This window comes from Pseudomonas tumuqii (assembly GCF_013184545.1).
In the GTDB taxonomy this organism is placed as follows: domain Bacteria; phylum Pseudomonadota; class Gammaproteobacteria; order Pseudomonadales; family Pseudomonadaceae; genus Aquipseudomonas; species Aquipseudomonas tumuqii.
Genome location: NZ_JAAOJA010000013.1, coordinates 57,017 through 114,687, shown reverse-complemented (window position 1 = coordinate 114,687; position 57,671 = coordinate 57,017). Strand labels below are relative to the sequence as shown.

Genomic DNA, 57,671 nt, shown 5'->3' with positions numbered 1-57,671 from the left:
AGCATTCATCATTTGCGCTCAAGGCCTGACAAGCCTGTCATCTGCCTCCCGCATCAATTCACTCCAGCCTACAGGTTCCCGCGCAACGCCCTGCCAAACAACTGACTGTACTCGCTCGCACTAAAGGCAATCGGGTTGGTCCCCGCCGACGGGTCGACCTCGGCCATCTGCCCGACCTGCTCGAGGCGGCTGTCGTCGATGCCGATTTCGGCCAGGCTGTGGGGGATGCCGACTTCGTTGCGCAGGTGCAGCACCCAGTCGAGTACGCCGGTGAAGCCCGGTTTGGCCAGGTTGAGGTAGCGCGCCAGGCGCTCCATTTGTGGCTCGATGCGGGTGCGGTTGGCCTGCAGCACGTAGGGCATCAGCACCGCGTTGAGCAGGCCGTGGTGGGCGTCGTACAGCGCGCCGAGGGGATGGGCCAGGGCGTGCATGGCGCCGAGGCCGCGCTGGAAGGCGGTGGCGCCCATGCTCGAGGCCACCAGCATCTGCAGGCGCGCCTCGACATCGCTGCCCTTGCTCACCGCGCGCGGCAGGTAGTGCTGGACCAGGCGCATGCCCTCTAGGGCGATGCCTTCGGCCATGGGGTGGAACAGCGGCGAACAGTAGGCCTCGAGACTGTGCGACAAGGCGTCCATGCCGGTGGCGGCGGTGATCTTCGGCGGCAGGCCGATGCTCAGTTGCGGGTCGAGGATGACCAGGGCCGGGAGCATCCGCGGGTGGAAGATGATGCGCTTGATGTGCTCGGCGTCGTCGGTGATCACCGAGGCGCGGCCGACTTCCGAACCGGTGCCGGCGGTGGTCGGCACCGCCACCACCGGCGCCATGCCGGCGACGTCGACGCGGTTGCAGTTGTCGCCGACGTCTTCGAAGTCCCACAGCGGGCGGTTCTGGCCGACCATCAGGGCGATGGCCTTGCCGGCGTCCAGCGCCGAACCGCCGCCGAAGGCGATCACCCCGTCGTGGCCGCCGGCCTTGAAGGCGGCGACCCCGTCCATCACGTTGTGCCCGGTGGGGTTGCCCTTGATCGCCGAGAACAGCCCGGCCTTGAGGCCATCGTCGCGGCACTGCAGCAGGGCGTGGTCGATCAGCGACAGGGCCGCCAGGCCGGGGTCGGTGACCAACAGCGGCGCGCTCATGCCGAGGGCACGACAGGCTTGCGGCAGCTCGGTGATGCGCCCGGCGCCGACGCGGATCGAGGTCGGGTAGTTCCAGTTCATACGGTATTGATTCAGGTCCATGACGAGCCTCACAGCGTGGTCTTGAAGTGGAAGGATTTCGGCCGGGTCAGGTGCTCGTAGCCGATGCTCGACAGGCTGCAGCCGCGCCCGGAGTGCTTCACCCCGGTCCAGGCCAGGGCCGGGTCGAGGTAGTCGCAACGGTTGAGAAATACGGTGCCGGCCTCGACCCGCTCGGCCAGGGCCAGGGCGGCGTCGACGTCGCGGCTGAAGATGGCGGCGGTGAGGCCGAATTCGCTGTCGTTCATCAGCGCCAGCGCCTCCTCGTCGTCCTTGACCTTCTGGATGCCGACCAGCGGGCCGAAGGATTCCTCGGTCATCACCCGCATGCCGTGGTAGACGTCGGTCAGCACCTGTGGCGCCAGGTAGGCGGAGCCGGGGCGGTCGAGGGCGAAGCGGGTCGGGTCGATATGGGCGACCGCGCCCTGGGCCACGGCCTCGCTGATCTGCCGGCGGACGAAATCCGCCGCCTCGGCGCGCACCAGCGGGCCGAGGGTGGTTTCCGGGTCGTCGGAGCGGCCCAGCTTGTACTGTTTCACCAGCGCCACCGCCTGTTCGACGAAGGCGTCATACAGCGACTCGTGCACGTAGATGCGCTCGATGCCGCAACAGGATTGCCCGGAGTTGAAGAAGGCGCCATCTATGCTGGTTTCCACCGCATGGCGGAGGTCGGCGTCGGCGCGCACGTAGGCCGGGTCCTTGCCGCCCAGCTCCAGGCCGACGCTGATAAAGCGCCCCGCCGCTGCCCGCTCGACCATGGCGCCGCCCGGCACCGAGCCGGTGAAGGCCACATGCTGGATCGCCGGTGCCTGGATCAATTGCTCGGTGTCGGCGTGGCTCAGGTGCAGGTACTGGAACACGCCGTCGGGCAGACTGGCCTCGGCGAAGGCCGCGACCATGCGCTCGGCGCAAAGCGGGGTCTGCGCCGAGTGCTTGAGCAGCACCGCATTGCCAGCCAGCAGCGCCGGCATCACCGCGTTCACCGCGGTCAGGTAGGGATAGTTCCAGGGCGCAATGACCAGGGCCACGCCCAGCGGCTCGCGACGGATGAAGCGGGTGAAGCCGGGTTTGTCCGGCAACCGGATGTCGGCCAGGGCGCTCTCGGCGATATCGGCCATGTAGCTGGCGCGTTCGACGAAGCCGCGGATCTCGCCGGCGGCATAACGGATCGGCCGGCCCATCATCCAGCACAGTTCTTCGGCGAGCTGGTCTTCCCGGGCGGCGAAGGCGGCGATGGCCCGGCGGGCGATGGCCACGCGCTCGGCCAGCGGGGTGTGCTTCCAGCCCTGCTGGGCCCGTTCGGCCTTGGCCAGAGCGGCCTTTATTTCACTGGCCGAAGCCAGCTCACGCTCGACATACAGCGAACCGTCGATGGGGGATATGCATTGCAGTTTGCTCATTGCTCACTCCATAGGATGCTGTCTCGATCAACACGCAGATCCCATGTTCGCCTGCAAGGGCTGCGAGATCGTAGGGTGGATGACGCTTCACCCATCCACCAATAACAATGGTGGATGGGTGAAGCGTCATCCACCCTACCCTGACGAACATACAAGCCCGGATGCGATCCGGGAGGGGCTAATACCGCCCGGGCGACGGGTTTCGGGGGTTTCGTAGGAGCGCATAAAATCAGGATCCACGCACAGGGACTACCGGTCATTCAGATGATTTCAAAGTAGCGATCCAGCTCCCAATCGCTGACATGCCGACGGTATTCACGTTCCTCCCATTCGCGGCTGGCGGCGAAATGCTCGACGAACGGATCGCCGAACAACTCGCGGGCCGCCGCGGAGCCTTTCAGGCGCTGCGCCGCATCCCACAGGGTGCGCGGCAGGGCCAGCTCCGGCGGATGCTTGACCGCGTAGGCGTTGCCGACCACCGGATCGCTCGGCTGCCACTGCTGCATCACGCCGTACAGGCCGGAGCCGATGGCCACGGCGAGGGTCAGGTAGGGATTGCCGTCCGCCGCGCCGAGGCGATATTCCAGGCGCTGCGACTTGTCGCTGCCGGGAATCACGCGCAGCGCCGCGGTACGGTTTTCCACGCCCCAGGTGGCGTCGGTCGGCGCCCAGAAACCGGGGATCAGACGCCGGTAGCTGTTCAGGGTCGGCGCCACCATGCACAGGAACTCGGGCATCAGACGCTGCTGGCCGGCGAGAAACTGGCGCTGGATCAGGCTCATGTTGTGCGCCTGGCTCGGATCGTGGAAGGCCGACTTGCCGGTCGTCCGGTCGCGCAGGGAGACGTGGATATGCCCGCTCTGCCCCGGGTATTTGCCCGACCACTTGGCCATGAAGGTGGCCATCAGGCCGTTGCGCTGGGCCAGCACCTTCATGAAGGTCTTGAACAGCGCGCCCTTGTCCCCCGCCGCTTCGGCATGGTCATAGGCGATGGCGGCTTCGATCACGCCGGGACCGGTCTCGGTGTGCAGGCCTTCGATGGGGAAGTCCATCCGCTCGGCCAGTTCGAGAATCTCGTGGTACAGCTCGGCGTGCACCGAGTTGCGGATGGTCGAGTAGCCGAACCAGTCCGGGGTGAAGGGTTTGAGGTTGCGATAACCCTTTTCCCGCGCCGATTCCGGGGTTTCATCGAACATGAAGAATTCGTATTCCAGCGCCGCGAAGGGATCGAAACCCATCGCCTGGCAACGCTCGATCACCCGCCGCAGGGTGGCGCGCGGACACACCTGCTCGGCCTGCAGGTCGAACTCGCAGATGAACAGCAGCATGCCGTTCTCGAAGGGAATATCGCGGCAGGTGTGCGGCAGCACGCGCACCGGCGCATCCGGGTAGCCGGTGTGCCAGCCGGTGTAGCTGGCGTTGTCGTAGAGCTGATCCTTGACGTCCCAGCCGAGCACCACGTCGCAGAAGGCGAAGCCGCTGTCGAGGGCGGAGAAGAACTTGCTGCGGCTCAGGTACTTGCCGCGCATCACCCCGTCGTTATCGAACACACCGACCTTAACGTGACTGATACCGCGCTCCTCGACGATGCGCCTGGCGTCCTCGCTGGTTTTTACATCCCGCGGATTGAGCATATGCACCCCTTTTTTTGTTCTGGCTCTGTTGCTGTTGCCTGTTGGCCACATAGTGCTGGCCATTGCCACGATCTGCGCCCTGACGGGACATTTCGCGGCCATGGGCCGCGCTTATAAAGCCGACATCAACCCTTTGTTTTATATATAGAAATTAAATAAAAACATGAACCATGTAGGAGCCAGCTTGCTGGCGATCTTTTTAAATCAAAAGCATCGCCAGCAAGGACTAGGCGTCCCCCTGGCTCCTACACAGTTTGCTGCGCGGCCGCCGTGGCATGGGCACGCCGGCCAGCCCCCGCCCCGTCAGGAGTAGCGATAGGGCGGGCCGGCCTTGGCCATCAGCGCGTTGTACTTCTTGAAGATCTCGACGACCTTGGCCGCACGCGGGCTGGTCTTGGCGATCTCGTCCCAGAATTTCAGGGCCTCGGCCTCGACCGTGGCCCACTCGGCGTCGGGGATGGTGGTCAGTTGCAGCTTGCCGCCTTCGACCCGTAACTGCGCCTCGCCGCCCCAGTACCAGTGCTGGCGGTAGTAGTGGGAACTGTCCATGCACAGTTTGAACAGGGTCTTGAGGTGCTCGGGCACTTCGGCCCACTTGTCCGAGTTGGCGAAATAGGAGCCGATCCAGGCGCCGGAGATGTTGTTGGTGAGGAAGTACTTGGTCACGTTGGCCCAGCCGACGGTGTAGTCCTCGGTGATGCCCGACCAGGTGATGCCGTCCAGCTCGCCGGTCTGCACCGCCACCTCGACGTCTTCCCAGGGCAGGGTCACCGGGATCACGCCGAAACGGGAGAGGAATTTACCGGCTGTGGGAAAGGTGAAGATGCGTTTGCCCTTGAGGTCGGCCAGGCTCTTGATCGGCTCGACCGTGGCGAAATGGCAGGGGTCCCAGGCACCGGCGCCGAGCCAGGTGACGCCCTTGACCTCGCCATAGGCTTCCTCCCAGATCTGCCGCAGGCCGTACTTCTCGAACAGCACCGGCACGTCCAGGCTGTAGCGGGTGGCGAAGGGGAAATAGCCGCCGAACACCGAGACGTCCACCGGTGCGGCGATCGAGTCGTCATCGCTCTGCACCGCATCGATGGTGCCGCGCTGCATGGCGCGGAACAGTTCGCCGGTGGGCACCAGCTGGTCGGCGTAATACAGCTGGATTTCCATCTGGCCGTTGGCCGCCTGGTTGAAGGCATCGATGGACGGTTTGATCACGTGCTCGCCGAGGGCCGGGCCGGCATAGGTCTGCAGGCGCCAGGTAATCTTCTTCGGCTCCTGGGCATAGATATGCGCCGAACCCAGGGCCGTGGCGCCCACCGCGCCGGTGGTGACCGCCGCGGTCTTGAGGAAGCTGCGTCTCGTAGTCATGCTGGTATCTCCAAAGTGTCGATTCAGATGTCATGCATCAGCACCACTGCGACCCGGCCAGGTCGGTGCAAGGTTTTCAGGTGGGCAACTCGATCCTCATGGGTGGCGGTACCGTTCTGGTTCGTATCGACAATCCAACTGTATTTACTGCCGTTCCTGAATTCTTGGGTTCAGCGTGCGTAGTGCCACTGCGGCAACCACAGCGCCAGTTGCGGAAATACCATGACCAGCACCAGGGCCAGGATCATCACCAGCACGAAGGGCGTGACCGAGACGTAGATGTCGCGCAGCGACACCTCCGGCGGCGCCATGGCGCGCATGAGGAACAGGTTGTAGCCGAAGGGCGGGGTCATGTAGGCGATCTGGCAGGTGATGGTGTAGAGCACGCCGTACCAGATCAGATCGAAGCCGAGGGCGCCGACCAGGGGGATATACAGCGGCGCGACTATCACCAGCATGGCGGTGTCGTCGAGGAACATGCCCATGAGGATGAACGACAGCTGCATCATGATGAGGATTTCCCAGGGCCCCAGGTTCAGCCGGTCGACGAAGAAGGTTTCGATGGCCTTGACCGCGCCGAGACCGTCGAACACCGCGCCGAAGCACAGGGCGGCGAGGATGATCCACATGAACATGCAGGTGATGCCCAGCGTCTTGCGCAGGGTTTCCTCCATCACCTGGCGACTCAGCCGGCGCTTGGCCAGGGCCGTCAGGGTCGCGGCCGCCGCACCCACCGCCGAGCTTTCCACCAGGCTGGTGATGCCCATCAGAAACAGGCCGGTCATGGAAAAGAAAATGAACAGCGGCGCTATACCGGCCTTGAGTAGGTGCAGCTTCTCGCCGCGGGTGATCTGCCGGCGCTCCTCCTCGGGCAGGGCCGGCCCGAGCGCGGGATTCAAGCGACAGCGGATGACGATATAGAGCACGAACAAGCCGGCCATCAGCAGCCCGGGGAAGACCCCGGCCAGCCACAGCTGGCCCACTGGCTGGCGGGCGATCATGCCGTACAGCACCAGCACCACGCTGGGCGGGATGAGGATGCCCAGCGAACTACCGGCCTGGATCACCCCGGTGACCATGACCTTGTCGTAGCCGCGGCGCAGCAACTCGGGCAGGGCGATGCTGGCGCCGATCGCCATGCCGGCGACGCTCAGGCCGTTCATCGCCGAGATCACCACCATCAGGCCGATGGTGCCGATCGCCAGGCCGCCGTGCAGCGGGCCCATCCAGACGTGGAACATGCGGTAGAGGTCTTCGGCCAAGCCGGACTCGGAGAGCATGTAGCCCATGTAGACGAACATCGGCAGGGTCAGCAGCGGGTACCACTTCATCAACTTCATCGCGGCGTTGAACGCCACTTCCGAACCGCCATCGCCCCACAGCAGCAAGGCGGCGATCACCGCGACGAAACCGATGGCGCCGAACACCCGCTTGCCGGTGAGCAACAGCAACATCATGGTGGAGAACATCAGCAGCGCGATGAGCTCGTAACTCATTACAGCGTCTCCCCGCGTGCGCTGGCGAGGTCCTTGAAGAAGGTGGCGATCGCCTGCAGCAGCATCAGCGCCACGCCGATGGTCATGACGATCTTGATCGGCGCCATGCGCGGCGACCAGGCCGAATAGCTGGTCTCGCCATACTCGAGGGCATACAGCGTCGAGGAGACCCCGCCATACAGCAGAAAGCCCAGGTAGAAAATCAGGAAGCCGATGGTGATGGCATCCATGGTCGCCGCCGTACGCGGCGACCAGCGACTGTAGAACAGGTCCATGCGCACATGGGCATCGAGCTGCATGGAGTAGCCGCCGCCCAGGAGGAAGTAGGCGACCATCAGGAACTGCGCGGCTTCCAGGGTCCAGATCGCCGGATCGGCAAAGGTCTTGCTGACCGAGGAATACAGCAGCACCGCCAGCATGGCGAAGATCAGGTACATGGCGAAGCGACCGATGACGCGATTCATCGCGTCCACCGCTCGCACGAACACCCGTATGACCTTCGGCATGCAACATACCCGCGAAATATTAGCTATTCCGAAACTCTAGTCGAACATTCGATAAAGCCAACTTGAGCCGGGCAATGCGCCAGCAACCGCCCCTGGCAGCCCGGCTCAGGCAGGCACGGCCAGCGGTTCGCGTGCCTACAAACCGGCGTCGTGCAGGCGCCGGGCATGCTCGACGAACAAGCCCACGGGGTTGGCGCCCTTGCCGACCAGGCCGAAGGTCTGGTTGACGATGTCGAAGTGGTCGAGCGGAAAGTCATCGCCGATCACCGTGCCCAGGTGCGAGCTGTAGCGCCCGACCATGCCGTCGCAATGCCCGGCTTCGCGGCGAAAGGTGCGGGCGAACAAGCGGCAGGCCCGGTTCGGCCCGTCGAAGCGGTTGCCGCCACGATCGGTGATGCCGGGTTGCAGGGTGCCGGACCAGGAGTAATAGCGCACACCATTGACCTCGGCGGCGCCCTCACCGCCCCAGTTATCCGGCAGGCCTTGGGGAAATTGCCGATTGAAGGCGGTGACGCCCTCGCTGGTCAGCGATTGCTGGGCGGCGGCGACATCGATGGGCAGGCGCGGCCCCTTGTAGCCGGTCTCCAGCCAGGCCATGCAGCGCGCCACGCCACGCAGCACGGCGGCCAGCAGCCTCTCGCGCCAGCTGCCATGGGGCGCCTTGCGCTGGAGAAAGTCGGCCAGCTCCGAGCCATGGTTGGGCCCGGCAACCGAGGTCACCGAGGCCACCCACTCGGGCTTCAGCGCGGCAGCGTAGCGTGCAGTCAGTGCGCCTTGGCTATGGCCGATCAGGTGCACCTTGGCGGCACCGGTTTCCTTGAGTACCTGGGCGATGCGTTCGAGCAGTTGCTCGCCACGCACCTCGCTGGAGTGCACCGAGGACACCAGCACCGGAAAGACCCGGGCGCCCTGCCGGCGGAGCGCCGAGACGATGCCGAACCAATAGGAATAACCGAGCAAACGGATGAAACCGAGCAAACCCGGCACCAACACCAGGGGGTAACGTGGCGCAGCACTATTCGACATAACTGATCATCCCTGTTTGAAACCTATGAATCGGCGCCGCCGGTAACACCGGTAACGCCGGTATGCGCGCAACGTGCGGCCAACCATAACCTGAAGTCGGCGAAACCATGGATGGCGCGGTGCCGGCGCCATAATCACGAAGATCGATGGTCACTATCAGGTCGTTCAACTTCTTATTAACGACCAAATCCCTAGTATTGCCTCCTGTAGCCATTGAGCCCCCACCTGGAGGAGCCGATCATGAAAAGCACATTCGTTATCAGCCTGGTTTTGAGCCTGCTCGCCGGCAGCGCCTTCGCCCTGCCGAGCAACAACCCGCCACCGTTGCTCGGTGAGGTGAAAGACAGCCAGCAAGAGGTCCTGCCGCAGGATCGTCATGTCGCCGAAGGTGGCGCCGAGCGCTTGCTGGAACTGCGGCACAACGGCTGAAACCGGCCGTTCAGAGTACCGAGATCATCCACAACGGCAGCGTCAGCGCCGCCAGTACGGTGGAGAGGAACACCGCCGAGCTGACGTTGCGGGTGTCTTCCGGGGTTTTGGCGAAGGCCAGGATATTGACCCCGCTGGGACAAGCGGCCAGCAGCACCAGCACGCTGCGCGCCGCCTCGTTCAGCCCGGGCAACTGGCCACTCAACCACCAGACCATGGCCGGGAACAGCAGCAGCTTGGCCAACGCCAGCCCCAGCACCGTGCGGCTGGGGCGCAGGCGATAGCGCGACAGGCTGGCGCCCAGCACGATCAAGGCGCAGGGCAATGCCGCCTGGGCCAGCCACTCGATCACCCGCCACAGCGGCTCCGGCACCCGCAAGCCGGACAGATTGAGCAACGCGCCCAGCAGCAAGCCGATGATCATCGGGTTGGCCAGATTCTTCAGCAGCGCCCAGCCATCGACCCGCTCCTGCCCGCCGAACGCGGCATAAAAGCTGTGCAGGGAAAACAGCGTGAGGCTGTGGAACACCAGGATGGCGAAGACATAGACCAGGCCCTCCGGCCCCATCAGGCTGGTCACCAGGGGAATGCCCACCAGCACGTTATTGGAAAAGGCAGCGGTCAGGCCCAGCGGCGTAGCCGTGCCGCGCTGCTGGTGGGCGAACAGATTGACCAGGCCGAACACCAGCAGCACCGGCAGGTAATAGGCCAACAGCAACATCGGCGACAGACCGTCGCCCAGGGAGGCCTTGGCAATGCCGGCGAACAGCAGCGTCGGCATGAACAGCTTGAAGGTGATATTGGCCAGCCCGGCCGCCGACTCGGCGCTCAACCATTGGCGCCAGCCCAACAGGTAGCCCAGCACGATCAAGGCGAAGATCGGCAGAATCGCCACAACAGCCAGCATAAATCCAGATACTCCCGAACCACGCGAGCAAACCGCCAGCGCTCATTTTGAGGGCGCGCAAGCATACCCGCACGTCCCGGGAATTACGACAGAGCGGGCGCCAGGCAGCGCAGCAATCTGTGGAGGCGCGACCCGCGGCGATAGCGGACAGCGTCCGCACCACAAGGCACAGGCATCGCGCCGGGGCGGCCCGCCTACAAAAGCGCTTGCACCGTTGGGGTAAACATCCCGGCTGCGCACCAAAATAAAGCAACCATCCCTGGCGCGCACCAGAACAACCCTGCCTGGCGCCCAACCCTGGCCGCCACCCGCCGCGCAGGCCGCTGCCGGCCTGCGTGCACAGTCCTTGGCAAGACCCTTGCTCTATCCCCGGGATCATCCTGCCGGAAACCGCCCCCATGCTGGTGATCCACCAACGCATCGCAACCCAGGAGCACTGGGACGCGGAACTGGAACTGACCTTCGAGGCCCGCAGTAAAAGCCGCCTGCGCTGCTTCAGCCGCAGCGGCGAAGACGTCGGCCTGTTCCTCGAACGGGGCCAGCCGCCCTTGCACGACGGCGAATGCCTGCAGGCCGAAGACGGCCGCATCGTGCGCGTCTGCGCCCGCGCCGAACAGCTGCTGCACGTCACCTGCGCCAACCCCTTCGAGCTGATGCGCGCGGCCTATCACCTGGGCAACCGCCACGTCGCCCTGCAACTGGGCGACGGCTGGTTGCGCCTGCCCGACGACTACGTGCTCAAAGCCATGCTCGAGCAACTGGGCGCCACGGTCACATTGATCGAGGCGCCCTACCAGCCCGAGCAAGGCGCCTACGGCGGCGGTCACCACCACTCCCACGCCGGCGACGCCGAATTCAGCTACGCGCCGCGCCTGCATCAGTTCGGTGCGCGCAAGTGAACAAGACCTGGGCGCTGCTCAGCCTGGTCAGGCCGCAGTTGCCGAATGGCCGGCCGGCTACAGCTCATAGCGCCTGCCTCCGCTCGGTGCGCCCCTGTGAATAAGGCCTGGGCACTACTCAGACTGGCCAGCCCGCAATTGCCAATCGGCGGTTACAGCTATTCGCAAGCCCTGGAAATGGCGGTCGAACAGGGTCTGGTCGCCTGCCCGGACAGCGCCAAACGCTGGATCGCCGATCAACTCCTGCTCAACCTGGCGCGCTTCGAGGCGCCGCTGTTGCTGGCCCACTGCGCGGCCGCAGGCGCCGGCGACTGGGCGACCCTGCAGAGCCTGGCCGCCCAGCAACGCGCCAGCCGCGAAACCCGCGAACTGCGTCAGGAAAGCCGGCAGATGGGCTATTCCCTGGAACAGCTGCTGAGCGGCTTGCCCGAGCTGGACGACACGGCCCGCGCGCTGTTCGCCGAACTGCATGAACCCGGCCTGGCCGTCGCCTGGGCACTGGCCGCCCGTGCCTGGCAGATCAGCCCGCAGGACGCCCTCGCCGCCTGGCTCTGGGGCTGGCTGGAGAACCAACTGGCGGTGCTGATGAAAACCCTGCCGCTCGGCCAGCAAGCCGCCCAGCGCCTGACCTCGCAGCTGCTGCCCGTGCTCGACCAGGCGCAACAACAGGCAACCGAACGACCACCCGAACACTGGGGCAGCGCCGCCTTCGGCCTGACCCTGGCGAGCATGGCGCATGAGCGCCAGTACAGCCGCCTGTTCCGCTCTTGATAAGGAAGCACACATGAACAGCCAACCCCTGCGTATCGGCATCGGCGGCCCGGTCGGTTCCGGCAAGACCGCCCTGACCCTGGCCCTGTGCCTGGCCCTGCGTGAGCACTACAACCTCGCGGTGGTGACCAACGACATCTACACCCAGGAAGACGCCCAGTTTCTGGTGCGCAATCAGGCCCTGGCGCCGGAGCGGATCATCGGCGTGGAAACCGGCGGCTGCCCGCACACGGCGATCCGCGAGGACGCCTCGATCAACCTGGAAGCGGTCGACCAACTCAACCGGCGCTTTCCCGGCCTCGATCTGATCATCGTCGAATCCGGCGGCGACAACCTGTCGGCCACCTTCAGCCCGGAACTCTCCGACCTGACCCTCTACGTGATCGACGTCTCGGCCGGCGACAAGCTGCCGCGCAAGGGTGGGCCGGGCATCTGCAAATCCGACCTGCTGGTGATCAACAAGATCGACCTGGCGCCCCTGGTCGGCGCCTCGCTGGAGGTGATGGAGCGCGACACCCTGAAGATGCGCGGCGACAAGCCCTTCGTCTTCAGCAACCAAAAAACCGGTCAGGGCCTGGAACAGATCATCGCCTTCATCGAACGCCACGGCATGCTCAACGTCGCCTGAAACCTTCCGTAGGAGCGGGCCATGCCCGCGAAGCTTTCGCGGCCATGGGACTGGGCGTCACCCCCGCTCCTACACGCGTCCAAGCCTCGACCCGCACCACCAGGACACCAAGGAGATCCACCATGAACCTGCGCCACTCCCTGTTCGCCCTCGCCCTGCTCCTCAGCCCGGCCGCGGCCTTTGCCCACAGCGGGCATGCACATGCCGGCGTGCTGGCCGGCCTGGCCCACCCGCTATTCGGCCTCGACCATTTGTTGGCGATGCTCGCCGTCGGCCTGTGGGCCGCGCAGCAGACTGGCGCCGCGCGCTGGGCACTGCCATTGACCTTCGTCGCCAGCATGCTGCTCGGCGGCCTGTTCGGCTTCGCCGGCGTGCAGATCCCGCTGATGGAAACCGGCATCGCCGGCTCGGTGCTGGCCTTCGGTCTGCTGGCGACGGTCGCGGTGCGTCTGCCGATGGCCCTGGCACTCGGCCTGACCGCGCTGTTCGCCCTGAGCCACGGCGTGGCCCACGGCTTGGAGCTGCCGGCACTGGCCAGCCCCTGGAGTTATGCACTCGGCTTCGTCATCGCCACCGCCGCCTTGCACGCCGGCGGCTACCTCATGGTGCGCCTGCTGCCGCAAGCGGCGGCGCCCTTGCTGCGTCTGGCGGGCGCCGCCTCGGCGCTCACAGGCGTGTGGTTACTGGCCGGCTGAGTCTCACCGGTAGATGCACCTCGGAAGCCGGGGTGCGGACCTCGCCGGATTGCATCCGGGCTACGGTTTTCAGGTGTTTCGTAGGAGCGGGCCATGCCCGCGATGATTTTTGCCAGCGTGCTCTATCGCGCCATGGGCCAGGTGCCCCCGCCAGCGCCTAAGTCCTGCACGGTTTGAACGTGCAACTGTGGAGCATCAACGAACAACCGGCGATGCCTGCCTGCTCGAGCACGGCGCCCACGGCCTTATCACCGACTACCCGGGGCGCGCCCTGTAACTGCTCGGTCGCCCTCAGTTCGGCGCACTGGTTCAGCACCGGATGCGGCAATTGAGCAAAAAACCAGCAACCATAGCCACGCCTAGTCCTGTGTGGCCTGGGTACAAGCGCGCGCAGCTTATCCACAGATCGCTCCACAGCTGCACTGGATAACTATCCTCACAGAGCCTGACACGCCGGACAAACCCTTGAAATAACTGGATTATTGCTTGACCAGCAGCCACTCGACATGCCCTCGCCGGACGCCCGGACGAATTGATCAAAAGCTGATCAACCCGCGCAAAGCCAAGGCTAGCAAGGCATTCAGCCAGGCATACAGAGTTACCCACAGGCCTACCCACAATAGCCGTGGACAACTTTCCGCTTTTATCCAAAAACCCTCAATACCTTTCCCAAGCGCCTGTTTTATCAATAAAAGTCAGCCTGATCAAAAAACACACAAGCAGCCCGGACAACCGTACAACTAGGCCTGCATGCGCCTACACCCACCTTATCCACAGTTCGCTCCACAGTCTTTGTGGGCAACTCGATCGAATACTTATCCACTTGCCAAGCCAGCCCTGAAACTATCGCCATCATGGAGACAATCAACCGACCCCAGCGGCACCTGGGATATAGCCTGAGCGACAGGCAACAGGAGAAAAAACCATGCAGCTCAATGATTGGTTATGCCGCTTGCTCGCCGCCTATGCGGGTGGCGCCAGTGGCAGCATGATCGCTTGGTAGATGCCCACAGACTGGCTAACCTGTGAGCCCCTCACAGTCAGGAAGCGAGCATGACCTTGCGTTCAATTTGCGTGTTCTGCGGTGCCAGCACCGGCGCCCAGCCGATCTACCGCCAGGCGGCGGAAAACCTGGGGCGTCATCTCGCCGAACAAGGCCTGCGCCTGATCTATGGTGGCGGCGCGGTTGGCCTGATGGGAGTGGTTGCGGATGCGGCCCTGGCCGCTGGCGGCGAAGTCATCGGCATCATTCCGCAGAGTCTGGAACGCGCCGAAATCGGCCATCCAGGCCTGACCCGCCTGGAAGTGGTCGATGGCATGCATGCACGCAAAGCCCGCATGGCCGAGCTCAGCGACGCCTTTATCGCCCTGCCCGGCGGACTCGGTACCCTGGAAGAGCTGTTCGAGGTGTGGACCTGGGGGCAACTCGGCTATCACCGCAAGCCGCTCGGCCTGCTCGATGCAGGTGGTTTCTACAGCAAGCTTGGCGAGTTCCTCGACCACCAAGTCAGCCAAGGTTTCGTGCGTTCCGAGCACCGCGCCATGCTGCAGCTCGGCGAGTCGCCACACACACTGCTGCAGCTGCTGCGTAGCTGGCAACCGAGCGGCGCGCCCAAGTGGGCGGAGCGCCAACCCGATTGAGGGCGGCTAGAGCGCCGAATGCAGCTGGACTTCCACCACGGCATCGGCACGGCTTGGCTGCGCCCCACCGGTCAGCCGGCTGATCAGTGCCCACTGCTGGTCGAGTTCCTTGCTAACCGCCTCCAGCCTGACGATCATCCGCGAGCCGGCGCCGCGCACACTGGGGTCGGTGCTGCGCATCAGGTCGAATGACAGGGTGGTTATTGCGGCGGTCAGGTGCGTGAGGCTGCGCGAGGTGAGCGCGAGGAGTTCGCTGAGCTGCTGTTCTTTGGGCGACATAGGGGCCTTTCCTTGGCAGGTAAAAGCAGTGTGTATAAAGCGCAACGAGGACTCTCGCAGGCGCTTGCCACTGCAGTTGACAAGATCCTACTCCATCGGTTCATCGGTGCAAGCAGCGTAAGCGCCCCCGGCGACCCTGATCGTTTGCCCGGATGCCCGCGCCAATCTTGGTCAGGTAAGCAGCCTCGAGCTACGCAGGCCGGCGCGCATCCGTTACCATCGCGCCACTCACGAAAAGAGATGCGGCATGTATATCTATCGATTGGTTCTGATCCTGGTAGTGGGGATCTACCTGTTCTCCCCGGCGATCATGGACTGGTGGATCGATCCCAACGGCGCGTGGTACCGGCCCTATCTGCTCTGGCTGATCCTCATCGTGGTGACCTTTATCCTGCAGAGTCAGCGTGATGCCGATGAACTTTGAGGCAATGGCGGCGAAACCGGGTGACCGCCCTTCATCATTCTTCGCAGAGCCAGCGCGATGCCGATGAACTCTGAGGCATGGCGGCGAAACCGGGTGACCGCCCCTTATCATTCTGCAGAGTCAGCGTGATGCCGATGAACTCTGATCCGCACCGGCGAAACCCAGTGATCTCCCTTCATCTTTTATTCGCAGAGTCAACGTGATGCTGACGAGCTTTAGCCTTAGCCAGCTGATCCTGATCAGCGCCGCCTACCTGCTGGTGCTGTTCGGCGTCGCCTGGGCCAGCGAACACGGCCTGATCCCGCGCGCGATCATCCGCCACCCGCTGACCTACACCCTGTCGCTCGGCGTGTATGCCAGCGCCTGGGCCTTCTATGGCACGGTGGGTCTGGCCTATCAGTACGGCTACGGTTTTCTCGCCAGCTACCTCGGGGTGTCCGGGGCCTTTCTGCTGGCGCCGGTGCTGCTCTATCCGATCCTGCGCATCACCCGCACCTACCAGCTGTCGTCGCTGGCCGACCTGTTCGCCTTCCGCTTCCGCAGCACCTGGGCTGGCGCCCTGACCACCGTGTTCATGCTGATCGGCGTGCTGCCCTTGCTGGCCCTGCAGTTCCAGGCAGTGGCCGACTCCATCGGCATTCTCACCCGCGAGCCGGTGAAGGAACGGGTGGCTTTGGCCTACTGCGGGCTGATCATCCTGTTCACCATCCTGTTCGGCGCCCGCCATATCGCCACCCGCGAGAAACACGAAGGTCTGGTGTTCGCCATCGCCTTCGAGTCGGTGGTCAAGCTGACCGCCGTCGGCATCATCGGCATCTATGCGCTGTATGGCGTGTTCGATGGGCCGCAGGACCTGGAGCACTGGCTGGTGCAGAACCAGGCCGCCCTGGCCAGCCTGCATACGCCGCTACAGGAAGGCCCCTGGCGCACCTTGCTGCTGGTGTTCTTCGCGTCGGCCATCGTCATGCCGCACATGTACCACATGACCTTTACCGAAAATCTCAACCCGCGGGCGATGGTCAGCGCCAGTTGGGGCCTGCCGCTGTTCCTGCTGTTGATGAGCCTGGCGGTGCCCTTGATTCTCTGGGCGGGCCTCAAGCTGGGCGTCACCACCAACCCGGAATACTTCACCCTCGGCCTGGGCATCGCGGTCAACAGCCAGACCCTGGCGCTGATCGCCTATGTCGGCGGCCTGTCGGCGTCCAGCGGCCTGATCATCGTCACCACCCTGGCGCTGTCCGGCATGGTGCTCAACCATGTGGTGTTGCCGCTCTATCAGCCCCCCACCGAAGGCAATATCTACCGCTGGCTGAAGTGGACCCGGCGCGCGCTGATCTTCGCCATCATCATGGCCGGCTACGGCTTCTATCTGCTGCTGGGGGCTCAGCATAATCTGGCCAACCTGGGCATCGTCGCCTTCGTCGCCACCCTGCAGTTTCTCCCCGGCGTGCTCTCGGTGCTGTACTGGCCGACAGCCAACCGCCGCGGTTATATCGCCGGCTTGCTGGCAGGCATCGGCGTCTGGACCGTGGGCATGCTGCTGCCGATGCTGGGCAACCTGCAAGGCTTCTACATCCCCGCATTCAACCTGATCTATGTGCTGGACGACAGCAGCTGGCACCTGGCGGCCATCGCCTCGCTGGCGGCCAACGTGCTGGTGTTCACCCTGGTCTCGCTGTTCACCGAGGCCAGCCCCGAGGAGAAGAGTGCCGCCGAAGCCTGCGCCGTGGATAACGTGCGGCGCCCGCAACGGCGCGAACTGCTGGCCCAATCGCCACAGGAGTTCGCCACCCAGCTGGCCAAACCGCTCGGCGCCAAGACCGCCCAGCGCGAGGTCGAGCAGGCCCTGCGTGACCTGCACCTGCCCTTCGACGAAAGCCGCCCCTATGCCCTGCGCCGCCTGCGCGACCGCCTCGAGGCCAACCTCTCCGGCTTGATGGGGCCAAGCGTGGCCCAGGACATAGCCGAGACCTTTCTGCCCTATAAATCTGGCAGCGAAACCTTCGTCAGCGAGGACATCCACTTCATCGAGAGCCGCCTGGAGGATTACCACTCGCGCCTCACCGGCCTGGCCGCGGAACTCGATACGCTGCGCCGCTACCACCGGCAAACCCTGCAGGAGCTGCCGATGGGTGTCTGCTCGCTGGCCAAGGATCAGGAAATCCTGATGTGGAACAAGGCCATGGAGGAGCTCACCGAGATTCCCGCGCAGCGCATCGTCGGCTCACGCCTGTCGACGCTCAGCGAACCCTGGCGTGGCCTGCTGCAACATTTCATCGAGCTGCCCGACGAGCACCTGCACAAGCAGCGCCTGGCCCTGGACGGCCAGATCCGCTGGCTCAACCTGCACAAGGCGGCCATCGACGAGCCGCTGGCACCGGGCAACAGCGGCCTGGTGCTGCTGGTCGAAGACCTCACCGAAACCCAGTACCTGGAAGACAAGCTGGTGCACTCCGAGCGCCTGGCCAGCATCGGCCGCCTGGCCGCCGGGGTGGCCCACGAGATCGGCAACCCGATCACCGGCATCGCCTGCCTGGCGCAGAATCTGCGCGAGGAGCGCGAAGACGACGGTGAGCTGACCGAGATCAGCGAGCAGATCCTCGAGCAGACCAAGCGGGTCTCGCGCATCCTCCAGTCGTTGATGAGCTTCGCCCATTCGGGCGGCCATCAACAGGCCGACGAACCGGTGTGCCTGGCCCAGGTAACGCAGGAAGCCATCGGTCTGCTGTCACTCAACCGGCGCAGCGTCGAAGTGGAATTCTTCAATCTGTGCGACCCCGATCACTGGGTTGATGGCGACCCGCAACGGCTCGCCCAGGTGCTGATCAACCTGCTGTCCAACGCCCGGGATGCCTCGCCACCCGGCGCCGCGATCCGCGTCAGAACCGAAGCCTCGGAACACACCGTCGACCTGATCGTGGAAGATGAAGGCAGTGGCATTCCCAAGGCGATCATCGACCGTCTGTTCGAACCTTTCTTCACCACCAAAGACCCAGGCAAAGGCACCGGGCTCGGCCTCGCGCTGGTCTATTCCATCGTGGAAGAGCATTATGGACAAATAATAATCGACAGCCCGGTTGACCCCGAGCACCAACGCGGCACCCGTATCCGGGTGACGCTGCCGCGGCATGTCGAAGCGACGTCCAAAGCGAATTGAACCAGCGACCTGAGACCGTCGAGAGACCGAATTAATGCCCCATATTTTGATCGTCGAAGACGAAACCATTATCCGCTCTGCCTTGCGCCGCCTGCTCGAGCGCAACCAGTACCAGGTCAGCGAAGCCGGCTCGGTACAAGAAGCGCAAGAACGCTTCAGCATTCCCGGCTTCGACCTGATCGTCAGCGACCTGCGTCTGCCCGGCGCACCGGGCACCGAGTTGATCAAACTCTCCCAGGGCAAGCCGGTGCTGATCATGACCAGCTACGCCAGTCTGCGTTCCGCCGTTGACTCGATGAAGATGGGCGCGGTCGACTACATCGCCAAACCCTTCGACCATGACGAGATGCTGCAGGCCGTGGCGCGCATCCTGCGCGATCGCCAGGAGGCCAGGCAGACGTCTGCTGCAGTCCCCGGCGCCACTGGCCGCAGCAGCGAAAAAGTCGTCGACAACAGCAATGGCGAGATCGGCATCATCGGCTCCTGCCCGTCCATGCTGGAGCTGTACAGCAAGATCCGCAAAGTCGCGCCGACCGACTCCAACGTCCTGATCCAGGGCGAGTCCGGCACCGGCAAGGAACTGGTCGCGCGCGCCCTGCACAACCTGTCCAAGCGCGCCAAGGCACCGCTGATTTCAGTGAACTGCGCGGCCATCCCGGAAAGCCTGATCGAGTCCGAACTGTTCGGCCACGAGAAAGGCGCCTTCACCGGTGCCAGCGCCGGCCGCGCCGGCCTGGTCGAAGCGGCCGATGGCGGCACCCTGTTCCTCGATGAGATCGGTGAGCTGCCGCTGGAGGCCCAGGCCCGCTTGCTGCGCGTGCTGCAGGAAGGCGAAATTCGCCGGGTCGGTTCGGTGCAGTCGCAAAAAGTCGATGTGCGCCTGATCGCGGCGACCCACCGCGACCTCAAAAGCCTGGCCAAGGTCGGCCAATTCCGCGAAGACCTTTACTACCGCCTGCACGTCATCGCCCTGAAATTGCCGGCACTGCGCGAGCGTGGCAGCGACGTCAGCGAGATCGCCCACGCCTTCCTCAAGCGCCAATGCACGCGCATGGGCCGCGACGACCTGCATTTCGCCCCGGATGCCGAACAGGCCATCCGTCATTACGCCTGGCCGGGCAACGTGCGCGAACTGGAGAACGCCATCGAGCGCGCAGTCATCCTCTGCGAAAGCACGGCTATCTCGGCCGAGCTGCTGGGCATCGACATCGAGCTGGACGACCTGGATGACGACGACTTCCCCGGCCTGTCGGCACAAGCCAGCAGCACCAGCCACGAACCGACCGAGGATCTTTCACTGGAAGACTACTTCCAGCACTTCGTCCTCGAACACCAGGATCACATGACCGAAACCGAACTGGCGCGCAAACTCGGCATCAGCCGCAAATGCCTGTGGGAACGCCGCCAGCGCCTGGGTATTCCACGGCGCAAGACCGGCGCGGCCACCGGCTAGCGAGCCAAGCCCGAGCGCTCGCGAAACAACTCCTACCAACGGCGACCGCTTCCAGGCGCCCTACGTTCCGACCCATTACCTGGTGTAATCCGTGATCCGTAGGGCATCGCTTGGCGCAACAACGCACCGTCGATTGCCGATCCGGCGGGCTGTCGCGGCGGCGCGACAATGACCGGCGCGCTTGCGATGCTCTGCCGGCCAAAACGCGGTGACCGATTTGCTGCGCACAAGGTTCCCCTCGCTGTTACCGATTCAACACTTCGTAACAAAGTCCGGGGCTTACGGTAACGAATGCATGGCTTTTTCATGGCCAACGCCCACTCGCAAATTATCCTAAGTCATTGTTTTAAAAGGATTCACTAAAACTGGCACGGCTCATGCTATGTCTACTGGACAACAACAATAACAAGCACTGCCCAAGATAATAAAAACAAGACGTAACGACTCCAACATAATAAAAACAACACGCTGGAGGCGCAGCTAACTGATTCTTTTGGAAAGGAATTGCCCTTGGGGCTTGCCCCACAACCAGACAGAGAACAACAAAACTGCCTCAAGGCAGATCCGGTACTGGTTGGGTCATAACACGATCATGGCAGCGTCAGCATTCAAAGCAATCCGTTTGCTATTAACTCCTGGCTTGGGAGGTTTTCAGACAGTCTCTGACTCGATGGAACGGGCAACTCAACAAAAACAACAAGCCCGCCATAATAATAAAAACAAAGCACGCACCTACTTGGGGGGGAGCTTCGGCTCCCCCAGTAGCTTCCGCGAAACCCCTCTCTCCCGTTGCTTCCTACACCATCTCCCGACTCAATGCTAGAATCCGCGCCATTCCAGTGGTCAGCGTTTATCCTGGCCTGTCATTTCGTCAAACAGTGCATCCCATGCTGAAAAAGCTGTTCAAGTCTCTACGTTCGCCCCTGCGCCGTGGCAAACACCCGCGCAGCACTCCCGAAGTGCTGAGCAGTAGCCAGCACCCGATCAATCGCGGGGAAATCAGCCGTTACGCCACCAGCGTGGTCGAACGCCTGCAACACGCCGGCTACCAGGCATATCTGGTCGGCGGTTGCGTGCGCGACCTGCTGCTCGATATCGACCCCAAGGATTTCGACGTTGCCACCAGCGCCACGCCGGAACAGGTGCGTGCCGAGTTTCGTAACGCCCGGGTCATCGGCCGCCGCTTCAAGCTGGTACATGTGCATTTCGGCCGCGAGATCATCGAAGTCGCCACCTTCCGCGCCAATCACCCCGAGGGCGATGAGGAAGAGAACAGCAACCTGTCTTCGCGTAACGAAAGCGGGCGCATCCTGCGCGACAACGTCTACGGCAGCCTGGAAGACGACGCCCAGCGCCGCGATTTCACCATCAACGCGCTGTATTACGACCCGAGCACCGAACGCATTCTCGATTACGCCAATGGCGTGCACGACATTCGCAATCATCTGATCCGCCTGATCGGCGACCCGACCCAGCGTTATCAGGAAGACCCGGTACGCATGCTGCGGGCCGTACGTTTCGCCGCCAAGCTGGACTTCGATATCGAGAAACACAGCGCCGCGCCCATCTACAAGCTGGCGCCGATGCTGCGGGAAATTCCGTCGGCGCGCCTGTTCGAAGAGGTGCTCAAGCTGTTCCTCGCCGGTTACGCCGAATTCACCTACGAACTGCTGGTCGACTACGGCTTGTTCGGCGAACTGTTCCCGGCCAGCGCCGCGGCGCTCAAGGCCAACCCGGACTACACCGACAGCCTGATCCGCAACGCCCTGATCAACACCGACCTGCGCATTCAGCAGAAGAAAACCGTAACCCCGGCTTTCCTCTTCGCCGCCATGCTCTGGCCCGCCCTGCCGGCGCGGGTGATCAAGCTGCAGGAGCGTGGCATGCCGCCGATCCCGGCGATGCAGGAAGCGGCCCACGAGCTGATCAGCGAACAGTGTCAACGGATTGCCATTCCCAAGCGTTTCACCATGCCGATCCGCGAGATCTGGGACATGCAGGAGCGCCTGCCACGGCGCAGCGGCAAGCGTTCCGATCTGCTGCTGGAGAACCCACGCTTTCGTGCCGGCTACGACTTCCTCCTGTTGCGCGAAAGCGCCGGCGAAGAGACCGGTGGACTCGGCGAATGGTGGACGGATTATCAGGACGCCAGCGACAGTGAAAGGCGCGGCATGATCCGCGACCTCAGCAGCCAGGACGACGCCAGCGGCGCACCGCGCAAACGGCGGCGCAGCGGCAGCAAGCGCAAGCGCGCGCCAGGTGCCGACGGCACCGCCAAGCCTGCTGCCGGCGAATAATGCCGCGGGTGTATCTTGGCCTCGGCAGCAACCTTGCCGAGCCGCTCGCCCAACTGCACGGCGCCCTCGCGGCGCTGGCCGCGTTGCCACAGTCGCAGTTGCTCGGCAGGTCTTCCTTCTATGCCAGCGACCCGCTCGGCCCGGCCGATCAGCCACGCTATGTCAACGCCGTGGCGGCGCTGGAAAGCGAGCTGACGCCGCTACAACTGCTCGACGCGCTGCAGGCCATCGAGCTGAACCGGGGCCGCGAGCGCAAAGCCGAACGCTGGGGGCCACGCACCCTGGATCTGGATATCCTGCTATTCGGCGACCTGATGCTGGACGAACCGCGCCTGCGTGTGCCGCACTACCACATGCACGCCCGCGCCTTCGTCCTCTATCCGCTGGCCGAACTGGCTCCCGACCTGCGCCTGCCCGACGGTCGTGCCTTGACCGACCTGCTCGCCGCCTGCCCCTTCGAAGGCCTGGAACGTCTGCCCGAGTAGGGCGTGCTGCAAGCACCTTTCGCGGCAGGCAGCAGCTGCGCATGACGCATCCCACTTCTTCGCCGCTGGTGCCAGGCACAGCCCGACAGTGGCGCGCAGCACAGTTGCTGTACCGATTGCGGTCCCACACAGACGGTAACGCCAGTAACAGACCGGTAACACCTGCAATTGACTTCGAGCCCCCCCATCAGGACTATAGGCGTCCCGTTGCCCCGCACCGGTGCAAACCGAGGCCAATGCAGGCCACTTTGAAGCAGCCCGACTCGAAGCAGATTGACTGCTTGCTGAACGCCTGAGTGAGGACGATTGTTATGCCTGACATTACCCTGACCACCCTGCAAAGCCTCAAGCAGAGCGGCGAGAAAATCGCCATGCTGACCTGCTACGACGCCACCTTCGCCCAGGCTGCCTGCCAGGCTGGGGTCGAGGTGCTGCTGGTCGGCGACTCCCTCGGCATGGTGTTGCAAGGTCACGACAGCACCTTGCCGGTCAGTGTCACCGACATGGCCTACCACACCGCGAGCGTGAAACGCGGCAACCAGGGTGCCCTGATCCTCGTCGACCTGCCCTTCATGGCCTACGCCACCACCGAGCAGACGCTGCACAACTGCGCGGCACTGATGCAAGCCGGCGCGCACATGGTCAAGCTCGAGGGCGCGGCCTGGCTGGCCGAGCCGATCCGGCTGCTGGCCGAGCGTGGCGTACCGGTCTGCGCGCACCTGGGCCTGACCCCGCAAGCGGTGAATATCCTCGGTGGCTACAAAGTCCAGGGCCGTCAGGAAGCCCAGGCGCGGCAGATGCGCGCCGACGCCATGGCCCTGGAACAAGCCGGCGCGGCCATGCTGCTGCTGGAGTGCGTCCCCAGCGAACTGGCTGCGGAAATCAGCCAGGCAGTGAAGATCCCCGTCATCGGCATAGGCGCCGGCGGCGCCACCGACGGCCAGGTGCTGGTGCTGCACGACATGCTCGGCTTGTCCCTGAGCGGGCGCATGCCCAAGTTCGTGAAGAACTTCATGGCCGGGCAAAGCAGCATCCAGAACGCCCTCAGCGCCTACGTCAAGGCCGTCAAAGACGGCAGTTTCCCCGCAACCGAACACGGATTCTCTGCATGAACACGGTTAAAACCATCCGCGAACTGCGTGCCGCCGTTGCCCTGGCTCGCGCCGAAGGCAAACAGATCGGTTTCGTCCCGACCATGGGCAACTTGCACGCCGGGCATGTTGCCCTGGTCGAGAAAGCCGTCCAGCGCGCCGATTTCGTGGTCGCCAGCATCTTCGTCAATCCGTTGCAGTTCGGCCCCAGCGAAGACCTGGGCAGCTACCCGCGGACCCTGGCCGCCGACCAGGAGAAACTCCTCAATGCCGGCTGTCACCTGCTGTTCAATCCGGAGGTGGACGAGATGTACCCCAACGGCATGGCCAGCCAGACCCGGGTCAGCGTGCAAGGTGTCTCCGAGGGGCTGTGCGGCGCCAGTCGTCCCGGCCATTTCGACGGTGTCGCCACCGTGGTGACCAAGCTGTTCAACCTGGTGCAACCCGATCTGGCCGTTTTCGGACAGAAGGACTTCCAGCAACTGGCGGTGATTCGCACCCTGGTGCGTGACCTGAACATGCCGATCCAGATTATCGGCGAGCCGACCATCCGTGCCGAAGATGGCCTGGCGCTATCCTCGCGCAATGGCTACCTCAACGAAGAACAACGCGCCGTCGCGCCCACCCTGTATCGCAGCCTGCAACAGATCGCCACTGCGCTTGGCGCCGGCGAGCACGACTTCGCCAAGCTGGTCGAGGCGGCCCGCCAGCAGCAATTGGCCGCCGGCTTGCGCACGGACTACCTGGAGATTCGCGAGTCGAACAGCCTGCGCCCGGCAACCGCCACGGATCGCCAGCTGGTGATTCTGGCCGCGGCCTTTCTCGGCAGCACCCGCCTGATCGACAACCTGACGCTCGATCTCGACGCCACGACTTGATCGACGCCCGCGTGAGCCGGCAGCGGAGCTGATGAGGCAGACGCTAAGGGCAGCCAACCAGCGGCGAGCCGCAGCGGTAATGCGCGGGCGCTTGCCCAATCCAGGCTCACGCCGGTTACACTGAGACCCTTTCTTATCGGGCTTTGGGCTGTTTTTTGGCCATGCCCGGTTACCTGTTGCATGGGCTGAAGCGTCTACAGACGGCGTATTCAGACTGTTCAGCCATGGCAACAACCAATAGGTACACCGCAATAGGTACACCGCCTTTTCGTTGTCCTGGCGGCGATTCAGCAAAGACTGCTCAAGCACAAGGAAGCCACCTCACATGGCGTACTACCAGCACCCCCTCGATGTCACGGCCCTGCCCACCTGGAAAGCCCTCCAGGAACACCGCGCCAGCTTGCAGAGTTTCAGCATGCGCGAGGCGTTCAGCATGGACGCGCAGCGTTTCGACCGCCTCTCATTGAGCAGTTGCGGCCTATTTCTCGACTACTCGAAAAATCTGATCACCCTCGAAACCCGCGACCTGCTGGTCAGCCTGGCCAAGGAGTGCGGCCTGGAGCAAGCCATTCGCGCGCAGTTCGACGGTGAACCGATCAATGCCTCGGAAGCCCGCCCGGCCCTGCACACTGCCTTGCGGCGGCCGATCGGCGACCAGGTCATGGTCGATGGTGTCGACGTGATGCCCGAGGTGCAGCGCGTGCTGCACCAGATGACCGAACTGGTCGGGCGGGTCCACGACGGCCTGTGGCGCGGCTATACGGAAAAGCCGATCACCGACGTGGTCAATATCGGCATCGGCGGCTCCTTCCTCGGCCCGCAGCTGGTCTCCGAAGCCCTGCTGCCGTTCGCCCAGCGCGGCGTGCGCTGCCATTACCTGGCCAATATCGATGGCAGCTCGTTCCACGAACTGGCCGCCAAGCTGCGTGCCGAGACCACCCTGTTCATCGTCTCCTCGAAATCTTTCAACACCCTGGAAACCCTGAAAAACGCCCAGGCCGCGCGCAGCTGGTACCTGGCCCAGGGAGGCTCCCAGAGCGAGCTGTATCGACACTTTATTGCAGTGTCCAGCAACACCCCGGCGGCGGTGGCCTTCGGCATCCACGAAGAGAACGTGTTCCCGATGTGGGACTGGGTCGGCGGCCGTTATTCGCTATGGTCGGCCATCGGCCTGCCAATCGCCATGTCGATCGGCATGTCCAACTTCAAGGAGCTGCTGTCCGGTGCCTACAGCATGGACCAGCACTTCCTGACCGCTCCCTTCGAAAGCAACATGCCGGTGCTGCTGGCCCTGCTGGGCATCTGGTACGGCAACTTCTGGGGCGCGCAGAGCCAGGCGATCCTGCCGTACGACCATTACCTGCGCAATATCACCAAGCACCTGCAGCAACTGGATATGGAGTCCAACGGCAAGAGCGTGCGCCAGGATGGCCAGCCGGTCGCCTGTGCCACCGGCCCGGTAATCTGGGGCGGCGTCGGCTGCAACGGCCAGCATGCCTATCACCAGCTGCTACATCAGGGCACCCAACTGATCCCGGCGGACTTCATCGTCCCGGTGGTCAGCTACAACCCGGTGGCTGACCACCATCAGTGGCTGTACGCCAACTGCCTGTCGCAGAGCCAGGCGCTGATGCTCGGCAAGACCCGCGAAGAGGCCGAGGCCGAACTGCGCGCCCAGGGCCAGAGCGAGGCTGAAGTGCAGCGCCTGGCGCCGCACAAGGTGATCCCCGGCAACCGCCCGAGCAACACCCTGGTACTCGAACGCATCAGCCCGCGCCGCCTGGGCTCCCTGGTGGCGATGTACGAGCACAAGGTGTTCGCCCAAAGCGCGATCTGGGGCATCAACGCCTTCGATCAGTGGGGAGTTGAGCTGGGCAAGGAGCTGGGCAAGAGCGTCTATTCGCGCATGGTCGGCGACGAGAAAAACGCTGCCGAGGACGGCTCGACTCAAGGCCTGATCGAGTTCTTCCGCGGTCGCCATCGCGGCTGAAGCAGCGCCCACCCGCAATCCGGCCCCGGCCGGGTTGTTGCTTTCTGCGGCTGCGTTGCTGCCAACCGGCAGCCACCAGAGCGCAAGCCGCCGGCGGTGGATGCGCGGTCAAGGCCATGCGCCAGCGCTTGAACCCGGCGGCGTTTCGGGTGCTACCCTTATGCCCATCGCGGCCAGACAAAAATAAGGATCCGCCATGTTCGAGATCACCCGCCACCCCGTCACCGAGGCCATGCGTCAACGCGCGCACCTGAACGATGACGACTACCAGCGCCTGTATCGGCAATCCATCGAGCAACCGGAAACCTTCTGGGCCGAACAGGCCAAGGCCTTTCTCGACTGGTCAAAGCCCTGGGACAAGGTCTACAGCGGCAACCTGAAAAAGGGCCAGGCCAGCTGGTTCAAGGGCGGTCAACTGAACGTCAGCCACAACTGCATCGACCGGCATCTGCAGCAGCGCGGCGAGCAGATCGCCCTGATCTGGGAAGGCGACAACCCCGCCGAATCCGCCCACATCACCTACAACCAGCTGCACCACCACGTCTGCCGCCTGGCCAATGTGCTGAAGAGCCGCGGCGTGGGCAAAGGCGATCGGGTGTGCATCTACATGCCGATGATCCCGGAGGCGACCTACGCCATGCTCGCCTGCACGCGCATCGGCGCGGTACATTCGGTGGTGTTCGGCGGCTTCTCCCCCGACGCCCTGCGCGACCGCATCCTCGACGCCGATTGCCGCAGCGTGATCACCGCCGACCAAGGCGTGCGCGGCGGCAAGTACGTGCCATTGAAAAAGAACGTCGACCAGGCGCTGCAAAGCTGCCCGGACGTTTCCACGGTGGTGGTGGTCGAACGCAGCAAGGGCCAGATCGACTGGGTGCCGGGCCGCGACATCTGGTACCACGAGGCGCTGCAAACCGCCGCCAGCGACTGCCCGCCGGAGCCGATGGACGCCGAAGACCCGCTGTTCATCCTCTACACCTCGGGCAGCACCGGCAAACCCAAGGGCGTGCTGCACAGCACCGGCGGCTATCTGCTGATGGCCGCCATGACCCACAAATACGTGTTCGACTACCACGAAGGCGACATCTACTGGTGCACCGCCGATATCGGTTGGGTCACCGGCCACAGCTACATCGTCTACGGCCCGCTGGCCAACGGCGCCACCAGCCTGGTGTTCGAGGGCGTGCCCAACTACCCGGACGCCTCGCGCTTCTGGCAGGTGATCGACAAGCACCAGGTGAACATCTTCTACACCGCACCGACCGCCATCCGCGCGCTGATGCGCGAAGGCACGGGTCCGGTCGAGAAGACGTCACGCAGCAGCCTGCGCCTGCTCGGCTCGGTGGGCGAACCGATCAACCCGGAAGCCTGGGAGTGGTACTACCACGTGGTCGGCGAGATGCGCTGCCCGATCGTCGACACCTGGTGGCAGACCGAGACCGGCGCCATCCTGATCACCCCGCTACCCGGCGCCACCGACCTCAAACCGGGCTCGGCGACCCGCCCGTTCTTCGGCGTGCAACCGGTGCTGCTGGACGAACAGGGCCATGAAATCGATGGCGCAGGCTCAGGCGTGCTCGCCATCAAATCAAGCTGGCCAAGCCAGATCCGCAGCATCTACGGCGACCATCAGCGCATGGTCGACACCTACTTCAAGCCCTACCCCGGCTACTACTTCACCGGCGACGGCGCGCGCCGCGACGAGGACGGCTACTACTGGATCACTGGCCGGGTCGACGACGTGATCAACGTCTCCGGCCACCGCATCGGCACCGCCGAGGTGGAAAGCGCCCTGGTGCTGCACGATGCGGTCGCCGAAGCGGCGGTGGTCGGCTACCCGCACGACATCAAGGGCCAGGGCATCTACGCCTTCGTCACGCCGATGAACGGCGTGGAGCCCAGCGACGAGCTGAAAAAACAACTGCTCGAGATGGTCAGCCAGGAAATTGGCAGCTTCGCCAAGCCGGAACTGCTGCAATGGGCCCCCGGCCTGCCGAAAACCCGCTCGGGCAAGATCATGCGGCGCATTCTGCGCAAGATCGCCTGCAACGAACTGGACAGCCTCGGCGACACCTCGACCCTGGCCGACCCGAGCGTGGTCGACAGCCTGATCGAGCAGCGGCTGAACCAATAACGCGACGTCCATGTAGGAGCCAGCTTGCTGGCGATCCGCACCTGATCGCCAGCAATAACTAGGCGTCCCCCTGGCTCCTACAACCCTTCACCCGAGCCGTAGTTCCCCATGGAATTCCTCCGCCGCCACATCGAAACCCAGGTATTCAGCCTCAGCGGCATCGCCCTCGGCCAGATCGACTTCGAAAACCCCAAGGGCGACCCCGGCCTGTTCGGCCCCGACTCGGTGAGCTGGCAGGTGCATGGCGACTTCACCAGCATGCTGATCGGCGGCATCAGCGCCCTGCTGCTGCAGGCCTTGCACCCGCTGGCGCTGGCCGGAGTCTGGGATCACTCGAATTTCCGCAACGACCTGCTCGGCCGCCTGCGCCGCACCGGCCAGTTCATCTCCGGCACCACCTTCGGCGCCCGCGCCGATGCCGACTGGCTGATCGACAAGGTCAAACGCATCCACCTGCAGGTGACCGGCACGGCGCCGGACGGCCGCCCCTATGCGGCCAGCGATCCGGCACTGCTGACCTGGGTGCATGTGGCCGAGGTGCACAGCTTTCTCCAGGCCCATCTGCGCTACCGCAACCCGCGACTGAGCGCTGCCGATCAGGATCGCTACTATGCCGAGATCGCCCTGGTGGCCGAGCGCCTCGGTGCCCGCCAGGTGCCGCGCTCGCGCAGCGAAATCGCCGCCTACCTGAACGCCGTCCGCCCGCAGTTGCTGTGCGAACAACGCTCCCTGGAGATTCTGCGCATCCTGCGCACTGCCCCGGCGCCCAGCCTACTCGCCGTGCCGGTGGCCAAACTGCTGACCCAGGCCGGGATCGACCTGCTGCCGGCCTGGGCGCAGAGCATGCTCGAACAGCCCATCGGCCCGCTGCGCAGCCGACTGATTCACGCCGGCGTACACAGCCTGGCCCCGGTGTTGCGCTGGGCCGTGCGCAACGGCGCCATCCACCGCGCACGGAAACGCCTGGACCTGCCGCCCGCTTGATGCCGCCTCGAGCCCGCAGCTGACCGGCAGGCTCGCACGCTGGCCCATGACCAGGCCCCTGTGCAACCATAGCGCCCTTGCTGCAACGCATCGCCCCACTTTCTTGAGGAAGCCCACCATGCAAGAAGTCGTCATCGTCGCTGCCACCCGCACCGCTGTCGGCAGTTTCCAGGGTTCACTGGCGAACATTCCCGCCCCCGAACTGGGCGCCGCGGTGATCCGCCGCCTGCTGGAACAAACCGGCCTGAACGGCGCCGAGGTCGACGAAGTGATCCTCGGCCAGGTGCTGACCGCAGGCTCCGGGCAGAACCCGGCACGCCAGGCGGCGATCCTCGCCGGCCTGCCCCATGCGGTACCGGCACTGACCCTGAACAAGGTCTGCGGCTCCGGGTTGAAAGCCCTGCACCTGGGCGCCCAGGCGATCCGCTGCGGCGATGCCGAGGTGATCATCGCCGGCGGCATGGAGAACATGAGCCTGGCGCCCTACGTGATGCCAGGCGCCCGTACCGGCCTGCGCATGGGCCACGCCAAGCTGGTCGATACCATGATCAGCGACGGCCTGTGGGACGCCTTCAACGACTACCACATGGGCATCACCGCCGAGAACCTGGTGGACAAGTACGCCATCAGCCGCGAGGAACAGGACGCCTTCGCCGCCGAATCGCAGCGCAAGGCCTGCGCCGCCATCGAAGCCGGGCGCTTCGCCGACGAAATCACCCCGATCCTGATTCCCCAGCGCAAGGGCGAACCCCTGATCTTTGCCACCGACGAACAACCGCGCGCCGACACCAGCGCCGAGTCGCTGGGCAAGCTCAAGCCGGCGTTCAAGAAAGACGGCAGCGTCACCGCCGGCAATGCCTCCAGCCTCAACGACGGCGCCGCCGCGGTGCTGTTGATGAGCGCGGCAAAAGCCCAGGCCCTCGGCCTGCCGGTGCTGGCGCGCATCGCCGGTTATGCCAATGCCGGCGTCGACCCGGCGATCATGGGCATCGGCCCGGTCTCCGCCACCCAGCGCTGCCTGGCCAAGGCCGGCTGGAGCATCGAGCAACTGGACCTGATCGAAGCCAACGAAGCCTTCGCCGCTCAGGCCCTGGCCGTCGGCAAGGAACTGCGGTGGGATGCCCGCAAGGTCAACGTCAACGGTGGCGCCATCGCCATCGGCCACCCGATTGGCGGTTCCGGCTGCCGGATTCTGGTGACCCTGCTGCACGAGATGATCAAGCGCGATGCCAGGAAGGGCCTGGCCACCCTGTGCATCGGCGGTGGTCAGGGCGTGGCCCTGGCAATCGAACGTTAAGCCTTATCGCCCCACTGAAGCGCCGGCCTCTGTGCCGGCGTTTTTATTTGCTGGGCATCGATAGCGCTAATGTTTGCTATTGACCACCTGCGTTTCTCAAGAGCCTGGCCGCGGCGCAACATTGGCCCCGTAGCCACTTACCCACTCTCCCGAGGACGCCCACATGAACAAGTACCTGATCGCTTCCCTGCTTGCCGCCAGCCTGACCAGCAGTGTTTTCGCGGCAGACGGTGCCGAACGCACCCTGAGCAACCGCATCGCGGCTGACGGTTTCGACCGGACCAGCATCAACCGCGTAGCCGAAGATGGCGCGGACCGCACTGGCGGAAATCGCGTCGCAGCCGACGGTGCAGACCGCACTGGCATCAATCGCATTGCAGCCGACGGCTCTGAGCGCACTGGTATCAATCGCGTTGCCTGACTGAACGACACTCGCAAATTGAAGGGCACCTTGAGGTGCCCTTGCTGTTTTTGCCGGCCTCGCGTCCCTGCAGACGAATCTTGATAAACTGCACGTCCCTCTTTTCCGAGTCGCCGCGCATGCTCTCTCTCGACCTGGCGCTGCGCGCCGCACTGAATAACCGCCAAGACCTGCTCGCCGAACTGCACCGGCAAGGCACCGACTGCTACCGGTTGTTCCACGGCAGCCAGGAAGGCGCCGGCGGCCTGACCATCGACCGCTACGGCCCGCAGCTGTTGGTGCAAAGCTTTCATCAGCGCCTCAGTCATGACCAGCTGCTGCAACTGGCCGAGCAATGCAACCAGGCCCTCGATACGCCGCTGTTGCTGGTCTACAACGACCGCTCCCAGGGCAACTCGCGGATCGATCGCAGTGATCCGGTCTACCAGGCCGAGCCTGCGGCCCTGGCGGATCTGCTCGGCCACGAGTGGGGACTCAACTATCGCGTGCGCGCTCGCCATGCCGGCCAGGATCCGCTGCTGTTCCTCGACCTGCGCAACGCCCGCGGCTGGATCAAGGCCCACAGCGCCGGCAAGTCCGTGCTCAACCTGTTCGCCTACACCTGCGGCGTCGGCCTCAGCGCGGCAGCCGGCGGTGCCAGCGAAGTGATCAACCTGGATTTTGCCGAAGGCAACCTGGCGGTCGGGCGCGAAAACGCCGCACTCAACCCTGAACTGGCGCCCATGCAATTCATCCAGTCGGATTATTTTCCGGCGATTCGCCAACTGGCCGGGCTACCGATCAGTGCACGGCGCGGGCACAAGCTGCCGGAGTACCCGCGCCTGCAACAGCGCCAGTTCGATCGGGTACTGCTCGACCCGCCAGCCTGGGCCAAGAGTGCCTTCGGCACCGTCGACCTGCTGCGCGACTACCAGAGCCTGCTCAAACCGGCGATTCTCGCCACCGCCGCAGACGGCGTGCTGATCTGCTGCAACAACCTGGCGAAGGTCGCCCTCGGCGACTGGCGCGCGCAGGTGCTGCGCTGCGCGGAAAAGCTGGGTCGTCCGGTGCGCGAGTGCCAGGTACTCCCGCCAGCGCCGGACTTCCCCTCACTGGACGGCCAGCCACCACTGAAGACCCTGATCCTGCAGTTCTAGGCCAAGGCAAACCTACGCAGGAAACACGCCACGCCCGTCGTCTGGAACTGTGCGCGCGTGCCATACTCCAACGCATTTCTCGTCGGGATAGATGACGTTTTTATGCTTAAAGGAATAAAGCGCGCCGCTGGCGCCCTGCTGATTGGCGTTGCCCTCTACAGCCTGCTCGGGTTTCTGATTGTGCCGGGCATCGGTTTGCGTATCGCCAACCAGCAACTCGCCCAATACAGCAATGCGCCCGCCAGACTGGAGCGCTTGCAACTCAACCCCTTCAGCCTGGAAGCCAGCCTCTGGGGCTTGCACATCGGCGCGCCTGGCCAGGAACACGTGGCCTTCGAGCGCCTGCATGCCAACCTGCAACTCGACAGCCTGTGGCGCGGCATTCTGCACCTGAGCGTGGTCGAGCTGGATAATCCACGGACCCAGTTGCTGTTCGCCAAGGACGGAACGCTCAATCTGAGCCAACTGTTCAAGCTGCCAGCCAGTGCCGAGCCGGTCACCGAGGAGCCGCCCAGCGAGCCTTTCCCGCTGCGCATCGCCTACATCAAACTGGCCGGCGGCAACCTGCACTTCGAGGACCTGCGCCCGAGCGAACCCATCGACTTTGTCTACGACGACCTCAGCTTCGAGCTGCACAACCTCAGCACCCTGCCCGACGACAGTGCCGAGATGACCCTGGTCGCCACGGGCCCCAGTGGCGGACGGATCGACTGGAGCGGGCAGGTCAGCCTGGTGCCGATCAGCTCCAGCGGCAGTTTGAAAATCAGCGACGGCAAACTGAAAGCCTTCTGGCCCTATGTGCGCGATGCCGTGCCCCTGGTACTCGAGGAAGGCGTGATCGACCTGGCCACCGACTACAGCCTGAACCTGGCCAATAGCACGCAGTTGCTGCTGCACAACACCCGGATCAAGGTCGCCCCCTTCGCCATCAACGCGCCGGACGGCCGGCCACTGGTCAAACTGGCCAACCTGGAAATCAGCGACACCAGCCTGGATCTGCTCAAGCAACAGGTAGTGGTCGGCAAGATCCGCAGCCAACAACTGGAAACCTGGGCCGCCCGCGAAGCCGATGGCCAGCTGGACTGGCAAAAACTGTTCGCCACCTCGACAGCCAGCAGCGCGCAGCAGGAAAGCAAGACGCAGACCGAGGCAGCGCCGGACAAACCCTGGCAAGTTCTGCTGCGCGATGTGCAGCTACGCGACTATCAGGTGCACCTGGCCGACCGTGTACCGGAGCAGGATGTCGCCCTCGAGCTGGGTCCGCTCGACCTCGACCTGCAGAATTTCGACAGCCTGGGCACCTCGCCCTTCACCCTCAGACTCGACACCGGCCTGGGCAAACAGGGCAACCTGCAAGCCGAGGGACAGGCGCAACTGAACCCGACCACGGCCAGCCTGAAAGTCACCAGCCGCGCAATCGACCTGCGCGTGGCCCAGGCCTATCTCAGCCCCCTGGTACGTATCGAACTGCGCAGCGGCCTGCTCGACAGCGAGCTGGACGTCTCCCTGGATGCCACCGAACCGCTGGCCTTCAGCGTCACCGGCAAGGCCCAGGTCAACCAGCTGCATACCCTCGACACCCTCAAGGAACGCGACTTCGTGCGCTGGCAGCAACTCGACCTGCTCGGCCTCAACTACCGCCACGGCGATAGCCTGAGCATCGACAAGGTGCAACTGAACCAGCCTTATGCCCGCTTCATCATCAACGAAGACCTGACCACCAACGTCAGCGACCTGCTGATCGCCCAGCCCGGCGACCCGGCGCCCGCCGCCAGCACGCCAGCCACCGAGCCGGCCACCCCGCCGCTGGGCATCCATATCGGCGAGGTGACCCTCACCGACGGTTCGGCCAACTTCGCCGATTTCAGCCTGACCCCCAACTTCGCCACGGCCATCCAGCAACTCAACGGCCGCATCGGCAGCCTCGACAGCCGCGCGCAGAAACCGGCCAGCGTGGATATCGCCGGCAAGGTCGACCGCTATGCGCCGGTCAGCATCAAGGGCAGCCTCAACCCCTTCGACCCGCTGGATAGCCTGGATATCATCACCCAGTTCAAACAGGTCGAACTGACCACCCTGACGCCCTACTCCGGCAAGTTCGCCGGCTACCGCATCCGCAAGGGCCGGCTCAATCTGGACCTGCATTACCGCATCAGCCAGGGCAAGCTGAATGCCGAGAACAGCGTGGTGGTCGAACAATTGCAACTCGGTGAAAAAGTCGACAGCCCCAGCGCGGTCGACTTGCCGATTCGCCTGGCCGTCGCCCTGCTCAAGGATACCGAGGGCAAGATCGCCCTGAGCCTGCCGGTGCAGGGCGACCTCAACAACCCCGAATTCAGTGTGATGCCAATTGTCTGGCAAACCCTGCGCAACCTGATCCTGCGCGCGGCCCAAGCGCCGTTCAAATTTATCGGCGGGCTGGTCAGCGGCGGCGCGGAGATAGACCTGAGTACGGTGCACTTCAATCCGGGCAGCAGCGAACTCGACAGCAGCGCCCAAGCGGCCCTGGACCTGCTCGCCAGCGCCCTCAAGGAACGCCCGGCGCTACGCCTGGAAGTCGAAGGCATCAGCGCGCAAAGCAGTGACGGCCCACTCCTGGCCGAACAACGTCTGCAGCGCGAGTACCAGAATACCTACTACAAGATCCTCCAGCGTCGCGGCGATGCGGTGCCCGCCGAGGTCAAGCAACTCGAGGTTCCGCAAGATGAGCAAGGCCCGCTGCTCGAAGGCATCTACCGCGCCCGCCTGAAACAGCAGCCGCCCGCCGAATGGACAGAATTGGACGAAGAACAGCGCGCCGCCAATCTACGCGACGCGGTCTTGCACTACTGGGGCAAGAGCCAGTTGCTGCAACGCCAACTGGCCCAGGCCCGCGCCTCCAGCATCAAGGATTATCTGGTCGAGCGTGGCGCTCTGGCTGACGAACGCATCTACCTGCTGGATGTCGGCCTCGGCCAGGCCCAGGCGGACGGACGGGTGGCCACGCAGCTGCACCTCGATAGCGAATAAGGCCCAAGCGGTGATAACGATCAAACAGCTCAGCCTGGCCCTGCTCCTCGCTTGCGCCCCCGCAGCGCAGGGCGAAACCCTGCGCTGCGGCAGCCAACTGGTGAGTGTCGGTGACCGCAGTTTCGAGGTGGAGCAGAAATGCGGCGAGCCGGCTTTTCGTGACCTGGTCGGTTACACCCTCGGACCTTACCAGCGACGCGAGCTGAAGATCGAAGAATGGGTCTACGGGCCAAGCAACGGCATGCTGACCATCCTCACCTTCGAAGGCAACCGCCTGACGCGCATCGAAAGGCGACGCGGGCGCTGACAAGCGCCTGGCCGCGCGGTAGCCTGAACCACCTCATTGGCCAACCGGTTAGCCCTGTGAAAGTCCTTGTCACCACCCTGCTCGTGCTAGTGGCCGGCAGCCTCGAGGCCGCGACCATGCGCTGCGGCAGCGCCTTGATCAGCACTGACGACAGCACCAGCGAAGTCCTCGGCAAATGCGGCGAACCCCGTAGCCGCGATTTCCTCGGCCACCGTGAAGTGCTCGACGACTATGGTTTTCACCACGAAGTGCCCATCGAGGAATGGACCTACGGCCCGCGCAACGGCATGTACCATTTTCTGCGCTTCGAAGGTAACCGGCTGCGCGACATCGACAGCAAACGCGGCAACTGAATACAACCAAGCCCCGCGGGTATCGCCCGCGGGGCTTGGTTGTCGAGCGTTTGTGCTTACAGCTTGCGGCTGAAGTCACGTAGCTCGTCCTGGGCCTTTTCCTCGGTCCAGCCGTAACGCTCCCGCAGCTTGCCGGCCAGGTATTCGCTATGGCCTTCGGCAACGTCCAGATCATCGTCGGTCAGGTTGCCCCAACGCTCCTTGATACGCCCCTGGATCTGCTTCCACTTACCTTTGATCACGTCGGCAATCATGCGATTGTCCTCGTGCGTGGCGACATCAGGCCCGAATCGAATCTGTCGAGCCCGATGATTCACGTCAGGGCCTACTCGGCAGATTTCAGACCATCGGCAGACACAGCGGCAACACCTTTGATTGCTTTGGTCTTGGCAATTGCCAGGTCACGCTCGGCATCACTGCCAACCAGCCCGGAAAGGGAGACCACTCCCTTGTTGGTTTCAACTTTGATATCCAGGCCGCTGAGGCTGGTATCACCCAGCAAGGTCGACTTCACCTTACCGGTGATCCAGGTATCGGACACCGCCTCTTCAGCCTTGTCCATGGTGGCATTGGCTGCCAGCAGGGTCGGCTGCACGACAGTGCTGTTATCGGCCAAAGCACTACCCGCAAGCGACAGGCTGAGAACTGCTGCGATGGCGGCAAAGGACATTTTATTGACTGGGGTCTTCATGGGTATCCACTCCTGTAGGTTGAAAACTCACTGCGGGCCATTCCGAGCCGCAGCCTCTGCAGTACTCTTGCAAGCCATACGCCAACCCTTAAATATACTTTAAACCTTTATCTATCAACAACTTAAGTTAACGCCAAGCGCAACACGAGCATGCAACCTGCATGCTCGACTCCATTCTCTCGGGCAAATTGCACGACTCCCAGCCCAAGTCATTCGCCGCCATCAGCATGCCATCGCGGCGGAAAACCTACTCGAAAAAAAAGAGGGCCCCGCAAGGAGCCCTCTTTCTTGGTGTGAAGCGCGGGGGTGATTAGACGCCCGAGGCTTCCGCTGCTGCCACGTCTTTTATCGACAGCTTGATACGGCCGCGGTTGTCCACGTCCAGTACCAGTACCTTCACTTCCTGACCTTCCTTGAGAATGTCGGTGACCTTCTCGACCCGCTGATCGCTCAGCATCGAGATGTGCACCAGGCCGTCCTTGCCCGGCAGGATGTTGACGAAGGCGCCGAAGTCGACGATGCGCTCGACCTTGCCGACGTAGATCTTGCCGATCTCGGCTTCCGCGGTGATGCCGAGGACGCGCTGGCGCGCCGCCTCTGCCGCTTCCTTGGTTTCGCCGAAGATCTTGATGGTGCCGTCGTCTTCGATGTCGATCGAAGCCTTGGTTTCTTCGCAGATGGCGCGGATGGTCGCGCCACCCTTGCCGATCACGTCACGGATCTTGTCGGTGTCGATCTTCATCGCGATCATGGTCGGTGCGTTGGCCGACAGTTCGCTACGCGACGTGGCGAGGATCTGGTTCATCTGGCCGAGGATATTCAGGCGCGCTTCCAGGGCTTGGCCCAGGGCGATTTCCATGATTTCTTCGGTGATGCCCTTGATCTTGATGTCCATCTGCAGCGCGGTCACACCCTTGGCGGTACCGGCTACCTTGAAGTCCATGTCGCCCAGGTGATCTTCGTCGCCGAGGATGTCGGTCAGCACGGCGAACTTCTCGCCGTCCTTGACCAGGCCCATGGCGATACCGGCAACCGGTGCCTTCATCGGTACACCGGCATCCATCAGCGCCAGGGAAGCACCACAGACCGAAGCCATGGAGCTGGAGCCGTTGGACTCGGTGATTTCCGAGACCACGCGAATGGTGTACGGGAACTCGTCGGCGCTCGGCAGCATGGCCGAGATGCTGCGGCGGGCCAGACGGCCGTGACCGATTTCGCGACGACCAGCACCGCCCATGCGGCCACACTCGCCGACCGAGAACGGCGGGAAGTTGTAGTGCAGCATGAAGGGGTCTTTGCGCTCGCCTTCGAGAGTGTCGAGCAGCTGGGCATCACGCGCAGTACCCAGGGTCGCAACGACCAGGGCCTGGGTCTCGCCACGAGTGAACAGCGCCGAACCGTGGGTCTTCGGCAGTACGCCGACTTCGATGTTCAGCGGACGCACGGTGCGGGTGTCGCGGCCGTCGATACGCGGCAGGCCGTTGACGATGTTCTCGCGTACGGTGCGGTATTCAACTTCACCGAAAGCCTCTTTCACTTCCGCGGCAGTCGGTTGGCCTTCTTCGCCGGCGAGCTTGGCGACGATCTGCTCGCGCAGTTCGCCCAGACGCTTGTAGCGGTCCAGCTTGACGTTGATGGTGTAGGCCTGGGAAATCTCTGCACCGAACTCGCTGCGGATGGTCGCCAGCAGTGCGGTGTTTTCCGGCTTCGGCTGCCAATCCCAAGTCGGCTTGGCGGCTTCGGCAGCCAGTTCCTTGACGGCTTTGATCACCACCTGGAACTCTTCGTGGGCGAACAGTACGGCGCCGAGCATCTGGTCTTCGGTCAGCTCTTTGGCTTCGGATTCGACCATCAGCACGGCGTCTTCGGTACCGGCCACGACCATGTCCAGGCTGGATGCTTTCTGCTGCTCATAGGTTGGGTTGAGCAGGTAGCCGGTGCTCTCGTGGAAGGCCACGCGCGCAGCGCCGATCGGGCCATCGAACGGGATGCCGGAGATCGCCAGGGCGGCCGAGGTACCGATCATCGCAGCGACGTCCGGATCGGTCTTCTTGCTGGTGGAAACCACGGTGCAGACAACCTGCACTTCGTTCATGAAGCCTTCCGGGAACAGCGGACGGATCGGACGGTCGATCAGACGCGAGGTCAGGGTCTCTTTCTCGGACGGACGGCCTTCACGCTTGAAGAAGCCGCCAGGAATCTTGCCGGCTGCGTAGGTTTTTTCCTGGTAGTGCACGGACAGCGGGAAGAAGCCCTTGCTTGGATCAGCCGTCTTGGCGCCGACCACGGTCACCAATACGCTGACGTCGTCATCAACGGTGACCAGCACTGCGCCGGAGGCTTGACGGGCGATACGGCCAGTCTCGAGGGTAACGGTCGATTGACCGAACTGGAATTTCTTGATTACCGGGTTCACGGTGTTTTCCTTCTCTATTGCCTTTGGGGAAAGCGGTTCTTACATCCGTTGCATCGGCGTCTGCGCCAATGCGACGGGTCTTGCTGAATTCGCGGGCGGTTGCGGGAGTCGAACCCGAGGCCGTCCAAAACACCTAATGCGCAAAAGCAAAAGCTGGAAGCAGGGCTAAACCCCACTTCCAGCTTCGGCAGTCAGCTACGCGTAAGCATTGCTTAGCGACGCAGACCCAGGCGACCGATCAGGGCGCTGTAACGACTGGCGTCCTTGCCTTTCAGGTAATCCAGCAACTTGCGACGCTGGTTAACCATGCGGATCAGGCCACGACGCGAGTGGTGGTCTTTACCGTTGGCCTTGAAGTGGCCTTGCAGCTTGTTGATGTTGGCGGACAGCAGTGCAACTTGCACTTCCGGGCTACCGGTGTCGCCTTCAGCTTGCTTGTAGTCGTTAACGATCTGGGCTTTTTCTTCAACGCTGAGTGCCATGTGGGCAATCCTCTCAGTTAGGCAACCGCCGAAACAGTTGCAATAGGCCGGGAATCGCTTCCCGTGTTTTCAAGTGAGGAATGACCGTGCCTATTAACAGCCACCCTCGGTACGGAATGCCGAAAACCTGAATTTTCGACGCTCCGCTACGGTCATGCCGACCGAATCAAGCGACGCGGCGCAATGCGCCCGTCTTCGCTCACTTCACCGATACCGATGAAGCGGCCATTGTGATCCTGTACCCGCACCATGCCGAACTTCGGCGCTTCCGGTGCGCGTACCGGCTGCCCTTGCAGCCAGTAAAACGAACTGTGCTCGGAGAACTGCAACAGCGGCCAATGCTGCAGGCCACTGTCCACCGGCAGCAGAAAGCGATCGACGGCTTCATGACCGCCTTCGGCATGGGCCTGCTCCAGCGCTTCCAGGCTAACGGTCTGGGCCAGTGTAAAAGGCCCGGCTTTAGTCCTGCGCAGCTCTGCAACATGGGCGCCGCAACCGAGCAGATGGCCGATATCCTCGACCAGGGTGCGGATATAGGTGCCTTTTGTGCAATCGACCGCCAGGCGCGCCTGCTCCGCCTCGCAGCTCAGTAATTCCAAGCGCGCAATAGTAACAGAACGCGGCTCGCGCTCCACCACCTCACCGGCACGGGCGAGCTTGTACAGCGGCTGGCCATCGCGCTTGAGCGCCGAATACATCGGCGGTATCTGGCTGATTTCACCGCGAAAACGCGGCAACAGGGCCTCGATATCGGCACGACCAACGGTCACCGGACGACGCTCCAGCACTTCGCCTTCGGCATCGGCGGTGGTGGTGGTGACGCCCAGTTGCATCAGGGTTTCATAGCCTTTGTCGGCATCCAGCAAATACTGCGAGAACTTGGTCGCCTCGCCGAAGCACAGCGGCAATACGCCGGTGGCCAGCGGGTCGAGACTGCCGGTATGCCCGGCCTTCTCGGCATTGAGCAACGAGCGCACTTTCTGCAGCGCCGCGTTGGAGCTGAAACCGCGCGGCTTATCCAGCAGGATGATGCCATCGACCGGACGACGAATACGTTTCACCTGGGCCACGGGCTTACTCCTTGGCTTCGGTGTTGTCGCCAGCATGGGCGCTGTCTTCGCTGACGGCGCGCTCGATCAATGCCGACAGTTGCGCGCCACGGATGACGCTTTCGTCGTAATGAAAACGCAGGTTGGGCACGCTACGCAGCTTCATTGCCTTACCCAACTGCATGCGCAGGAAACCGCTGGCATCGTTGAGCACCTTGACGCTTTGCGCCACGCGATCGACGCCTTCCACTGGCTCAGCGCCCATCACGGTGACGAACACCTTGGCATGACTGGCATCGCGGCTGACTTCCACCGCGGTAATGGTTACCAGCCCGCCGAGGCGCGGGTCCTTGATTTCCAGACGAATCAATTGCGCCAGTTCACGCTGCATCTGGTCGCCGATACGCTGGGCACGGCTATATTCTTTGGCCATTTCTACTACCTTCCACTCGCCACGACGCCCCGAAAAGCGTCGGACCTAAAAGCGGCAAACGCCCGGCCGAGCAAAAGCAGGGCCGGGCGTTGCATGTTGCAACTCGCGCCTTACAGGCTACGAGCCACTTGGACCTTCTCGAACACTTCGATCTTGTCGCCGACCTTGACGTCGTTGTAGCTCTTCACGCCGATACCGCACTCCATGCCGGCACGCACCTCAGACATGTCGTCCTTGAAGCGGCGCAGGGACTCCAGCTCACCCTCGAAGATCACCACGTCGTCGCGCAGCACGCGAATCGGACGGTTACGGTGCACGACACCCTCGGTCACCATGCAACCGGCGACCGCGCCGAACTTCGGCGAACGGAACACGTCACGCACTTCGGCGATACCCAGGATGTTCTCGCGAACATCGCTGCCGAGCATGCCGGTCAGGGCCTTCTTGACGTCTTCGATGATGTCGTAGATCACGTTGTAGTAACGCATATCCAGACCTTCCTGCTCGACGATCTTGCGCGCGCCGGCATCGGCCCGCACGTTGAAGCCGAACAGTACCGCGTTGGAGGCCAGCGCCAGGTTGGCATCGGATTCGGTGATACCACCGACGCCGCCACCGACCACACGCACTTGCACTTCGTCGTTACCCAGACCACCGAGCGAGCCTTGCAACGCTTCCAGCGAACCACGGACGTCGGATTTGAGGACGATATTGAGCGTCTTCTTCTCCTCCTGGCCCATGTTCTCGAAGATGTTCTCGAGCTTGCCGGCGTGAGCACGGGCCAGCTTGACTTCGCGGAACTTGCCTTGACGGAACATGGCCACTTCACGGGCCTTCTTCTCGTCAGTCAGCACGCTCATCTCGTCGCCCGCTTCCGGAGTGCCGTCCAGGCCGAGGATCTCGACCGGAATCGACGGACCCGCTTCCTTGATGGCCTTGCCGTTTTCATCGAGCATGGCGCGGATACGGCCGTAGTTCGAGCCGACCAGAATCATGTCGCCCTGACGCAGCGTACCGTCCTGAACCAGAACGGTGGCAACCGGACCACGACCTTTGTCGAGACGCGATTCAACCACCACACCACGCCCAGGAGCGGACGGAGTGGCCTTCAGTTCGAGAACTTCGGCTTGCAACAGGACGGCTTCGAGCAACTCGTCGACGCCGGTACCGACTTTCGCCGAGACCGAAACGAACGGCGTATCACCGCCCCACTCTTCGGACGTAACACCGTGAACGGAGAGCTCGCTACGAATGCGATCGAGATCGGCACCCGGCTTGTCGATCTTGTTCACTGCAACGACCAACGGAACCCCGGCGGCCTTGGCATGCTGAACGGCTTCAACGGTTTGCGGCATCACGCCGTCGTCCGCCGCCACCACCAGAATCACGATATCGGTCGCCTGGGCACCACGGGCACGCATGGCGGTAAACGCAGCGTGACCCGGGGTATCGAGGAAGGTGACCATGCCACGATCGGTTTCGACGTGGTAAGCACCGATGTGCTGAGTGATGCCACCGGCTTCGCCAGCAGCCACTTTGGCGCGACGGATATAGTCGAGCAGCGACGTCTTACCGTGGTCGACGTGACCCATTACAGTCACAACCGGCGCACGGGAGAAGGTTTCACCTTCAAACTTCAGCGACTCGGCCAACTGATCTTCCAGGGCGTTGTCACTGACCAGCTTGACCTTGTGGCCTAGCTCCTCGGCGATCAACTGGGCAGTTTCCTGATCCAGTACCTGGTTGATGGTCACCGGGGTGCCCAGCTTGAACATGAACTTGATGACTTCGGCAGCCTTAACCGACATCTGCTGAGCCAACTCACCGACGGTGATGGTTTCGCCGATGGCGACATCACGTACGACCGGCCCGGTCGGGCTCTGGAAGCCATGCTGATTGCGCTTCTTCAGCTTGGACTTACCGCGCCCACCACGACGGTGGCTGTCGCTTTCTTCGTCGATGCTGCGCGGCGCCACACGGGGAGCCGGCGCCTTTTCCTTGACCGCAGGACGATGCTGGGTGGTCTTGCGATCACCACGACGATCGGCATCTTCATTACGCGGCTTGTCGGGACGGCGCGGCTCGTCTTTCTTGCGCTCTTCAACTACCGCAGCGACCACCGGCAACTCGACTGGTGCCACAACCGCAGCCGCAACTGCGTCGCTCTTGACTCCAGCGACCGCAGGCTGGGCTTGCTCAGCCGCGCGGCGTTTGGCTTCTTCTTCAGCCTTGACCCGCGCCGCTTCGGCGACCGCACGCTGCTCAGCCAGCTCACGCTGCTTCTCGGCCTCGATCTCTTCAGGACTGCGCTTGACGAAGGTTTTCTTCTTGCGCACTTCAACGCTGATGGTCTTGCTACCCGCTACCCGCAAGGTGCTGGTAGTTTTGCGCTGCAAGGTAATCTTGCGCGGCTCTTCAACCTTGACGCCGTGGCTGCTCTTGAGATGCGCAAGCAAAGCCTGCTTCTCGTTATCGGTAACAACTTGCTCGGCACTGCTGTGCGGCAAACCCGCCTCACGCATCTGCTGCAGCAGGCGCTCTACCGGTGTGTCGACCACTTGGGCCAGTTCTTTCACCGTGACTTGCGACATGCATTTCTCTCCTCAGGCCGTAAAACTTACTCGAACCAATGGGCTCGGGCGGCCATGATCAGCTTGCCGGCACGCTCTGCGTCGATGCCGTCGATGTCGAGCAGGTCGTCAATCGACTGCTCGGCCAGGTCTTCGCGGGTAACCACACCGCGTACTGCCAGCTCCTGCGCCAAGCCTTTGTCCATACCCTCGAGAGAGAGCAGGTCTTCGGCCGGGTGGGCGTCTGCCAGTTTTTCTTCTGTGGCGATGGCCTTGGTCAACAGGCGATCTTTTGCCCGTGCCCGTAGCTCGCTGACAATTTCTTCATCGAAACCATCGATGCTGAGCATCTCTTCCATCGGCACATAAGCGATTTCTTCCAGGCTGGTAAAGCCTTCTTCGACCAGCACCTGGGCCAGCTCTTCGTCGACTTCCAGCTCGTCGATGAAGTGCTGCAGGATGTCGCCGGTTTCAGCTTGCTGCTTCGCCTGGATGTCCGCCTCGGTCATCACGTTCAGCGTCCAACCAGTCAGTTGACTGGCCAAACGAACGTTCTGACCACCACGGCCAATAGCCTGCGCCAGGTTGTCTTCGCCGACGGCGATGTCCATGGCATGGGCATCCTCATCGACAATGATTGCGGCAACTTCCGCTGGCGACATGGCGTTGATCACAAACTGCGCGGGATTGTCATCCCACAGCACGATATCCACACGTTCGCCGGCCAACTCGCCGGAGACTGCTTGCACGCGCGACCCACGCATGCCGATACAGGCACCTTGCGGGTCGATACGCTTGTCTTTGGAGCGCACGGCCAGTTTGGCGCGCGAACCAGGATCGCGGGCAGCGGCCATGACTTCGATCAGCTCTTCGGCGATCTCCGGCACCTCGATGCGGAACAATTCGATCAGCATTTCCGGCGCGGTACGCGAGAGGATCAGCTGCGGACCGCGGTTCTCGGTACGGATTTCCTTGAGCAGGGCACGCACCCGGGCACCGACGCGGAAAGTTTCCCGCGAGATGATGTCCTCACGCGCCAGCAACGCTTCGGCATTGTTACCCAGATCGATGATCACATTATCGCGAGTCACCTTCTTCACAGTGCCGGAGATGATTTCGCCCAAACGCTCACGGTAGGCTTCAACCACCTGAGCACGCTCGGCTTCACGAACCTTCTGCACGATGACTTGCTTGGCGGTTTGCGCAGCAATGCGACCGAACTCGATGGAGTCGATCTTTTCCTCGAGCACATCACCGACTTTCGCATTGGCTTCAATCGCCCGCGGCATATCAACGGTAACTTGATGAGCCGGGTCATCGAAATCGGCTTCTTCAACCACTGTCCAGCAACGGAAAGTTTCGTAGTTGCCAGTCTGGCGATTGATCGCCACACGCAACTCGACTTCGTCCTCAAAACGCTTTTTGGTGGCAGTGGCCAAAGCCAACTCCAGCGCCTCGAATATAACGCTAGCCGGTACGCCCTTTTCGTTGGACACCGACTCAACAACCAGCAGTACTTCTTTGCTCATCGTACGCCTCGCCTTTCGCAATCCATTGGATCCGCGGGATCCGCGTCTCAATCAAACCTGGGGATAATATTGGCCTTGTCGATCATGTCGATCGGCAACAGGAACTCATGGTCATCCACCTGCACCACCACGTCCTGTTCCTCCACGCCGCGAAGGAGACCTTGAAAGTTGCGGCGCCCCTCGAAAGGCGAACGCAGCTTGATTTTCACCTGCTCGCCGGCATGACTGGCGAACTGCTGCAACGTGAACAGCGGCCGATCCATGCCGGGTGAAGACACCTCCAGGGTGTACTCCGCGCTGATCGGGTCTTCGACATCGAGGACACCACTGATCTGCCGACTGACCTTCTCGCAATCTTCGATGAGAACGCCATTGGCATGATCGATATAAATTCGCAGCAAAGAATGCCGCCCTTGCGACAGGAACTCGATACCCCAGCATTCATAGCCGAGTGCTTCGACTACCGGGGCCACCAAGGCCTGCAACTGTTCTAGCTTGCTCGACACCTGAGCCCCTCGCGCATGCTGTGCAAATGAAAAATGGGCGAAACGCCCATCCCTTCAACCGACCTCTAAAGACCGGCAAACCTGTCTCCCAGCTAGCAAAAAGCCCCTGAAAAGGGGCTCCGCTGCTGCTGGTTGCGGGGGCTGGATTTGAACCAACGACCTTCGGGTTATGAGCCCGACGAGCTACCAGACTGCTCCACCCCGCGTCAAAGCTGGGGCCGAAGTATACGACCGAACCCACACAAGGGTCAACCAACGCTTCAGCAACAAGAAAGCCCGCATACTGCGGGCTTGCTTGTAAATTGGTACCGAGGAGGGGACTCGAACCCCTACAGCCTATGGCCACTACCACCTCAAGGTAGCGTGTCTACCAATTCCACCACCTCGGCAAAATCACTTGTTGCGTACTGCTTGTTACTGCTCTGGAGCCTGAGGTACATCAACCGCTTCATCAGCCGGCTTTTGCTCTTCGAGCACGGGTACATCTTCAACAGCGGGCTTGGCCTGCTGTACTTCCAACACCGCCGGATCAGGCAAACCAACCTGAGTCAGCGCATCAGCCTTTTCTTTAGCAAAGAACGCTAAGCCCAAGCTAGTTAAGAAAAAAGCGGTGGCGAGTATAGCAGTAACGCGACTCAAAAAGGTAGAGGAACCTTGGCTACCGAATACGGTAGCTGAAGCACCGGAACCAAAAGACGCACCTGCATCCGCACCCTTGCCCTGCTGCAACAAAACCAGCGCAACCACACCGATCGCACCCAGCAGATGAAAAACTACTACGACTGTTTCCAGCATCTTGTCAGCTTCCTGCGGCGCGACAAATCGCGCCGAACTCATCCGCATTCAGAGAAGCCCCACCAACGAGCCCCCCATCGATATCCGGCATACCGAACAACTCGGCTGCATTGGCGGCCTTCACGCTGCCGCCATATAGAATTCTTACCGCACAGGCCACTTCAGCACTGTGCGCGACCAGTTGCGCACGAATAGCGGCGTGCACCTGCTGCGCCTGCTCGGGTGACGCCGTCAAACCCGAACCAATAGCCCAGACCGGTTCATAGGCAACCACTGCCCGAGCAAAGGCCTCGATACCCAGCGCGTCGACCACACTGGCCAACTGCGCCCCGACCACTTCCAGGGTCTTGCCCGCCTCACGCTGCTCGAGGGTCTCACCCACACACAACAACGGAGTCAAACCACAAGACTGCGCAGCAGCAAACTTGCGCGCCACCTCGACATCGGTCTCACCAAGCAGCAAACGCCGCTCCGAATGACCGACCAATACCAGAACGCAGCCTGCATCCTGCAACTGACTAGCAGCAACCTCGCCGGTCAGAGCACCTTGCCCGGGATCGACTGCACAATTTTGCGCACCGACCGTCACAGCCTTATCTGCTACACCGTCCAGAACCTGAGCGATGTGCAGACAGGATGGAAAGACCGCAATCTCGACATCAGCAGGCAACACCTGCTGGCGCAAACCGTTGATCAGCTCTGCGACGCTGGCGCGGGTACCGTGCATTTTCCAGTTACCAGCTACCAAGGGGCGACGCATGCTTTACCTCATCGGTCAAAGAGGGCGCAGATGTTACCCAACGGCACCGGGACTGGCAAGCGATCAAACACAGACTTCAGCAACAACCTTAGCCAATTCATCGGCATAGCCGCGCACCTGGGCCTCATCATCGCCCTCGACCATTACCCGCACCAACGGTTCGGTACCGGACTTGCGCAGCAGAACGCGCCCACGGCCCGCCATTTTCTCGGTCACCCGTGCGCTGGCATTCTGCACCGCAGGATGCTCGAGCGGGTCGACACCGCCGGCAAAACGCACGTTGACCAACACCTGCGGACACTTGCGCACCCCCTGGCGCGCCTCGGCCAGGCTCTGCCCACGACGCCTGAGCGCCAGCAACACCTGGAGCGCCGCGATGATCGCATCGCCTGTCGTGGTGTGCTGAAAGCACACCAGATGCCCCGAATTCTCCCCGCCGATCTGCCAGTGGCGCGCCAACAACTCGGCAACCACGTAGCGATCGCCAACCTTGGCACGAACAAAGGGAATCCCCAGATCGGCCAGCGCCAGCTCGAGGCCGAGATTGCTCATCAGCGTGCCGACCACACCACCTTGCAGCTTGCCGCGCTCCTGCAAATCACGCGCAATGATGAACAGCAGCTCATCGCCATCAACCAAGGCACCCGTGTGGTCAACCATCAGCACACGGTCCGCATCGCCATCGAAGGCGATACCCAGATCGGCCTGTTGGGCCACTACCGCAGCCTGCAAGGCCTCAACGTGAGTCGAGCCACAGTCATCATTGATATTCAGGCCATCAGGCTGAGCCGAGAGCACCGAAACCTCGGCACCAAGCTCGCGGAACACGCTTGGCGCGACCTTATAGGCCGCACCGTTGGCGCAATCGACCACGATCTTCAGCCCGGCGAAATCGGTACTGCTCGGCACACTGCTCTTGCAGAACTCGATATAACGCCCCGCCGCATCGTTGATCCGCGAGACCTTGCCCAGCTGCCCCGACTCGACCACGGTCATCGGCGCGTCGAGCAATTCCTCGATCATCTGCTCGATCTCGTCAGGCAGCTTGGTGCCCTGCCCCGAGAAAAACTTGATGCCGTTGTCGTGGTGCGGGTTGTGCGAGGCACTGATGACAATCCCCGCCTCGGCATGGAAGGTCCGGGTCAGATAGGCGATCGCCGGCGTCGGCATCGGTCCCAGCAACAGGACATCGGCACCCGCTGCCGACAAGCCGGCCTCCAGCGCCGACTCGAACATATAGCCGGAAATCCGCGTGTCCTTGCCGATCAGAATTCGACACTTGCCCTGCTTGCGAAATGCCATGCCAGCCGCCCAGCCAAGCTTGAGCATGAAATCCGGGGTGATGGGAAACTCGCCAACCCGCCCACGAATACCGTCGGTACCAAAATATTTTCTAGCCATGACCAGGATTCCTTGATTACTTATTCGGCCGCTTCGACTGCAGCCAGCATACGCACCACATCAACCGTCTCAGGCACGTCATGTACCCGCAGGATGTGCGCGCCCTTAGTGATTGCCAAGGCCGCCAGGGCCAGGCTGCCAGATAGACGCTCGCCAACCTCGCGATTCAGCGCCCGCCCGATCATGCTCTTGCGCGAGACACCGACCAGCAGCGGCCGCCCCAACTCATGCAACGACTGCAGATGCTTGAACAACCTCAGATTGTGCTCCTGGGTCTTGGCGAAGCCAAAGCCCGGATCGAGAATCAGCCGCTCCAGCGCAATCCCCGCGGCCGTACATGCCGCCATGCGCTCGACCAGAAAGTCGCGCACCTCGACCAGCACATCGGCGTATTGAGGACTTAACTGCATGGTGGTCGGCTCACCCCGCATATGCATCAGGCACACCGGCAAACCGCTATCGGCCGCCGCATCCAGCGCACCGTCACGCTGCAACGAGCGCACATCGTTGATCAGGCCGGCGCCGAGACGCGCAGCTTCACGCATCACCGCGGGCGTCGAGGTATCCACCGAGATGATCACATCCAGCTCGGCAGCGATGGCCTCGACAATTGGCGCCACACGCTCCAACTCCTCAACCGGCGACACCGCTCGCGCCCCGGGACGCGTGGACTCACCACCGACATCGATCAGGCTGGCACCGGCCTGCCACATCGCTTCGGCATGGCGCAAGGCCGCGTCGCGCTGGCCGAAACGGCCGCCATCGGAAAAGGAATCGGGAGTGACATTCAAGATTCCCATCACCTGCGGATGGGTTAAATCAAGAAACCGGCTGCCACAAGGCAGCCGGTTCAGATGGTGCATTACAGACATCGTGATCCTTAATGCTCGACAGCAGAATCGCCAATGGGTTTTTCCGGGCGATCCTTTTCATCGACGCTGGCAACCGGAGTACCGGCACCACCGCTCCAGTCGCGCGGCTCCCGCGGGACACGGCCATTCATGATTTCTTCGATCTGTTCGGCATCGATGGTTTCGTACTTCATCAAGGCCTCGGCCATGGCATCGAGCTTGTCGCGATTCTCTTCCAGCAGGCGCCTGGCAGTGCCGTAGCACTGATCGATGATGCTGCGCACCTCCTGATCGATCACCTTGGCCGTATCGGCCGAGACATTGGTGTGCTGGCTACCCATGCTGCGGCCGAGGAAGACCTCGCCCTCCTCTTCGGCATACATCAGCGGACCGAGTTTCTCGGACAGGCCCCATTTGGTCACCATGTTGCGTGCCAACTGGGTGGCACGCATGATGTCGTTCGACGCACCAGTAGTCACGCCATCGAAGCCCAGGGTCATCTCTTCGGCGATACGGCCACCGAACAGCGAGCAGATCTGGCTGGTCAGGGCACGCTTGCTCAGGCTGTAACGATCCTCTTCCGGCAGGAACATGGTCACACCCAGGGCACGCCCGCGCGGGATGATCGACACCTTGTAGACCGGATCATGCTCGGGCACCAGGCGCCCAACGATGGCGTGCCCGGCCTCGTGGAACGCAGTGTTGAGCTTTTCCTTATCCGACATGACCATGGATTTGCGCTCGGCGCCCATCATGATCTTGTCCTTGGCCAGCTCGAATTCCTTCATCTCGACCAGGCGCTTGCCGGCACGCGCGGCAAACAACGAGGCCTCGTTGACCAGGTTGGCCAGGTCGGCACCGGAGAAGCCCGGCGTACCGCGCGCAATCACCGCCGGTTCAACATCTTCACCCATCGGCACCTTGCGCATGTGTACTTTGAGGATCTGCTCGCGACCTCGAATATCCGGCAGGCCAACCACCACCTGGCGGTCGAAACGACCGGGACGCAACAGCGCCGGATCGAGCACGTCGGGACGGTTAGTCGCCGCGATGACGATGACACCATCGTTCATCTCGAAACCATCCATTTCCACCAACAACTGGTTGAGGGTCTGCTCGCGCTCGTCGTGACCGCCACCCATGCCGGCACCACGATGGCGGCCGACGGCGTCGATCTCGTCGATGAAGATGATGCACGGCGCATGCTTCTTCGCCTGCTCGAACATATCGCGCACGCGGGACGCACCGACACCGACGAACATCTCGACGAAATCCGAACCGGAAATGGTGAAAAACGGTACTTTCGCTTCACCGGCAACCGCCTTGGCCAGCAAGGTCTTGCCGGTACCCGGCGAACCCACCATCAGTACGCCGCGCGGGATACGCCCGCCGAGGCGCTGGAACTTGCCCGGATCACGCAGGAATTCGACCAGCTCGCTGACTTCTTCCTTGGCCTCGTCGCAACCGGCGACGTCAGCGAAGGTGGTCTTGACCTGATCTTCCGAGAGCAGGCGCGCCTTGCTCTTGCCGAAGCTCATGGGCCCGCCCTTGCCGCCCGCACCACCCTGCATCTGGCGCATGAAGAACATGAACACCGCGATGATCACCAGGATCGGGAAGCTGGCTACCAGCAACTGGGTCCAGATGCTCTGCTGCTCCGGTTGCTTGCCGATTATCTGCACGTTGTTGTCGATCAGGTCCTTGATCAGGCCGTTATCCTGGATTGCCGGACGCACGGTCTCAAAGGAGGAACCATCGCCACGCACGCCACTGATGATGAAACCATCCACAGTGACCCGCTGCACCGCGCCATCTTGAACCTGTTGGATAAACTCCGAGTAATTGAGCTTGTTGGACTCGCTCGGGCTGGAGAAATTGTTCATCACCGTCACCAAGACAGCGGCGATGATCAGCCACAGGATCAGATTCTTTGCCATGTCGTTCAATTAGCTACCCTCTGAAGCAGGCCCCGTGCCGAAGCGCACTTCGCATGACGACCAGTTATGTACCGATCTAACTTACTACACAACGCCCGCACCTGGCAGGCGCCGTCTGTAACCCTTTATTTGGGCGCCCTATGCCGCAGCCTCCCTATCACATAAGACTGGCACGCCAGCCCTTGGTTGCATGCCTCTAGCCGCCACGAAAGCTGCGCCCGAGCATGTATTGCTCGCGCGAGCGATCACGCGAGGACAAGGGTTTGCGCATCTGCACCTTGTCGAACATCTCGCGCACCTGCTTGTGGTAAAGATCGAAGCCTTCGCCCTGGAAGATCTTGATCAGGAAATCGCCTCCCGGACGCAGCACGCGCCCGGCCAAGTCCAGGGCCAATTCGCACAGGTACATGGCGCGCGCCTGATCGGCAGCCCTTACTCCACTCATATTGGGGGCCATATCGGAAATCACAAGGTCTACCGGATTACCGCCAATCGCCTCGAGGATCTGCGCAAACACCGCATCGTCGGTAAAGTCACCCTGAATGAAGGTGACATCGGGAATGCTGTCCATCTCCAGAATATCGGAGGCGATCAGGGTTCCCTTGTCGCCGATCAAGCGGCTGGTAACCTGCGACCAGCCACCTGGCGCAGCCCCCAGATCGACCACCGTGATACCCGGCCGCAGAATCCGATCCTTTTCCTGAATTTCCAGCAGCTTGTAACTGGCGCGCGAACGATAGCCATCCTTTTGCGCCATTTTGACGTAGGGGTCGTTGAAATGCTCTTTCAGCCAACCTTGACTGGTCTTGGAACGGGCCACGCAATACCTCGAATTGTGCAGAGCATGAATATCTGGGCGTCAACCAAGGCGCTCGGGTAAACTGATCGCCGTTTTTTACCAGATTAAATGCAGGAATCAGATTATGCCGCTCACTCAAGAGCAGAAGAAACAATTCAAATCTATCGGCCACCACCTGAAACCCGTATTGATCGTGGCTGACAATGGTTTGACCGAAGGCGTGCTGGCCGAACTGGAGCGCGCCCTGAGCGACCATGAACTGATTAAAGTGCAATTGCGCATCGTCGAGCGCGAAAGCCGCCTTACGGCCATTAACGAGCTGTGCAAGGCCGGCCATGCCGACCTGGTGCAGGTCATCGGCAAGATGGCGCTGATCTACCGCAAGAACCCCAAGGTCAATAAGAACCTGTCCAACGTCCACCGCCATCACGGCTGATAGCTGCAAGCTGCATGCTTCCTGCCTTACTTGAAGCCTGCAGCTTATCGCTTGGCGCCGCCAGGTACCGACTGCAGCACCAGCAGCAAACCGCAAAACGCCATCACCAGGTAGCTGAACATCTGCCAGAGCCCGGCGCCGGACCAGAAATGGCGCACGCCAAAGTAACTGCCGGCCATCACCAGCACGGTCAACAGCAGTTGCCCGCGGATATCGCGCCACAGGCTCGGCAACTGCTCGGCACGGATCAGCACCAGCACCTGCAGCCCCGCGCAAATCCCCGCCAGCCCCACCAATAGCGGGCGAACGGCGCTGGCGATCTCCTCGACCAGCAACGGCGCCAAGCCCAGCTTGGCGATCGCCGGCAACACCAAAAAATGCAACAACCACAGACCGCCGACCCAGAAGGTCTGGGCCAGCAGCCAACTTATCGCTCCAGCATTTGGGCTGCCGGACCTAGATATGGCGAACCTCGACAATCTCGTACTCGACGATGCCACTGGGGGTCTTGACCACCACCACATCGCCCTCTTCCTTGCCGACCAGGGCGCGGGCGATAGGCGAGCCAACCGACAGCTTGCCCAGCCTGATATCGGCCTCGTCCTCGCCCACGATCTGATAGGTCACGCTTTCGTCGGTTTCGACGTTGGCGATCTCCACCGTGGTGCCGAAAATCACCTTGCCGGTGTGGGCAATAGTCGTGACATCGATGACCACTGCGTGCTGCAGGCGGCCTTCGATATCGCGAATGCGCGCCTCGACCATGCCCTGCTGCTCGCGGGCGGCATGGTATTCGGCGTTTTCCTTGAGGTCACCGAGCTCACGCGCGGTGCCGATGTCCTGGCTGAGTTTGGGCCGCACCACCTTGGTCAGGTGAGCCAGCTCCTCTTCCAGGGCGCGCGCGCCCTGGACGGTCATTGGGTATTTAGTCATGCCTTGATTCCTGCATGGAGATCCTGCAAACGACGCACGGTCTTCTCGGGTCCGAACTTGAGCGCCTCACAAATCGCCTCACCCGCCGCCAGCGTGGTGGTGCAGCAGATTCGATGCTGCAACGCATTACGCCGAATGGAATAGGAATCGGCAATCGACTGACGCCCCTCGGTGGTGTTGATGATCAGCGTGACTTCGTCATTCTTGATCATGTCGACCACGTGGGGGCGACCCTCGGTCACCTTGTTCACGCGCCGTACCGGCAAGCCGGCCACCTCGATCACCTTGGCGGTACCCGACGTGGCAACCACGTCAAAACCCAGTTCGATCAGATTGCGCGCCAACTCGGCCACCAGAGGCTTGTCGTCATCGCGCACGCTGATAAAGGCGCAGCCACTGTTGGGCAGGATTTCACTGGCGCCCAACTGGGCCTTGGCAAATGCCTCGCCGAAGGTGTCGCCGACGCCCATCACCTCACCGGTCGACTTCATTTCCGGGCCGAGGATCGGATCGACGCCGGGGAACTTGGCGAAGGGGAATACCGCTTCCTTGACGCTGTAGAAGTTCGGAATGATTTCCTCGGTGAAACCGACTTCAGCCAGGGTCTTGCCGGCCATCACCCGGGCCCCGAGCATCGCCAGGGAGATGCCGATGCACTTGGAGACGAAGGGCACGGTGCGCGAGGCGCGCGGATTGACTTCGATGACGAAGATATCCTCGCCCTGCACCGCCATCTGCACGTTCATCAGGCCGATCACGCCGAGCTCCAGGGCCATTTTCTTGACCTGGTCGCGGATCTCGTCCTGGATATGCGCCGGCAGCGAATACGGCGGCAACGAACAGGCGGAGTCACCGGAGTGCACGCCGGCCTGTTCGATATGCTGCATGATCGCGCCGATCACCACAGTCTCGCCGTCGCAGATGGCATCGATATCGACTTCGATGGCGCAGTTGAGGAAGTGGTCGAGCAGCACCGGGCTGTCGTTGGACACTTTCACCGCTTCGCGCATGTAGCGCTTGAGCTCTTCTTCCTGATAGACGATTTCCATCGCCCGACCGCCCAGCACATAGGACGGACGCACCACCAGCGGATAACCGATGACCTTGGACGCCGCCAGGGCCTCGTCTTCACTGCGCGCCGTGGCATTGGCCGGCTGGCGCAGGCCCAGACGCTGAACCATCTGCTGGAAGCGCTCGCGGTCTTCGGCGCGGTCGATCGCCTCGGGGCTGGTACCGATAATCGGTACACCGGCCTCTTCCAGCGCGCGACAAATTTTCAGCGGGGTCTGCCCGCCGTACTGCACGATCACCCCCTTGGGCTGTTCGACGCGGACGATTTCCAGCACATCTTCCAGGGTTACCGGCTCGAAATACAGGCGGTCGGAGGTGTCGTAGTCGGTGGAGACGGTTTCCGGGTTGCAGTTGACCATGATGGTCTCGTAACCGTCTTCACGCAGCGCCAAGGCGGCGTGCACGCAGCAGTAATCGAACTCGATGCCCTGGCCGATGCGGTTCGGCCCGCCGCCGAGGATCATGATCTTGTCGCGGCCCGACGGCGACGCCTCGCACTCTTCCTCGTAGGTCGAATACATGTAGGCGGTGTCGCTGGCGAACTCGGCGGCGCAGGTGTCGACACGCTTGTACACCGGCAGCACTTTGAGCTTGTGGCGGTGGCTGCGCAGGCTCTTCTCGGAGACGCCGAGCAGCTTGGCCAGACGGATGTCGGAGAAACCCTTGCGCTTGAGCTTGTACATCAGATCGCGGTCGATGCTGACCAGACCCAGGGTCTTGATCTTTTCCTCGTCCTTGACCAGGTCTTCGATCTGCACCAGGAACCACTCGTCGATGCGGGTCAGCTCGAACACTTCGGCAACCGTCTTGCCGGCGCGGAAGGCGTCCGCCAGGTACCAGATGCGGTCGGCACCCGGCACGGTCAGCTCGCGCTTGAGGGTGCTTGCGGCCTCGGGATCGCTCAGATCGAGCATCGGATCGAAGCCGGACACGCCCACTTCCAAGCCACGCAGGGCTTTCTGCATGGATTCCTGGAAGGTGCGGCCGATGGCCATGACCTCACCGACCGACTTCATCTGGGTGGTCAGGCGCGCGTCAGCCTTGGGAAACTTCTCGAAGGCGAAACGCGGGATCTTGGTCACGACATAGTCGATGGCCGGCTCGAACGACGCAGGGGTACGACCTCCGGTAATGTCGTTGGACAGCTCGTCGAGGGTGTAACCCACCGCCAGCTTGGCTGCGATCTTGGCGATCGGGAAGCCGGTCGCCTTGGAAGCCAGCGCCGATGAACGCGATACCCGCGGGTTCATCTCGATCACCACCATGCGACCGGTGTTCGGACAGATGCCGAACTGCACGTTGGAGCCGCCGGTTTCCACGCCGATCTCGCGCAGTACCGCCAGCGAGGCGTTACGCAGGATCTGGTATTCCTTGTCGGTCAGGGTTTGTGCCGGGGCGACGGTGATCGAGTCGCCGGTGTGCACACCCATGGGGTCGAAGTTCTCGATGGCGCAGACGATGATGCAGTTGTCTTTCTTGTCGCGGACCACCTCCATCTCGTATTCCTTCCAGCCGATCAGCGACTCGTCGATCAGCAGCTCGTTGGTCGGCGACAGGTCGATGCCGCGCGCGCAGATTTCTTCGAACTCTTCACGGTTGTAGGCGATGCCGCCACCGGTGCCGCCCATGGTGAAGGACGGTCGAATGATGCAGGGGAAGCCGACTTTCTCGAGGACGACGTAGGCTTCTTCCATGTTATGGGCGATGCCGGAAATCGGGCAGGCCAGGCCGATGTCTTTCATCGCCTTGTCGAAGCGCGAACGGTCTTCGGCCTTGTCGATGGTGTCGGCGTTGGCACCGATCATTTCCACACCGAACTTTTCCAGAATGCCGTGCTTTTCCAGGTCCAGCGCGCAGTTCAGTGCGGTCTGTCCGCCCATGGTCGGCAGCAGGGCGTCCGGGCGCTCCTTCTCGATGATCTTGGCCACGGTCGACCACTTGATCGGCTCGATGTAGGTGGCATCGGCCATGGCCGGATCGGTCATGATGGTGGCCGGGTTGGAGTTCACCAGAATGACGCGGTAGCCCTCTTCTTTCAGGGCCTTGCAGGCCTGGGCACCGGAATAGTCGAACTCACAGGCCTGGCCGATGACGATCGGGCCGGCGCCGAGAATCAGGATGCTTTTAATGTCTGTACGCTTTGGCATTTTCTCTCTCTCGAATCCTGGGTCAGTCGGCTGGCTTAACGGCGCTTGGCCATGGCTTCGATAAAACGGTCGAACAGCGGCGCCACATCGGCTGGGCCGGGGCTCGCTTCGGGGTGACCCTGGAAGCTGAAGGCGTCCTTGTCGGTACGCTCGATGCCTTGCAGGGAGCCGTCGAACAGCGACTTGTGAATCGCCCGCACGTTGCTTGGCAGGCTGGCTTCATCCACGGCGAAACCGTGGTTCTGGCTGGTGATCATCACCACGCCGCTGTCCAGGTCCTGCACCGGGTGGTTGGCACCGTGGTGACCGTGGCCCATTTTCAGGGTCTTGGCACCGGAGGCCAGGGCCAGCAGCTGGTGGCCGAGGCAGATGCCGAACACCGGGATTTCGGTTTCCAGCACATCCTTGATCGCCTGGATCGCGTAGTCGCAAGGCTCGGGGTCGCCCGGACCGTTGGACAGGAACACGCCATCTGGATTCAGCGCCAACACCTCGGCAGCGGGCGTCTGCGCCGGCACTACAGTCAACCGGCAACCGCGCTCGA

Annotated in this window: 51 protein-coding genes and 2 tRNA genes (1 of these 53 cut by a window edge); 23 read left to right on the top strand and 30 right to left on the bottom strand. The window is 62.7% G+C overall.

Annotation, left to right across the window (positions count from 1 at the left end; translation table 11 throughout):
- Positions 1 to 68 precede the first annotated feature (68 nt).
- From G9C89_RS20860 to G9C89_RS20830, 7 genes are all read right to left on the bottom strand, one after another.
- A complete protein-coding gene (locus G9C89_RS20860; RefSeq protein ID WP_172151785.1) occupies positions 69 to 1,238 on the bottom strand; it encodes an iron-containing alcohol dehydrogenase in 1,170 nt (389 codons plus the stop codon).
- Positions 1,239 to 1,246: 8 nt separating this feature from the next.
- The gene (locus G9C89_RS20855; RefSeq protein ID WP_172151783.1) at positions 1,247 to 2,635 is read right to left on the bottom strand and encodes an aldehyde dehydrogenase family protein; all 1,389 of its coding nucleotides are present in this window, start codon (positions 2,633 to 2,635) and stop codon (positions 1,247 to 1,249) included.
- A 260-nt stretch (positions 2,636 to 2,895) separates the two neighbouring features.
- Positions 2,896 to 4,269, bottom strand: coding sequence for a glutamine synthetase family protein (locus G9C89_RS20850; protein WP_172151781.1), 1,374 nt, complete (start codon positions 4,267 to 4,269; stop codon positions 2,896 to 2,898).
- Positions 4,270 to 4,572: 303 nt separating this feature from the next.
- A complete protein-coding gene (dctP, locus tag G9C89_RS20845; RefSeq protein WP_172151779.1) occupies positions 4,573 to 5,628 on the bottom strand; it encodes a TRAP transporter substrate-binding protein DctP in 1,056 nt (351 codons plus the stop codon).
- A gap of 170 nt (positions 5,629 to 5,798) precedes the next feature.
- On the bottom strand, positions 5,799 to 7,124 hold the full coding sequence (locus G9C89_RS20840; protein WP_172151777.1) for a TRAP transporter large permease: 1,326 nt from the start codon (positions 7,122 to 7,124) through the stop codon (positions 5,799 to 5,801).
- Positions 7,124 to 7,630, bottom strand: coding sequence for a TRAP transporter small permease subunit (locus G9C89_RS20835; RefSeq protein ID WP_172151775.1), 507 nt, complete (start codon positions 7,628 to 7,630; stop codon positions 7,124 to 7,126). Before G9C89_RS20835 ends, G9C89_RS20840 begins: the two co-directional genes overlap by 1 nt.
- A gap of 135 nt (positions 7,631 to 7,765) precedes the next feature.
- Entirely contained in the window at positions 7,766 to 8,656 is an 891-nt protein-coding gene (locus G9C89_RS20830) for an esterase/lipase family protein (protein WP_172151773.1), read from the bottom strand.
- Positions 8,657 to 8,896: 240 nt separating this feature from the next.
- Between G9C89_RS20830 and G9C89_RS20825 the strand changes: the two genes are divergently transcribed.
- A complete protein-coding gene (locus G9C89_RS20825) occupies positions 8,897 to 9,085 on the top strand; it encodes a hypothetical protein (RefSeq protein ID WP_172151771.1) in 189 nt (62 codons plus the stop codon).
- A gap of 10 nt (positions 9,086 to 9,095) precedes the next feature.
- Here G9C89_RS20825 and G9C89_RS20820 read toward each other — a convergent pair whose 3' ends face one another.
- Entirely contained in the window at positions 9,096 to 9,992 is an 897-nt protein-coding gene (locus G9C89_RS20820; protein ID WP_172151769.1) for an AEC family transporter, read from the bottom strand.
- 398 nt (positions 9,993 to 10,390) lie between these two features.
- Here G9C89_RS20820 and ureE point away from each other — a divergent pair, with 398 nt between their 5' ends.
- The 5 genes from ureE (at position 10,391) to G9C89_RS20795 (ending at position 14,626) form a co-directional block, all read left to right on the top strand.
- Positions 10,391 to 10,891 carry an urease accessory protein UreE gene (gene ureE, locus G9C89_RS20815; protein ID WP_172151767.1) on the top strand — a complete coding sequence of 167 codons (501 nt, stop codon included), beginning with the start codon at positions 10,391 to 10,393 and terminating at the stop codon, positions 10,889 to 10,891.
- 96 nt (positions 10,892 to 10,987) lie between these two features.
- Positions 10,988 to 11,662: an urease accessory protein UreF gene (locus G9C89_RS20810; RefSeq protein ID WP_172151765.1), complete on the top strand. Its 675-nt coding sequence runs from the start codon at positions 10,988 to 10,990 to the stop codon at positions 11,660 to 11,662.
- A gap of 13 nt (positions 11,663 to 11,675) precedes the next feature.
- The gene (gene ureG, locus G9C89_RS20805) at positions 11,676 to 12,290 is read left to right on the top strand and encodes an urease accessory protein UreG (protein WP_172151763.1); all 615 of its coding nucleotides are present in this window, start codon (positions 11,676 to 11,678) and stop codon (positions 12,288 to 12,290) included.
- A 122-nt stretch (positions 12,291 to 12,412) separates the two neighbouring features.
- A complete protein-coding gene (locus G9C89_RS20800) occupies positions 12,413 to 12,985 on the top strand; it encodes a HupE/UreJ family protein (RefSeq protein WP_172151761.1) in 573 nt (190 codons plus the stop codon).
- 1,053 nt (positions 12,986 to 14,038) lie between these two features.
- Positions 14,039 to 14,626, top strand: coding sequence for an LOG family protein (locus G9C89_RS20795; protein WP_172151759.1), 588 nt, complete (start codon positions 14,039 to 14,041; stop codon positions 14,624 to 14,626).
- Positions 14,627 to 14,632: 6 nt separating this feature from the next.
- Here the strand turns inward: G9C89_RS20795 and G9C89_RS20790 are convergent, their stop codons facing one another.
- Positions 14,633 to 14,905 carry a hypothetical protein gene (locus G9C89_RS20790; RefSeq protein ID WP_172151757.1) on the bottom strand — a complete coding sequence of 91 codons (273 nt, stop codon included), beginning with the start codon at positions 14,903 to 14,905 and terminating at the stop codon, positions 14,633 to 14,635.
- Positions 14,906 to 15,152: 247 nt separating this feature from the next.
- Between G9C89_RS20790 and G9C89_RS20785 the strand changes: the two genes are divergently transcribed.
- The 16 genes from G9C89_RS20785 to G9C89_RS20710 all read left to right on the top strand — a co-directional run bounded on the left by G9C89_RS20785 (position 15,153) and on the right by G9C89_RS20710 (position 36,321).
- Positions 15,153 to 15,329 carry a hypothetical protein gene (locus G9C89_RS20785; protein WP_003244646.1) on the top strand — a complete coding sequence of 59 codons (177 nt, stop codon included), beginning with the start codon at positions 15,153 to 15,155 and terminating at the stop codon, positions 15,327 to 15,329.
- A 202-nt stretch (positions 15,330 to 15,531) separates the two neighbouring features.
- Positions 15,532 to 18,486 (top strand): sensor histidine kinase, encoded by a 2,955-nt coding sequence (locus G9C89_RS20780; protein WP_172151755.1) that lies wholly within the window; start codon positions 15,532 to 15,534, stop codon positions 18,484 to 18,486.
- Between the two features lie 34 nt (positions 18,487 to 18,520).
- Positions 18,521 to 19,939, top strand: a complete 1,419-nt coding sequence (locus tag G9C89_RS20775) for a sigma-54-dependent transcriptional regulator (RefSeq protein WP_172151753.1) — start codon at positions 18,521 to 18,523, stop codon at positions 19,937 to 19,939.
- Between the two features lie 887 nt (positions 19,940 to 20,826).
- A complete protein-coding gene (locus tag G9C89_RS20770; protein ID WP_172151751.1) occupies positions 20,827 to 22,236 on the top strand; it encodes a polynucleotide adenylyltransferase PcnB in 1,410 nt (469 codons plus the stop codon).
- Positions 22,236 to 22,721 carry a 2-amino-4-hydroxy-6-hydroxymethyldihydropteridine diphosphokinase gene (gene folK, locus G9C89_RS20765; protein ID WP_172151749.1) on the top strand — a complete coding sequence of 162 codons (486 nt, stop codon included), beginning with the start codon at positions 22,236 to 22,238 and terminating at the stop codon, positions 22,719 to 22,721. The genes G9C89_RS20770 and folK overlap by 1 nt, the downstream gene beginning before the upstream one ends.
- Before the next feature lie 311 nt (positions 22,722 to 23,032).
- Positions 23,033 to 23,833 (top strand): 3-methyl-2-oxobutanoate hydroxymethyltransferase, encoded by an 801-nt coding sequence (panB, locus tag G9C89_RS20760; protein ID WP_172151747.1) that lies wholly within the window; start codon positions 23,033 to 23,035, stop codon positions 23,831 to 23,833.
- Positions 23,830 to 24,690, top strand: a complete 861-nt coding sequence (gene panC, locus G9C89_RS20755) for a pantoate--beta-alanine ligase (RefSeq protein ID WP_172151745.1) — start codon at positions 23,830 to 23,832, stop codon at positions 24,688 to 24,690. The genes panB and panC overlap by 4 nt, the downstream gene beginning before the upstream one ends.
- 325 nt (positions 24,691 to 25,015) lie before the next feature.
- Positions 25,016 to 26,680 (top strand): glucose-6-phosphate isomerase, encoded by a 1,665-nt coding sequence (pgi, locus tag G9C89_RS20750; protein ID WP_172151743.1) that lies wholly within the window; start codon positions 25,016 to 25,018, stop codon positions 26,678 to 26,680.
- Between the two features lie 196 nt (positions 26,681 to 26,876).
- Positions 26,877 to 28,814: an acetate--CoA ligase gene (gene acs / locus G9C89_RS20745; protein WP_172151741.1), complete on the top strand. Its 1,938-nt coding sequence runs from the start codon at positions 26,877 to 26,879 to the stop codon at positions 28,812 to 28,814.
- A 108-nt stretch (positions 28,815 to 28,922) separates the two neighbouring features.
- On the top strand, positions 28,923 to 29,798 hold the full coding sequence (locus G9C89_RS20740; protein WP_172151739.1) for an oxygenase MpaB family protein: 876 nt from the start codon (positions 28,923 to 28,925) through the stop codon (positions 29,796 to 29,798).
- A 118-nt stretch (positions 29,799 to 29,916) separates the two neighbouring features.
- Positions 29,917 to 31,095: an acetyl-CoA C-acetyltransferase gene (locus G9C89_RS20735; RefSeq protein ID WP_172151737.1), complete on the top strand. Its 1,179-nt coding sequence runs from the start codon at positions 29,917 to 29,919 to the stop codon at positions 31,093 to 31,095.
- A gap of 163 nt (positions 31,096 to 31,258) precedes the next feature.
- Positions 31,259 to 31,516 (top strand): hypothetical protein, encoded by a 258-nt coding sequence (locus G9C89_RS20730; RefSeq protein WP_172151735.1) that lies wholly within the window; start codon positions 31,259 to 31,261, stop codon positions 31,514 to 31,516.
- 119 nt (positions 31,517 to 31,635) lie between these two features.
- Positions 31,636 to 32,652: a class I SAM-dependent rRNA methyltransferase gene (locus tag G9C89_RS20725; protein WP_172151733.1), complete on the top strand. Its 1,017-nt coding sequence runs from the start codon at positions 31,636 to 31,638 to the stop codon at positions 32,650 to 32,652.
- A 102-nt stretch (positions 32,653 to 32,754) separates the two neighbouring features.
- Complete coding sequence (locus G9C89_RS20720; protein WP_172151731.1) at positions 32,755 to 35,661, top strand: DUF748 domain-containing protein; 2,907 nt, start codon at positions 32,755 to 32,757, stop codon at positions 35,659 to 35,661.
- A gap of 13 nt (positions 35,662 to 35,674) precedes the next feature.
- Positions 35,675 to 35,968, top strand: coding sequence for a DUF2845 domain-containing protein (locus tag G9C89_RS20715; protein WP_315852836.1), 294 nt, complete (start codon positions 35,675 to 35,677; stop codon positions 35,966 to 35,968).
- A 116-nt stretch (positions 35,969 to 36,084) separates the two neighbouring features.
- The gene (locus G9C89_RS20710) at positions 36,085 to 36,321 is read left to right on the top strand and encodes a DUF2845 domain-containing protein (protein WP_172151847.1); all 237 of its coding nucleotides are present in this window, start codon (positions 36,085 to 36,087) and stop codon (positions 36,319 to 36,321) included.
- A gap of 56 nt (positions 36,322 to 36,377) precedes the next feature.
- Here G9C89_RS20710 and G9C89_RS20705 read toward each other — a convergent pair whose 3' ends face one another.
- The 17 genes from G9C89_RS20705 to rlmE all read right to left on the bottom strand — a co-directional run bounded on the left by G9C89_RS20705 (position 36,378) and on the right by rlmE (position 52,561).
- Entirely contained in the window at positions 36,378 to 36,575 is a 198-nt protein-coding gene (locus tag G9C89_RS20705; protein WP_172151727.1) for a CsbD family protein, read from the bottom strand.
- A gap of 71 nt (positions 36,576 to 36,646) precedes the next feature.
- Positions 36,647 to 37,012: a BON domain-containing protein gene (locus tag G9C89_RS20700; protein WP_172151725.1), complete on the bottom strand. Its 366-nt coding sequence runs from the start codon at positions 37,010 to 37,012 to the stop codon at positions 36,647 to 36,649.
- Between the two features lie 310 nt (positions 37,013 to 37,322).
- The gene (gene pnp / locus G9C89_RS20695) at positions 37,323 to 39,428 is read right to left on the bottom strand and encodes a polyribonucleotide nucleotidyltransferase (RefSeq protein ID WP_172151723.1); all 2,106 of its coding nucleotides are present in this window, start codon (positions 39,426 to 39,428) and stop codon (positions 37,323 to 37,325) included.
- 212 nt (positions 39,429 to 39,640) lie between these two features.
- The gene (gene rpsO, locus G9C89_RS20690) at positions 39,641 to 39,910 is read right to left on the bottom strand and encodes a 30S ribosomal protein S15 (protein ID WP_070882080.1); all 270 of its coding nucleotides are present in this window, start codon (positions 39,908 to 39,910) and stop codon (positions 39,641 to 39,643) included.
- Positions 39,911 to 40,062: 152 nt separating this feature from the next.
- The gene (gene truB / locus G9C89_RS20685; RefSeq protein ID WP_172151721.1) at positions 40,063 to 40,980 is read right to left on the bottom strand and encodes a tRNA pseudouridine(55) synthase TruB; all 918 of its coding nucleotides are present in this window, start codon (positions 40,978 to 40,980) and stop codon (positions 40,063 to 40,065) included.
- 4 nt (positions 40,981 to 40,984) lie between these two features.
- The gene (gene rbfA, locus G9C89_RS20680) at positions 40,985 to 41,392 is read right to left on the bottom strand and encodes a 30S ribosome-binding factor RbfA (protein ID WP_172151719.1); all 408 of its coding nucleotides are present in this window, start codon (positions 41,390 to 41,392) and stop codon (positions 40,985 to 40,987) included.
- 110 nt (positions 41,393 to 41,502) lie between these two features.
- A complete protein-coding gene (gene infB / locus G9C89_RS20675; protein ID WP_172151717.1) occupies positions 41,503 to 43,983 on the bottom strand; it encodes a translation initiation factor IF-2 in 2,481 nt (826 codons plus the stop codon).
- A gap of 26 nt (positions 43,984 to 44,009) precedes the next feature.
- The gene (gene nusA, locus G9C89_RS20670) at positions 44,010 to 45,491 is read right to left on the bottom strand and encodes a transcription termination factor NusA (protein WP_172151715.1); all 1,482 of its coding nucleotides are present in this window, start codon (positions 45,489 to 45,491) and stop codon (positions 44,010 to 44,012) included.
- Between the two features lie 47 nt (positions 45,492 to 45,538).
- A complete protein-coding gene (rimP, locus tag G9C89_RS20665) occupies positions 45,539 to 45,997 on the bottom strand; it encodes a ribosome maturation factor RimP (protein WP_172151713.1) in 459 nt (152 codons plus the stop codon).
- A gap of 129 nt (positions 45,998 to 46,126) precedes the next feature.
- A tRNA-Met gene (locus G9C89_RS20660) sits at positions 46,127 to 46,203 on the bottom strand.
- Between the two features lie 97 nt (positions 46,204 to 46,300).
- Positions 46,301 to 46,386, bottom strand: a tRNA-Leu gene (locus tag G9C89_RS20655).
- A gap of 25 nt (positions 46,387 to 46,411) precedes the next feature.
- Positions 46,412 to 46,792 (bottom strand): preprotein translocase subunit SecG, encoded by a 381-nt coding sequence (secG, locus tag G9C89_RS20650; RefSeq protein WP_172151711.1) that lies wholly within the window; start codon positions 46,790 to 46,792, stop codon positions 46,412 to 46,414.
- A gap of 4 nt (positions 46,793 to 46,796) precedes the next feature.
- Positions 46,797 to 47,552, bottom strand: coding sequence for a triose-phosphate isomerase (gene tpiA, locus G9C89_RS20645; protein WP_172151709.1), 756 nt, complete (start codon positions 47,550 to 47,552; stop codon positions 46,797 to 46,799).
- 63 nt (positions 47,553 to 47,615) lie between these two features.
- The gene (glmM, locus tag G9C89_RS20640; protein ID WP_172151707.1) at positions 47,616 to 48,953 is read right to left on the bottom strand and encodes a phosphoglucosamine mutase; all 1,338 of its coding nucleotides are present in this window, start codon (positions 48,951 to 48,953) and stop codon (positions 47,616 to 47,618) included.
- Between the two features lie 20 nt (positions 48,954 to 48,973).
- Positions 48,974 to 49,825, bottom strand: coding sequence for a dihydropteroate synthase (folP, locus tag G9C89_RS20635; protein WP_172151705.1), 852 nt, complete (start codon positions 49,823 to 49,825; stop codon positions 48,974 to 48,976).
- A gap of 8 nt (positions 49,826 to 49,833) precedes the next feature.
- Entirely contained in the window at positions 49,834 to 51,741 is a 1,908-nt protein-coding gene (gene ftsH / locus G9C89_RS20630; RefSeq protein WP_172151703.1) for an ATP-dependent zinc metalloprotease FtsH, read from the bottom strand.
- Positions 51,742 to 51,937: 196 nt separating this feature from the next.
- Positions 51,938 to 52,561, bottom strand: a complete 624-nt coding sequence (gene rlmE / locus G9C89_RS20625; protein WP_172151701.1) for a 23S rRNA (uridine(2552)-2'-O)-methyltransferase RlmE — start codon at positions 52,559 to 52,561, stop codon at positions 51,938 to 51,940.
- A gap of 103 nt (positions 52,562 to 52,664) precedes the next feature.
- On the opposite strand from rlmE, the gene yhbY reads away from it, so the two are divergent.
- The gene (gene yhbY, locus G9C89_RS20620) at positions 52,665 to 52,976 is read left to right on the top strand and encodes a ribosome assembly RNA-binding protein YhbY (RefSeq protein WP_172151699.1); all 312 of its coding nucleotides are present in this window, start codon (positions 52,665 to 52,667) and stop codon (positions 52,974 to 52,976) included.
- Positions 52,977 to 53,020: 44 nt separating this feature from the next.
- Here the strand turns inward: yhbY and G9C89_RS20615 are convergent, their stop codons facing one another.
- The 4 genes in view from G9C89_RS20615 to carA are tightly spaced (at most 35 nt apart) and all read right to left on the bottom strand, a layout consistent with a single transcriptional unit that may run on beyond the window.
- Positions 53,021 to 53,455 carry a DUF4149 domain-containing protein gene (locus G9C89_RS20615; protein ID WP_172151697.1) on the bottom strand — a complete coding sequence of 145 codons (435 nt, stop codon included), beginning with the start codon at positions 53,453 to 53,455 and terminating at the stop codon, positions 53,021 to 53,023.
- Positions 53,433 to 53,909: a transcription elongation factor GreA gene (gene greA, locus G9C89_RS20610; protein WP_172151695.1), complete on the bottom strand. Its 477-nt coding sequence runs from the start codon at positions 53,907 to 53,909 to the stop codon at positions 53,433 to 53,435. The genes G9C89_RS20615 and greA overlap by 23 nt, the downstream gene beginning before the upstream one ends.
- On the bottom strand, positions 53,906 to 57,127 hold the full coding sequence (gene carB / locus G9C89_RS20605; protein ID WP_172151693.1) for a carbamoyl-phosphate synthase large subunit: 3,222 nt from the start codon (positions 57,125 to 57,127) through the stop codon (positions 53,906 to 53,908). The genes greA and carB overlap by 4 nt, the downstream gene beginning before the upstream one ends.
- A gap of 35 nt (positions 57,128 to 57,162) precedes the next feature.
- Positions 57,163 to 57,671 carry the final stretch of a glutamine-hydrolyzing carbamoyl-phosphate synthase small subunit gene (gene carA / locus G9C89_RS20600; protein ID WP_172151682.1) on the bottom strand. It continues 640 nt past the right edge of the window, so the window shows 509 of its 1,149 coding nt (coding positions 641–1,149); its start codon lies off the right edge, out of view; the stop codon is at positions 57,163 to 57,165.

Coding starts and splice junctions, on each gene's coding strand:
- G9C89_RS20710 (WP_172151847.1), top strand. CDS start 36,085: ATGCGCTGCGGCAGCGCCTTGATCAGCACTGACGACAGCACCAGCGAA.
- acs (WP_172151741.1), top strand. CDS start 26,877: ATGTTCGAGATCACCCGCCACCCCGTCACCGAGGCCATGCGTCAACGC.
- ftsH (WP_172151703.1), bottom strand. CDS start 51,741: ATGGCAAAGAATCTGATCCTGTGGCTGATCATCGCCGCTGTCTTGGTG.
- folP (WP_172151705.1), bottom strand. CDS start 49,825: ATGTCTGTAATGCACCATCTGAACCGGCTGCCTTGTGGCAGCCGGTTT.
- G9C89_RS20800 (WP_172151761.1), top strand. CDS start 12,413: ATGAACCTGCGCCACTCCCTGTTCGCCCTCGCCCTGCTCCTCAGCCCG.
- G9C89_RS20795 (WP_172151759.1), top strand. CDS start 14,039: ATGACCTTGCGTTCAATTTGCGTGTTCTGCGGTGCCAGCACCGGCGCC.
- greA (WP_172151695.1), bottom strand. CDS start 53,909: ATGACTAAATACCCAATGACCGTCCAGGGCGCGCGCGCCCTGGAAGAG.
- G9C89_RS20790 (WP_172151757.1), bottom strand. CDS start 14,905: ATGTCGCCCAAAGAACAGCAGCTCAGCGAACTCCTCGCGCTCACCTCG.
- G9C89_RS20855 (WP_172151783.1), bottom strand. CDS start 2,635: ATGAGCAAACTGCAATGCATATCCCCCATCGACGGTTCGCTGTATGTC.
- ureG (WP_172151763.1), top strand. CDS start 11,676: ATGAACAGCCAACCCCTGCGTATCGGCATCGGCGGCCCGGTCGGTTCC.
- G9C89_RS20705 (WP_172151727.1), bottom strand. CDS start 36,575: ATGATTGCCGACGTGATCAAAGGTAAGTGGAAGCAGATCCAGGGGCGT.
- G9C89_RS20740 (WP_172151739.1), top strand. CDS start 28,923: ATGGAATTCCTCCGCCGCCACATCGAAACCCAGGTATTCAGCCTCAGC.
- G9C89_RS20850 (WP_172151781.1), bottom strand. CDS start 4,269: ATGCTCAATCCGCGGGATGTAAAAACCAGCGAGGACGCCAGGCGCATC.
- tpiA (WP_172151709.1), bottom strand. CDS start 47,552: ATGCGTCGCCCCTTGGTAGCTGGTAACTGGAAAATGCACGGTACCCGC.
- G9C89_RS20820 (WP_172151769.1), bottom strand. CDS start 9,992: ATGCTGGCTGTTGTGGCGATTCTGCCGATCTTCGCCTTGATCGTGCTG.
- dctP (WP_172151779.1), bottom strand. CDS start 5,628: ATGACTACGAGACGCAGCTTCCTCAAGACCGCGGCGGTCACCACCGGC.
- G9C89_RS20860 (WP_172151785.1), bottom strand. CDS start 1,238: ATGGACCTGAATCAATACCGTATGAACTGGAACTACCCGACCTCGATC.
- rpsO (WP_070882080.1), bottom strand. CDS start 39,910: ATGGCACTCAGCGTTGAAGAAAAAGCCCAGATCGTTAACGACTACAAG.
- pgi (WP_172151743.1), top strand. CDS start 25,016: ATGGCGTACTACCAGCACCCCCTCGATGTCACGGCCCTGCCCACCTGG.
- G9C89_RS20780 (WP_172151755.1), top strand. CDS start 15,532: ATGCTGACGAGCTTTAGCCTTAGCCAGCTGATCCTGATCAGCGCCGCC.
- G9C89_RS20775 (WP_172151753.1), top strand. CDS start 18,521: ATGCCCCATATTTTGATCGTCGAAGACGAAACCATTATCCGCTCTGCC.
- G9C89_RS20720 (WP_172151731.1), top strand. CDS start 32,755: ATGCTTAAAGGAATAAAGCGCGCCGCTGGCGCCCTGCTGATTGGCGTT.
- glmM (WP_172151707.1), bottom strand. CDS start 48,953: ATGGCTAGAAAATATTTTGGTACCGACGGTATTCGTGGGCGGGTTGGC.
- ureE (WP_172151767.1), top strand. CDS start 10,391: ATGCTGGTGATCCACCAACGCATCGCAACCCAGGAGCACTGGGACGCG.
- nusA (WP_172151715.1), bottom strand. CDS start 45,491: ATGAGCAAAGAAGTACTGCTGGTTGTTGAGTCGGTGTCCAACGAAAAG.
- G9C89_RS20840 (WP_172151777.1), bottom strand. CDS start 7,124: ATGAGTTACGAGCTCATCGCGCTGCTGATGTTCTCCACCATGATGTTG.
- rbfA (WP_172151719.1), bottom strand. CDS start 41,392: ATGGCCAAAGAATATAGCCGTGCCCAGCGTATCGGCGACCAGATGCAG.
- G9C89_RS20725 (WP_172151733.1), top strand. CDS start 31,636: ATGCTCTCTCTCGACCTGGCGCTGCGCGCCGCACTGAATAACCGCCAA.
- panC (WP_172151745.1), top strand. CDS start 23,830: ATGAACACGGTTAAAACCATCCGCGAACTGCGTGCCGCCGTTGCCCTG.
- yhbY (WP_172151699.1), top strand. CDS start 52,665: ATGCCGCTCACTCAAGAGCAGAAGAAACAATTCAAATCTATCGGCCAC.
- G9C89_RS20700 (WP_172151725.1), bottom strand. CDS start 37,012: ATGAAGACCCCAGTCAATAAAATGTCCTTTGCCGCCATCGCAGCAGTT.
- G9C89_RS20785 (WP_003244646.1), top strand. CDS start 15,153: ATGTATATCTATCGATTGGTTCTGATCCTGGTAGTGGGGATCTACCTG.
- secG (WP_172151711.1), bottom strand. CDS start 46,792: ATGCTGGAAACAGTCGTAGTAGTTTTTCATCTGCTGGGTGCGATCGGT.
- G9C89_RS20835 (WP_172151775.1), bottom strand. CDS start 7,630: ATGCCGAAGGTCATACGGGTGTTCGTGCGAGCGGTGGACGCGATGAAT.
- carB (WP_172151693.1), bottom strand. CDS start 57,127: ATGCCAAAGCGTACAGACATTAAAAGCATCCTGATTCTCGGCGCCGGC.
- G9C89_RS20735 (WP_172151737.1), top strand. CDS start 29,917: ATGCAAGAAGTCGTCATCGTCGCTGCCACCCGCACCGCTGTCGGCAGT.
- infB (WP_172151717.1), bottom strand. CDS start 43,983: ATGTCGCAAGTCACGGTGAAAGAACTGGCCCAAGTGGTCGACACACCG.
- G9C89_RS20770 (WP_172151751.1), top strand. CDS start 20,827: ATGCTGAAAAAGCTGTTCAAGTCTCTACGTTCGCCCCTGCGCCGTGGC.
- folK (WP_172151749.1), top strand. CDS start 22,236: ATGCCGCGGGTGTATCTTGGCCTCGGCAGCAACCTTGCCGAGCCGCTC.
- G9C89_RS20730 (WP_172151735.1), top strand. CDS start 31,259: ATGAACAAGTACCTGATCGCTTCCCTGCTTGCCGCCAGCCTGACCAGC.
- panB (WP_172151747.1), top strand. CDS start 23,033: ATGCCTGACATTACCCTGACCACCCTGCAAAGCCTCAAGCAGAGCGGC.
- G9C89_RS20830 (WP_172151773.1), bottom strand. CDS start 8,656: ATGTCGAATAGTGCTGCGCCACGTTACCCCCTGGTGTTGGTGCCGGGT.
- G9C89_RS20825 (WP_172151771.1), top strand. CDS start 8,897: ATGAAAAGCACATTCGTTATCAGCCTGGTTTTGAGCCTGCTCGCCGGC.